We start from the raw sequence: 57,671 nt of genomic DNA on the forward strand, positions 1-57,671 counted from the left end.
ACCCAGTCGGCGCCGGCGCGGACCGGGAACGGGCGCGGCGCGGGCGTGACCCGCAGGACGGCGTCGGCGCAGGCACCGGAATCGTCAGGAAGTTCCTCGAAGCGGGCCCCGAGCGCTGTTAGGGCGGCGCGCATGAGTTCGGTGTCGCGGGAGCGCAGGGCACCGCGCAGCGTCGTCGGGCCCCCCGCCACCGCCGCCGCCACCAGGGCCCGGGCCGTAAGCGACTTCGACCCCGGCAGGTCTATGACGGCATCGAGCGGCCCGGAGGCGGCAGGCGCCGGCCAGGGGGCAGCATCCACCGCACTCACAGCGCGTCGACGATGGCGTTCAGGGCCGCGCTCGGACGCATGACGGCGTCGGCCAGGGCCGGATCGGGCAGGTAGTAGCCGCCCAACTCGACCGGGTGCCCCTGCACCGCCACCAGCTCGGCCTGCACCTGCTCATTGACCGCACCCAGCTGTTCGGCCACGGGCGCGAAGCGCGCGGCCAGGTCGGCGTCGGCCGTCTGTGCCGCCAGCTCGCGTGCCCAGTACAGGGCCAGCCAGGCGTGGGAGCCGCGGTTGTCGATGCCGCCCAGGCGGCGGGCGGGGGAGCGCTCCTCCTGCAGCAGCGTGGTGGTGGCCGCGTCCAGGGCGTCGGCCAGCACCGTGGCGCGCGCGTTCCCGCTCACCTGCGCAACGTGCCGCAGCGCCTCCGCCAGCGCCAGGAACTCACCCAAGGAGTCCCAGCGCAGGTAGTCCTCTTCAAGCAGCTGGCGCACGTGCTTGGGGGCGGAACCCCCGGCGCCCGTCTCGTACAGGCCGCCGCCGTTCATCAGCGGCACCACCGACAGCATCTTGGCGCTCGTACCGACCTCCAGGATGGGGAACAGGTCGGTGTTGTAGTCGCGCAGTACGTTCCCGGTCACCGAGATCGTGTCCTCGCCGCGGCGCGCCCGCTCCAGCGACAGGCGGGTGGCCGCCACCGGGTCCAGGATCCGGATGTCCAGGCCGGTGGTGTCCTCATCGGCCAGGTAGCGCTCCACCAGGGAGGCGATGGTGCGGTCATGGGCGCGTTCAGGATCCAGCCAGAACACGGCCGGCGCCCCGGTGGCGCGCGCCCGCACCACGGCCAGGTGCACCCAGTCGCGTATGGCCGCGTCCTGAGCCTGGCAGGCGCGCCAAATGTCCCCGGCCTCGACGGCGCTGGACAGCAGCACGGTGCCGGCCGGCTGGCCCGTGCCCGCGGTGACGACGACCTCGACGGTGCCGTCGGCGGGGATCAGGAAGGTCTTGTCGTGGCTGCCGTACTCCTCGGCCTTGCGGGCCATCAGCCCGACGTTCGGCACCGAGCCCATCGTGCGCGGGTCCAGGGCGCCATTGGCCTTGCAGTCCTCGATGACGGCCTCGTACACGCCGGCGTAGGAGGAGTCGGGGATGACGGCGAGGGTGTCGTCCATGGAGCCGTCGGCATTCCACAGCTTGCCGCCCGCGCGGATCATGGCGGGCATGGAGGCGTCGATGATCACGTCGGAGGGCACGTGCAGGTTGGTGATGCCGCGGGTGGAGTCCACCATGTTCAGCCGTGGCCCGGCCGCCATCTCCTCGCGCAGGCTCGCCCGGATCCGCTCACCCTCGGGCAGGTCATCCAGACCCGTCAGGATCGAGGCCAGCCCGTCCTCGGCGCGCAGTCCGGCGGCCGCCAGCACCTCACCGTAGGTGTTGAAGGTCCGGGGGAAGAAGGCGCGCACAACGTGCCCGAAGATGAGCGGGTCGGAGACCTTCATCATGGTGGCCTTCAGGTGCACCGACAGCAGCACGTCGTCGGCCTTGGCGGCGGTGTTGGCCCGCGCCAGGAACTCATCCAGCGCCCGCGCCGACATGAAGGTGGCGTCCACCACCTCCCCGGCCGTCACCGGCAGCTCCTCGCGCAGTACCACCGGCTCGCCGCCGTCGGCGGGAACCAGCCGGATCTGCACGGTGCCGGCCTCGGGAACCACCACGGAGCGCTCGTTGTGACGGAAGTCGTCGGCATCCATCGTGGCCACGCGCGTCTTGGAGTCCGGACTCCACGCGCCCATGGAGTGCGGGTGTGTGCGCGCGTAGGCCTTGACGGCCTGCGGGGCGCGGCGGTCGGAGTTGCCCTCGCGCAGCACTGGGTTGACGGCGGAGCCCTTGACGGCGTCGTACGCCTCGCGCACCTGCCGCTCGGCGTCGGTGGCCGGCTCGTCGGGATAGTCGGGCAGGTCGTAGCCCTTCTCGCGCAGCTCGGCGATGGCGGCCTTGAGCTGCGGCAGGGAGGCCGAGACATTGGGAAGTTTGATGATGGTGGCGGCCGGGTCCTGGGTGAGAGCGCCAAGCCGGGCCAGGTCGTCGTCCGCCAGCCCGAAGGCGGCCAGAATGCGGCCCGCCAGGGAGATGTCCGCGGTGCCCACGCTCACGTCGGCGGCGCGGGTGAACCCCTTGATGATGGGCAGCAGGGAGCGGGTCGCCAGCATCGGCGCCTCGTCGGTCAGCGTGTAGATGATGTCGGGCGTCGCGGCGGGGGCGCTGTTGGCGTTCTGGTCTGTCACCGGTCGTGTTCCTTCGTGTTCCTCAAGGTCGGCTGGGGGCTTGGCCCGTGTCCCCGGCGTCGGCCGGCGGGGCTCTCGCCCCCGAGGGTAGCGCGGCGCCGCGTCGATTTGTGCTGTGGCCGGTCGAAGTTGCGCCCCGACCGCCACAAGCGCAGTGGCCAGGCGAAGCCGCAAGTGGCGGGCCGGGACCGCCAACCCCCCATTTGGACCGCCTCTTTCTGCCCGGACCGCCGTAGTGCGCCACTGGGGAGGTCCAAACCGACGAGCGCGGTCCGGTTTGCGCGATAAAGCTGCGCGGACGATTCCGGCGGATGGCTCAGGCCGACTGCGTCGGCTCGTACTGGGCGCGTACCTGTTCCTCCGCGGCCGCAATTGCTGCCTGAACCTGACGTCGGTTCTCGCGCCGCCACGCCAGCGACGGGCGCCCCTCACGGTCCGCCGCGGACAGGGCCAAGCCCGCCCCGATGGCGGCGGAGCGCATTAGCCCCGACATGGCCTGCTTGCGCGCGTCCTGGCCCTTGACGGCCCACACCGGGTTGTTCACCAGCGTCAGCGGAATGTTGAGCGTCGCCAATACGGCTGCGCAGGTGCGCGGCGCCCGTCCCGTGGCCAGGCCCAACCCGGCCACTACGCTCACGGCGCCGCTGATGCGGGTAAGCAACTCGGCGTCCGAGTGCAGCACCGGCGGCAGCCCGGCCTTCTCCAGCACCGGCTGCACCTTTTCAAACTTCTCCGCGTGCCGCTTGGGTCGGGCGAGGGCGTCAATGCCATCGACAATGAAGGGGGCGGCAAGCGCCGGGCGGGCAACGATGCGCAGAAGGTCCATACCCCCATCTTCGCGCACCGCGGCGCCCGGTGCCAGTAGCCGGCGACAACAGCCGGGAATGCGCGGGCCCGCGGAGTCGTTTAGGACGGCGATGATTGCTTCTTACACCCGCCCCGCCCCGGGGGCATCTCCCACGGCCGCGCCGGGAATCGGCGTAGCCCCCGGCCTGGTGCCTGCCATGACCTCGTTACCGCGGGGCGCCCAGCGGCGCACTACTGGTACGGGCGGGCTAGGCTCGTGGTCGATGACGGACACAGACGATCACCGCCCCACGGACCGGCTTGGCGTGGCACAGTCCCCTGCCGAGGCGGAGCCCGACGACCTCGACCGTGCCCCGGCCGACGAGTCTGCCGAGGCCCGCGCGGCCCGCTTCGAGGCCGACGCCCTGCCTTATCTGGACCAGCTCTATGGCGCCGCTTTGCGTATGACCCGCAACCCGGCTGACGCCGAGGACCTGGTGCAGGACACGTACGCCCGCGCCTTCGGCGCCTTTCACCAATACCGGCCCGGCACCAACTTGAAGGCCTGGCTCTACCGCATCCTGACCAACACCTTCATCAACACCTACCGCAAGAAGCAGCGTGAGCCGCTGCAGTCCGACGCCGACACGGTCGAGGACTGGCAGCTGCACCGGGCCGCCTCCCATGACTCCGTCGGGCTGCCCAGCGCCGAGAACCTGGCGTTGGACGAGCTGCCGGACGAGGAGATCAAGGCGGCCCTGGGGGAACTCAGCGAGGAGCGGCGGCTGGCCGTTTACCTGGCCGACGTCGAGGGCTTCTCCTACAAGGAGATCGCCGAGATCATGGGCACCCCCATCGGCACGGTCATGTCGCGCCTGCACCGCGGGCGCCGGCAACTACGTGAGCTACTTGCGGACCACGCCCGCCAGCTGGGCTATGTCAGCGCGGAGGAGAAGAACTAATGGGTGAGAAGAACCCGACCGAGCCCTGTTCGTGCGCGGAGGCCCGTACCCACCTGGAGCGCTTCCTCGACCATGAGGTCGACCAGGATCTTCAGGCCCGCCTGGCCGAGCATGTCGCTTCCTGCGAGCACTGCTCCCGCCAGGCCGACGCCGAGCGGCACCTACGCGAGTTGGTCCGCTCCCGCTGCGCCGAGCAGGCTCCGCCCGCGCTGCGCGCCCGCGTCCTGGGTTACCTGTCCGCGGCGCGCATCAGCTCCACGACGACGTCGGTCGTCTCCACCACGCGGGTCACGGCCACGGTGGTGCGCACCGAGCGCATCGAACGCGGCTGAAGCGCCCGGCGGAGCGGTCGCCGCGGTGATCTGTGTTCGCATTCACCGCCGCCGCGGGGCGGCCGGCTGGCAGCGGCCGGCCGCGATGTGCGAAAATACCCGGCGTTCCGTGCCCCTCGGGGCGGAGAAGAACCACCACACATGAGGAGGCAGGAATGAGCAAGCGCGGTCGGAAGCGTCGTGCACGCGCCAAGAACAGCGCCAACCACGGCAAGCGTCCCAACGCCTGAGACGGGTGGGGCGGCGTCTCGGCGCCGCACTCGACTACCTACGACCGGCCGGTCACCACAGTGGTGACCGGCTGTTGTCGTATTGCTGTTGTGAGCGTGCCCACCGCGTCGGCCGCGTCTACGAGCGTCTTGCCGAGGCGGCGCGGCTGTGGCCTCACCCCGCCCGCAGACTCCGGCGTCGGAATGCGAGCAGAGACGCAATCAACGTTATGACCGCTGCAACGCCCTGACCGACGATTACTCGCGGGTCCGCATCGTCGACGGGGAGTACACCGACCGCGTGTGCCGGTGACAGATCCCGTGCCCATTCCGGCAGATCCAGAGCCTCTGCGAGGAAGCCGATCACTGCCGTCCACAGGATGATCGTCCAGTTCAGCATCGGCCAGCGCGGGCCGAGGGCCGCGAGCAGCGCGGAGACGGAGCCCACAAGGAGAACGGGGACCAGATAGTACCCGCCGATCTCGAGCGCCGTGTCGAATGCCTCCTTCTGCCCGGACGTCGCCCAGGTGCTCAGCCCCAGCAGCAGCGCGGATGCGATGAGTACGACCGCGGACGAGACCAGTGTCGTCGCCCACCAGCCGACCCACAGCCGTGCCCGACTGCAGCGGGTGGACAGCAGCAGCCCCAGGCGCCCGATGGACTCCTCCGCCCCCAGGCGGGCGGCTCCCTGCACGGAGACGGCGGCGGCCGCGGCCACCATGACGGTCGCGGCCATGGCCGCCATCAGGTCCGTGCCCCGTTCCAGTCCCATGGCCGCCAACGTTGAGGGGTTCGCTTGGATGATCCGGGTCATCTCCTCGCTGAACAGTCCAATGAAGAGTGTCCACAGGCAGGTGAGGGCGAGGAAAGGCGTCGTTGTCGTTCGTTCCAGCACCAGTGCCAGTCGCCAGGCCGCCTGGCGAGCAGGATCGTGGGCCGGTCCGGGGCGTGGAGTGAAGACGCCGGCTCCCACATCCCGGTGCCAGGCCGCAATCGCGCAGGCGACCAGTAGGACGAGTGAGGCGGTGCCATAGGCCATCAGGGGCCAGGCCTGCGGATCATCGAAGGCGCGCACCTCCGGCAGCCACCCGAGCGGACTGGCCCAGGTCGCCTCCCACTCCAGGCCGTCGACGATGAAGCGGACCAGAAAGGCCATCAGCACAATGCCGATTCCGAGCTGCCGAGCGGTAACGGCCTGCTGACACAACTGGCCCAGCAGAAGACCGACGACGGCGAAGAACAGCATGCAAGCACCTGCTCCAGCGGCGTACCAGGCGGACCCCCGAGCGGGCAGACCGGCCGCCGTCATGCCCACAGCCATAAGCAATCCGGTGGCGGCAGCGGTTAACGCCAGCAGCATGGTCGCTGCCGCCAAGGGCGCCAGCCGCCCCACCCGCGAGGCGGTCAGCAGCTCGGTGCGCCCGGTCTCCTCCTCACGACGGGTCAGGCGAATGGCCGTCAGCAGACCCAGCACCGGAAACAGTATCTGCCCCATGAAGCCGACCTCCACCCCGGTGATGCCACCCAGGGAGGCCAGTCCGTAGCCGCGTCCGTTGAAGGCGGTGCTGGGGATCGACGCGCCGGCGGTGGCCGCGTACTCCGCTCGTGCGGCCGAGGTCGGATACAGGCCCTTGACGCCGACCGCGACCGCCACTACCAGGGTCACGCAGGCCCACGTGCTCAGCGTCAGGGACGGCCAGGACGTACGCAGCCCCAGGATCATCATCCGCGGCAGACCGGTAAGGGGACGAGTAACGAGCAGGCGGGGGCGGCTCATCGCTGGTCACCGCTGCTCATGATGTAGTTGTCCAAAAACAGCTGCTCGAGGCTCGGCGGACGGAGTTCGAGTTGCACCGGACGCGCCGCGCTCAAGGCCGCCAGGACCGCGGGCAGGGCCTCAACATTGGCCAGAAGCGTGGTGCGCACCCCCCGGGGCACGGCATCCGTCTGTAGACGGTCAACGCCCTCGATCCCCGCCAGCCCCGGCAGCGCGGTTGCCGTCACCGCATCGACGGCGGTGGCTCGGCCGGAACGCAGCTCGGCCAGGCGGCCGGTGAAGACGGCGCGCCCGGCGCGTACCACGGTTACCGTCTCGCACAGGGCCTCAACCTCGGCCAAGATATGGCTTGAGAGCAGCACCGTGGTGCCCGCCTCGGCGCGCTCGGCGACGACTTGCTGAAACACGGCCTCCATGACGGGGTCGAGTCCCGAGGTGGGCTCGTCCAGGATGAGCAGCTCAACGTCGCAGGCCAGCGCCGCCACGAGCGCCACCTTCTGCCGGTTGCCCTTGGAATAGGTGCGGAAACAGCGCGTGGGGTCCAGGTCGAAGCGTTCAACGAGTTCGTCGCGTCGCCGACGGTTCATGTTGCCGTGGAACCCGCCGAGCAAGTCGATGCACTGTCCACCGGTCAGGCCCGGCCACAGCATGGTGTCTCCGGGGACGTAGGCGAGGCGGGCGTGGATATCCACGGCGCGCTCCCAGGCATCCATCCCCAACACCGTGATACGGCCGCAATCCAGCCGCAACTGGCCGAGCGCGGCGCGAATGGTGGTGGACTTCCCGGCACCGTTGGGGCCGAGGAATCCGTGTATCTCGCCGCGAGAGACGATCAGATCGAGCCCGTCCAGGGCGGTGAGTTTGCCGAAGCGTTTGACGAGTCGGGAGGCGTCCACCGCAAATTCTGACAGTGACTTGCTCATGACAGTGACTGTACTTGATAGTGTGTGGCTGTCAAGCCCGCAGGGTGACGGTGTCCGCAGGGTGACGGCGTCAGGCGACAGGAGGTGTGATGCCCATGGTCGATTCCCCCTCGGCGGGTGCGACATCGACCCCTCGTCCGGGCCTGCGCGCCCGCAAGAAGGCCGCGACGATGCGTCATATCCAGGATGAGGCGCTTCGTCTGTTCGAGGCGCGGGGCTTCGATACGGTCAGCATTGAGCAGGTCGCCGAGGCCGCGCTGGTCTCACCCAGCACTGTTTACCGGTACTTCGGCACCAAGGAGGGACTCGTCCTTCATGACGAGTACGACGAACAGATACGCGACCAGTTGGGGCATCGCCTGGCTCAGGGGATCGACCTGGCCGACGCGGTGAGCCGAGTTCTGGATGACATCTGGACCGATCACTTCGGCCACGACCAGGAGATGGTCGTGCTGCGTACACGTCTGTGTTTTGAGGTCCCCTCCATTCAGGGGGCCATGTCCCTGGTGATAAACCAGGAGGTTGATGCCATCGCCGCGGAGGTGGCCCGGTCCGGGCGATGGAACTTCGCCACCGCTCGGGTTCTTGCCTCCGGGGTGTTCTGGGCGTTCATGGCCGTGCTGCGCAACTGGCATGATCAGGGCTACGCGACGGATCTGCGCGCCGGCATTGAGGAGGTCATCGCGTGGCTGCCCGCGCTGGAGAAGGCCGTTTCCTGATTACTCCTTGACTGCCCCCTCGGTGAGTCCACCCTTCCAGAACCGCTGGAGCACGAGCATGAGGATCGCCAGCGGAATGACACTGAGCAGTGCCCCGCCGATGGTCAACTGATAGAACTCCGGCAGCCGATTGGTTTGGGACAGCCATGTGTTCAGTCCCAGGGTGATGGGGTAGAGGCGCTCGTCGGCGAGCATGATCAACGGCAGGAAGTAGTTGTTCCAGATCGCCACGAACTGGAACAGGAAGACGGTGACCAGGGCGGGCACCATCTGTCGCAGCGCGATCCGGTGGAAGATCGTCAGTTCCCCGGCCCCGTCGATCCGGCCTGCCTCGAGCAGTGAGGTGGACACCGCGGCGTCGGCGTAGATCCGGCACAGGAACAGGCCGAAGGGGGAAACGACGGCGGGGATTAGGACGGCCAGGTAGGTGTTGGTGATCCCGATCCGGCTGAACACGAGGAACAGCGGCAGCGCAGTGGCCGTGCCGGGAACCAGCACCCCTCCCATGACCAGCCCGAACATGAGGTTCTTCCCGCGGAACTCATACTTGGACAGGGCATAGCCCGCCGCGGCCGCGAAATATGTGGCCAGCAGCGCCCCGGCCCCCGAGTAGAGCAGGGAATTGACGAACCAGCGCGGGAAGATCCCACCGTTGGAGGTCAGGACGTTGCGAAGATTCTCCACCAGGGCGAAACTCCCACCGAACCAGAAGCCGTTGGTGGAGAACAGATCATCGGTGGTCTTCGTGGCGTTGATGACCACCCACAGGACCGGAATGATGAAGTACAGCGACACCAGCACCAGGACGCTGGTGACGAAGAAGGTCGTGGATCGGCGTGTCCCGGCCTCGCGGCTGCTGCGATCTGCCATGTCAGTCCCCTCCTCGCCCGGTGGTGGCCCGCAGGAATATGAAGGACAGGATGAAGGCGGCCGCCGCAATAATGACCGCCTCGGCGGCTGCGACACCGTAGTCGTTGTACTGGAAGGCCCAGGTGTAGGCCGAGTAGTTGGGCGTGTACTCGGTGTTGATGGCCGGGGCGATCGTCGCCAGGATCTGCGGCTCGGCGAACAGCTGAAGGGTGCCGATGATGGAGAAGACGATGGTCAGCAGCAGCGCCGGGCGGATGAGCGGAATTTGAATGGAGGTGGCGATGCGCACGGGTCCTGCCCCATCGACCTTCGCGGCCTCGTACACCTCGGCGGGGATCGCCTTGAGCTGGGCGATGATGATGAGCATGTTGTAGCCGGTGTACGCCCAGGTCACGATGTTGGCGATCGACCACAGCACGTTGCCCTCGGCGAGGAAGTCGTACTGGATGCCCACCACTGCCAAGGCGTCCACGATCGGAGACAGCCCGGGGATGTACAGGAAGGACCACAGGATCGTGGCGATCACTCCGGGCACGCCGTAAGGCATGAAGTAGAGGGCCCGGAACAGGCCCGGCCAGCGCGCCGCGGCTGACTCCAGCAGCAGTGCCAGGACGGTGGCTGCCGCGATCATGACAGTGACCTGCACGGCACCGAACAGCAGCACCCGCCCAATGGACTGAGTGAAGTTGGCATTGGCCAGGGCGGTGGCGTAATTGTCCAAGCCCGCGAAGGTCTCGGTGGTGCCGCCCTCGCCGTACAGTCCGGTGTAGCGGGTGCGGGTGAAGGACTGCACCACGGCCACCGCGATCGGCACGATGAACGTCAGTAGGAACACGAGCATGAATGGCGCCACCAAGAGGTAGGGCGCCGCGTTCTTCTTCACTGTTCCGCCTCCCTGGCTCGCAGACCACGACGCTGGAAGGCCCGGACGATCTCGGTTTGACTGATCGCCAGGGAGTCCACCAGCGAGGTGCCGTCGGTGAGTTTGCGTCGCATTCCGTCGGCGACGATGTTGATCGACTGCTGGCACAGCGGCGGCCAGAGCCAGTCCAGGTTCTGTTCCCGGGCCATGGGGGCGATCACCTCGGTGTTGTAGCTCTGGCCTGAGAAGAACTCGCTGGGGCCTTCGCGCACCTTGCCTATGTAGTCCGCCGCAGGCGACCAACCGGTGCCGCAGTTGGTGATCAGGGAGTCCAGAGCCTGCGGGTCGGAGTGCATCCAGATGATGAAGTCCGTGGCCTCCTGCGGATGTCGGGAGTTGGCCATGACTGCGGCCGTCGACCCCCCGGAGTAGCTCGATCCGTAACCGGTGTCCCAACGGGGCATGGGAGCGACCTTGAACTTTCCCGCGCCTGAAGGCACGGCCTCGATCAGGGCATCCGCCCAGGAGCCGTTGGTGTGCGTGGCCAGGGTGCCTGCGCCCATCGCGGACATCCAGGGGGAGGAGAAGGAACCGAATGCGGTATTGACCAGTCCGTCGTCGATCGCCGTGTCCCAGAAGGCGGCGACCTGGAGACAGGCCTCATCGGTGAGGTTGATGACCCACTCCTCGCCCTCGGGAACGAACCAGTTCCCGCCTGCCTGCTGGCACAGTGTGGCGAGCATATTGCCGTCGGCCACGTTGAACACGTCCATGTAGGTCCCGGGCCGATTCTCCTGGATGAGGCGGGCCGTGTCGGCCCATTCCTGCCAGGTGGTGGGCGGCGAGGCACCCACTGCGTCGAACACGTCCGTGCGATAGAACAGGGCGACCGGACCCGTGTCCTGTGGGATGCCGTACACGCCGTCGGCCAGGTCCACGTAGCTCCAGGCGGCGGGATCGAAGAGATCCTTGTGTTCCCGCGCCCCGTAGCGAGATATGTCCACCAGGTCGCCGGCGAGGACGAACTCGGGGATCATTCGCATCTCCACCTGGCCTATGTCCGGGCCGCCACCGGCTGCGAGCGCGGAGTAAAGCTTCTGGTAACCGCCGGAGGTGGAGGAGGGGATCCAGGTTACCTCCACCCTCACATTCGGGTTCACCTGGTTGTACAGGTCGGCGACGATCTGCAGGTCCTTCAGCCACGACCAGTAGGTGAGCGTCACCGGACCCGAGGCGGGCGGAATGGCACCAGCGGTTTCGGCGCGGTTGTTCGTCGTCGTGCAGCCGCCGACGGTCATAGCCGCAGCGGCGCCCAGGCCGAGAAAGGCGCGTCGTGGGATGGAGGTGTGCACGATCGTTCCTCACTCATCGTCGAGTTCAGCCGTGGCCCTCTCCGTTCTACTCTCGGGGAAAGCCGCGAAGAAATGTGACGAGTGTAACGTGCAATGTCTCGGATCGGAAGCTCTCGTCCGTAGGGTCCCGCCACGACGTTGTCGCTGTGCGGGGTTGTGAGGCTCTCACTTACCGGGGTGCAGGCACGCCCAGCCACTCGTACCAGCCGCGGTGCAGCACCAGCCAGGCCAGCAACCCGTAACCGGCCTGGGCCGGGTGCCCGCCGCCGTCGGAAATGACATCGGTGAGCCACTGGTCGTGGTTTCGCAGCGGCTCGAAGGTCTCCACATACGGGATGCCCCGCCGCTGGCACACCTCGCCGACCGCCCGCGACAGTGCCGCGGTGCCGTCGGGGTCCGCGGCCGGCAGCGGCGGTGGGCCCACCACGAAGCAGGAGCGGTGCTCACTGGTGGCCGCATCCAGCACGTTAGCGATGGCCAGGCGGGAGCGGGCGTGAGAGACGCCGGCGATCACGTCCGCGACGCCCAGGCCGATCACCAGCCGGTTGACGCCGGCGTGCGTGGTGCGGCGGGCCACCTCGCCCTGCCAGCGCTCGGCCAGTCGCGCCGTCGTCTCGCCCGGGACGGCCAAGGTGTTCCACATGATGCCCAGCTCGCGAGGCGTGCGTGCCATCACCCGGCCGGTCCACCCCAGGGCGCGGGCATCCCCGTAGCCGGACACCAGCTCATCACCGATGAAGCACAGGCTCGTCTCCTCCATGGCCACCCGCTCCGCTCCTCACTTGTTGACGACTGCTGAGCCTCATCTTGCCATTGTCCAGCCGGTGTGCATTGCGCCGCGCGGGCACCGCGGTGGCGGGCGAAGGTGATAGCGTGCCAGCACTATGCGACGAAACGCTCGCCGGGCGCGCAGGCGCCACCGCTCCGGCACGGAATCCGACCACCCCCACCCCGACTCGGCCCGTCGGCCTGCGGGAGGCCGCCCGTGAGGGAGTGGCTGATGATCGCCGTCGGCGTGCTGCTGACGGCCGGCACCGCACTGTTTGTAGCCGGAGAGTTCTCTCTGGTGGCTCTGGACCCCTCCACCGTGGAGACGCGCGCTGCCGCCGGCGACCGCGGGGCCGCCCGGGTCGGCCGAGCGTTGAGCCGCCTGTCCACGCTGCTTTCCGGGGCCCAGGTGGGCATCACCCTGACCACCATCCTGCTCGGCTACACCATGCAGGCCGCACTGTCCACGCTGCTGACCGGCCTGCTGTCCACCTGGCTGGCGCAGGCGGTCGCCACCGGTGTGGCGGCGGCCGCCGCCCTGATCCTCGTCAATGCCTTCTCCATGGTGGTCGGTGAACTCATCCCCAAGAACGCCACCCTGTCCGACCCCATGCGGGCCGCCCGCGCCGTCACCCCTTTCCTGATGGGGTTCAGCGCGGTCCTCAAACCCGTGATCGCCGTGCTCAACGGCACCGCCAACCGGGTGCTGCACCGGATGGGGATCGAGCCGGCCGAGGAGATAAGCGGCACCCGCTCCGCCTCCGAACTGGCCGCCCTGGTGCGGCACAGTGCCGAGGAGGGGGTTCTGGACGTCTCTACCGCCGCGCTGCTGACCCGCTCCATCGGGGTGGGACGGTTGACCGCCGTCGACGTCATGACGGACCGCGGCCGCCTGCACACCCTGACCGAGCAGGACACGGCCGCCGACGTGGTGGACCTGGCCCGAGCCACCGGCCACTCCCGCTTCCCCGTCATTGGTGACGACGCCGACGACGTGCTCGGCATCGTCCACCTGCGCCGCGCAATCGCCGTCCCCTACGCCAAACGCGCGGAGGTACCGGTGACCTCATCGTCCCTGATGACTCCCGCCCACCGGGTGCCGGAGACCATGCCACTGGCTGCCCTACTGGTGGAACTGCGCGACACCGGCAGCCAGATGGCGCTGGTGGTGGACGAGTACGGGGGCACCGCCGGCGTGGTGACGCTGGAGGACGCCGTGGAGGAGATCGTCGGAGACGTGGCCGACGAGCACGACCGGCGCCGCTCCGGTGCACATGCCGACGCCGCCGGCGACTGGCTGGTACCGGGCTGGCTGCGCCCCGACGAGCTGGTCGACCGCGCCGGCATACAGGTGCCCGACGACGGCCCCTACGAGACCCTGGCGGGCCTGGTCATGACGGAACTGGGGCGCATCCCCGAGGTCGGCGACGCCGTGGCCACGCCGCAGGCGGTGCTGACCGTGGAGGCCATGGCGGGGCGCCGCATCACCCGCCTGCGTATCCATCCGCTCACTACTCCGGACACCGCCGACGGGGCGTCCGCCGGGGGAGCGGCAGCAGAGGCCGGGGGAGAGGAACCGCAGTGATGAGTACCTCCCTCGCCCTGATCCTGACCGTGGTGCTGCTGGCCGGCAACGCCTTCTTCGTCGCCGCCGAGTTCGCCGTCACTTCGTCGCGCCGCGCTCGCCTCGAACCGCTCGCCGAGGCCGGTGACCGGCGCGCCGCCACCGCCGTGTGGGCGCTAGAGCATGTCTCCCGCATGCTCGCCACCGCCCAGCTGGGCGTGACCGTCTGCTCTACCGGGCTGGGTGTGGTGGCCGAGCCGGCCATCGCCCACCTGCTGACGCCGCTGCTCGCGCGCCTCGGGGTGGGGACCGCCGGGGCGCATGCGATCGCCGTGGTGCTGGCCCTGGTACTGGTCGTCTACGCCCACGTGGTGGCCGGGGAGATGGTGCCCAAGAACCTGTCCATCTCCGCGCCCGAGACGGCCGCCCGCTGGGTGGTGCCGGCCCTGGTGCGTCTGTCCCGGCTGCTGGGCCCCATCATCACCGCCTTGAACGGCTTCGCCAACGGCGTGCTGCACCTGTTCGGCATACAGACGCGCGACGAGGTCTCGGCCGCCTTCAACGCCGCCGAGGTCGCCTCCATCGTGGAGCGTTCCACCGCCGAGGGGGTTCTCGACGACGACACGGGCCTGCTGTCCGGCGCCCTGGAGTTCTCCGAGGAGACCGCAGGCAGCGTGATGGTGCCGGTGGACGCCCTGGTCACCCTGCCTGCCGGATTCACCCCGGACGACGTCGAGCACACGGTGGCCACCACCGGCTACTCCCGCTTCCTCGTGCTCCGGGGCACTCAGATCGACCCCGATGCGGCGGACGCGGGCGTGGTCGGCTACCTGCACCTGAAGGATGTGCTGTACGCATCCGAGGACAGCCGCACCGAGCCGGTGCCGCAGTGGCGCGTGCGTGCCCTGGTGCCGGTACACGCCGGTGACGAGGTTGAGGACGCGTTGGCCGCCATGCAGCGCTCCGGCGCGCACCTGGGCCGGGTACAGGACGAGGCCGGTACTACCCTCGGCGTGGTCTTCCTGGAAGACATTCTGGAAGAGCTCGTAGGTGAGGTGCATGACGCCATGCAGCGCGACGAATTCCAGCGGCGGGAACGCGGACAGGCGTGAGCGCGCCTGAGGTGTGACCACCGTCCTGGCACGGGAGCATCACGTTTAGCTAAAGTGCTGCGGGCGGCCCGCCGGGCGGCCGCGAGTACTACCTTCGGAGGCACGGGGTGGCTGAACAGCCCATGACACGGCGCCAGCGTCGTGAAGCGGAGCGCGCTGCCGAACGCCGGCAGGCGGTCGTCGAGCAGACGACTCGCGTGGCGACCTCGCCCGCCCCGCCGCCGCCAGAAACATACGCGTCGGCAGGGCTCGCCTCCCAGCGTTCCTCCTCTCACCGTCCCGCCGCCCCGCGCCACCGCAGTCCCCTCGGCGCGGTCGCGCGCGCCGGCGTGCTGGTGGTCCTCACCCTGGTCACCGTCGTCGCCCCGCTGCGCTCGAACCTGCTGACCGCCCCACAGGCCGTGGCGGCTTTGGACCTCAGCGGCGCGGTGCCCGCAAGCGCAGGCGCCAGCAGCACCGATCCTTCGGCTTCGGTCGCGGCCGCCGTGCTCGGCTCGGATGCGGACGTCGACACCGCCTCCGACCCGGAACTGTCCAACGTGCCCGACGCCGCCACCCTGGCGCGCATCCGTGAGGCTTATGAGAACGCCTCCGCCACCTGCGCCGCCCAGACCACGGGCGCCTCCGGAGACACCGCCGCCTTCAACTCCACCCCAGAGGTCTTCTTCCCCATGATCGCGGGCACCTACACGGTCTCCTCACCGTACGGCTACCGCCTGCACCCCACCCTGGGGTACATGAAACTCCACGCCGGCCAGGACTGGGCGGCCGCCGCCGGAACCCCCATCTACGCGGTCGCCGCCGGCACCGTCGTCGATGCCGGCATGTCGGGCGGCACCGGCACCATCACCATCGAGCATGAGATCGACGGCGAGATCTGGTACACCCGGTACCTGCACATGTACGAGGACGGCATCTACGTCTCCGAGGGCGACCAGGTGGAGGCAGGTCAGCTCATCGCCGGTGTCGGCTCCACCGGCTACTCCACCGGCCCGCACCTGCACTTCGAGGTGCGTAACGCCAATACCACCGAGGACTCCTCGTCGGTGGAGCCGGAGGAGTGGCTCGAGGAGCACGGCGCCGTCGAGTTGACCACCGACTGCTCCTGAACATGCGCGAGTCACAGCCGCCTGTGAGAATCCGACCTATGAGCCCAACCCGCCGTTGCGCCGTCGTCGCCCACCGGGGCGGGGGCGGCGAGGTAGTCGAGAACACGTGGAGCGCCGTCGAGCACGTGGCCGCGCTCGGCCTGACCTGGATGGAGACCGACCTGCGGGCCACCGCCGACGGCGTCGTCGTCCTCTCCCACGACGCAGACCTGGCGCGCACCGCCGGTGACCCACGGCGCATCGCCGAGCTGACCTGGGAGGAACTGGCCGCCGTGGACGCCGGCGATGGGCGCCCGTTCGTGCGGCTGGACCAGGCGCTAACCGCTCACCCGGGGATCAGTTTCAACATCGATTTGAAGGATTCCGCCGTGCTCCAACCCGCCCTGCGGGCGGTGCGCGCCGCCGACGCGCTGGGACGGGTGCGTTTCGCCTCCTTCTCGGCACGGCGACTGGCCGTGCTGCGGCGTCAGGAGCCGCGGGCCACCACCTCCCTGGGGGTTGGCGACGTCGCCCGGCTCATGGCGCGCAGCCAGGCGGCCTTGCCGGTACGGGGCGGCCGCCGGTCCGGAAGCCGGGGACGAGTCGACGCCGTGCAGGTGCCGGTCAGCTTCCACCGCATCCCCGTGGTCACCCCGCGTTTTATCTCCCAGGCCCACGCCTTCGGAATGGAGGTGCACGTGTGGACCGTGGATGATCCCAAGCAGATGCGCGCTCTGGCGGACAGTGGTGTCGACGCGGTTATCACCGACCGCCCCACCCTGGCACTGGACGTGCTCGGTTGATGCGGCGGGTGTGGCCGTGGTGACAATTGCCTCATGACCGACAGCCGCCCCCAGCCCGCCCAACACGTCGCCTCCACGCCGATCGCCGTCCCCACCGGTGAGTCTGGACCATTGGTGAACACCACCGGCGGGCCGGTGCGTGGGGTATGGCGAGACATAGTCTCCGCCCCGGATCGCGTCGGACCGGACGCCCGCTATCGGCGCTCGGCCGCCTTCTACGGCATTCCTTACGCCGAGGCGCCGGTGGGGGAGCGGCGCTTCATGGCACCGATACGGCGGGAGCCCTGGGACGAGGAACGTGCCGCAGTCGTCCCGGCCGCTACGCCGCAGCGCGGCTCCATCTTCACCGACCCGGCCATCCCCGAGCCGAGCGTGCCGGGAGACGATTTCCTCACCGTCAATGTCTTCACGCCTGCGCCCGGCGACGAGGATGCACAGCTGCCGGTGCTGGTGTGGATTCACGGCGGCGGCTGGACCTCCGGCTCCCACAACTCGCCCTGGTATGACGGCGCCGCCTTCAACCGCGACGGCGTGGTCACCGTGTCGGTCGCCTACCGGCTCGGATTCGACGGCTACGGATACATTCCCGACTCCGACGCCCCCTACAACCGGGCGGTACTGGACCAGGTCATGGCTTTGGAGTGGGTGCGCGACAACATCGCCCGCTTCGGCGGGGACCCGGGCCGAGTGACGATCGGCGGGCAGAGCGCCGGCGGCGGCAACTGCCTGGTGCTGCTGGCGGTGCCCCGCGCCCGGGGCCTGTTCCACGGCATCATCTCCGAATCCGGCGCCGTTCCGGACCTGCCTGCCGCCCGCAACGCCGACAATGCCGCCCGCATGGCCGCCGCACTTGGCGTGGAGCCGAACCTCGCCGGCTACCGCTCGTGCAGCTACGACGCCGTCTTCGCCGCGCAAAACGCCGTGAGCGGCACCGGCGAGCATATCGACGACGGCGGGGCCACCGCTGCCGGTCCGGACCCGGTTGCGGCCGTCGCCGGGGTGCTGGCCGGTATTGGCGAGCCCGATACCGGCATCCCATTCTGCCCGACCGTCGACGGCGAGATTGTCACCGCTCCGATCCGACAGGTTTTGCGGCGGGGAGACGGGGCGCAGGTTCCGGTCCTCGCGGGTTCAACCACACACGATTTCGCCTTCGCCGGCCTGGCCTATGTCGAGGCCATGGCGGACCGGGATCCGCGCGAGGTGCTGATAGGCGGCGGCATGAGCGAGGCCATGGCCGACCGACTGCTCGCCGCCCACCCCGAGCACGCCGACGCCCCGCACATGGTGATCGGCAACCTCATCTCCGACGCCACCTTCCACATTCCGCTCGCGGGCTGGTTCCTGGCCCGCGCCGAGTACGCCGAGGCGGCGGGCATGGGCGCCACCGGCGCGGGTACGAGTGTCACCGCCGCGGGCACGACCAACGCCGGTGAGGGCATGGGCAAGGCGACGAGTGCCGTCGACGGTCCAGCCGGGAGCTACGCCTACGAGTTCAGTTACTGCGGCGGGAGCGCGGGGCTGGCCACGCACTGCATGGAGATTCCCTTCGCCTTCGACTGCCTGAGCGAACCCTACTGCGAGCACACGCTCGGCGCGGCGCCGCCGCAGGCGCTCGCGGACGCCATGCACTCGGCCTGGGTGCGTTTCATCGAGACCGGTGAGCCCGGCTGGGAGCCTTGGACGGGGCGGAGTATCGGTCGCCGCTTCGGCGACAACCGCTCCGGGGCGCTGACCGTGGTGGAGGACCGCGTCATCTTCGACACCGACCGGGACCTCGCCGCCGGCGCGCGCTGATCGCAGTGCAGTAGCGTGCGGGGAACCCCGAAGCCCGGCCCTGACGGGTAACAACCCGACCTGTCTTGTGCCTATTTGGCTTGCCGGCCAGGCGCGCCGGCGGGCACAATTGAGGGGAGTCACCCGGCGGCATCCGGATGGCTCTCCGATGCAGGCGGTTCAGTTGAGCCACCTGCCGAGGGCATCCACAAGGACACCAATGGCCCGGATCAGATGAGCGAGAGCTTCGAACACTTCGCTCACCTGCCGGGTCATTCCCTTGCCCTTGCGGACTTTGGCATGTCGGCCCTTCGGCTTGGACATGGCCCCCGCCTCCTTCCTGGCTCCTACCTTCTCGGCCAAGGACATGGTTTGTTCCGAGAGGAGGTGCCGGAGAAGGCACGTCCAGCGTAGCGGCGGCCACTGACACATTTCGGTGTTCGTGGACGAGACGGAGGAACTGCGCAGTACTGCATCACCGCATGGGCTCTCGTGGGCGTCGGCCACGCATGGCGCTGATTTTGATACTCCGCTCCGTCTGTATCAGCAAGGACGACGCCTAGTGCGCGCTGGCGACGGTTCGTGGGGTAGATGCACAGTGGGGTAGATGCACGAACCGTCAGCACATCTGACGAACCGTGGGCGTACCTGGCGAACCGTCGACGCGCAGACGGCTACGAGCACGAGCCCAGGGGAAAACACCATCGCACGGGGTGGGCGCCACTCCCACGCCTAAGGAGGGCCCCGGCGGCCCGCAAAGGCTGGACCGGGCGAACCAAGATGTCGACGCAAACGTGTTGCTTAAGATCGAGGTTCTCGATGGTGTGGTGCAAGAGAACCTGGGCGTTCGTGGTCTGGCTGTGAATTCGGGCTGGTGTCTGACAACCGCGCGCAAACCTTAGGTCCTGTTGTGTAAGTGCTTGGGTGGCGGTGCGCGGTTGGGTGGCGGTGTGTGGCTGTTGAGCCTGTTAGTTGGACCGCTGTTCCCCGGTTGGACCGCCGTAGCCGCCGGTTACAGCGGTCCAACGGGGCGTGGGCGGTCCAACCGGGGCGGTGCAAGACCTACTCGCCCCCTCGACGGGCGCACACAGCTCACTCAAGCTGGAGCCCCGTAGCCACCAGATACAACGGACTCGCCATCCGCTGCCAGACCACCCACATCGCCAGCACCGCCCCACCACCACAAACGACTCACACAACACGACCTAAAGCACCGTGCGCACGTAACCCAGACGCGCCGGTCTAAAGCGCCACGTTTGTACCGATAGCCCGCTCACGCCATTACCCCATGCTGACGAGGCGTTGCCCCGCAGGGTCGACAAAGCCCCCGCCGACTCGGGGTCGGGCGGGGGCTTCGGGCTGGTGCCCCGGACAGGATTCGAACCTGCGGCCTTCTGCTCCGGAGGCAGACGCTCTATCCACTGAGCTACCGGGGCCCGAGGCGCGACTGTACCAGCGTTCGGGCGCCGGATGGAAACCGAGAGGCTGTGGCGTTCGACGAGCCGACGGGCGCACGACGCGTCACCCGTTGCCGGTCAATGTCAGCACGACTAGTGCGAGGTTGAGGACGATGATGAGCGCCGCGGCCCCGCGGGACGTCCAGCGCAGGACCACACCGTCGCGCCACCGCCCCATGAGCTGCGCCGAGCCCGTGGCCCGCATGAGCGGCACGATCGCGAGCGGGATCCCGAAGGAAAGCACTACCTGGCTGAGCACGAGTGCCCAGGTTGGCTCCGCCCCGACGGCGATGATGATCAGTGCGGGCACGAGCGTGACCGCGCGACGGGCCAGCAGCGGTACGCGGATGTGCAGCAGGCCCGCCATGATCTCGCTGCCGGCGTACGCACCCACCGACGTCGATGCCAGCCCGGAGGCCAACAGCCCAATAGCGAACACGACGCCGACAGCCGGCCCCAGTGAGGCGGTGATGGCGGCGTGCGCCCCCTCGATCGTGTCGGTGCCGCTGGCCCCGGACAGGGCCGAGGCGGCCAGCAGCAGTAGGGCAATGTTGACAGCGCCAGCCAGCGCCAGCGCCCAGATCACGTCCACCCGGGTGGCGCGGATCAGTCGGCCGGTGCGCTCCTGCCCGGAGGAGGTTTCGTCAGCGGTGCTGGCGGTGCCACCGGAAGCGGCGGCCGCATCGTCGTCGGGAATTGGCCTGGCGCCATCGGCCTGGCGTTCGGCGTGTCCCTCGCCGATCTCCTCATGGTGGTCGCGCACCAGGGAGGAGTGCAGGTAGATGGCGTGCGGCATGACGGTGGCGCCGAGCATGGAGGCGGCCACCAGCAGGCTGCCCGAGCCGCGCAGGCGGGGAATGAGGCCGGCGAAGGTCTCGCTCCAGTTGGGCGGCGAGATGAACAATCCGCCCACGAAGCCGATGGTCACCACCACCAGGAGCGCCACCACGGCCCCTTCGAAGGTGCGTTGGCTGCGACGCTCCTGCAGGGCCAGCAGCAGCATGGATACGGCACCGATGATCACGCCGCCGGTCAGCAGTGGGATGTTGAACAGCAGATGCAGGGCGACGGCGCCGCCGATCACCTCGGCCAGGTCGGTGGCGGCGGCGACCAGCTCCGCCTGTGCCCAGTAGGCCAGGCGGGTGCCACGGCCGAGCCGGTCCCCGAGCACCTGCGGCAGCGAGCGGCCGGTGACGATGCCGAGCTTGGCGCTCTGGTACTGGATCAGCACCGCCATCGCATTGGCCAGCACCAGCACCCATACCAGCGTGTAGCCGTAGCGGGCGCCGGCGGTGATGTTCGCAGCCACATTGCCAGGGTCCACGTAGGCGACCGCGGCCACGAAGGCCGGGCCGAGCAGTGCCAACAGCCGGTGCCGGGGCGGGCGCGACTTGGGGGAGTGCTTGCGCACGATGACGTCGACGGCGTCGGTGGTGTTGCCGGGAGCTGACACGGTCGGCCTCCTCACATGGTTTCGGCTACCCGAAACTCTACTCCTTTGTGGGGGCGCTTGCACCGGCAGGCGTGGTGAGGCGGTATCGACTGGCGCCTGTGCGCAACTCGTGCCGGTCTTGGTGCTACGAGGCGGGTCGCCGGGGTGTCCACGTGGGTCGCCTCGGGGTGGCCGACGGGGCCGCTTGACGTACGTGAATCTTCACGTATGTTTGTACGGGAGATTCGACGTACATCGGAGGTTGTCATGGAACCGGTTCGCCTCGCTGTGGTGCCGCAGCCCGGAAATGCCCGCGATCCCAAGAAGTTCGTGGGGCGCGTTGCGGTCAGTGACCGCGCCCGCGAGCGGCTGTTGGCAGGGGTGAATCTCCTGCTCACGGACCCCAGACGCATGGGCAAGACCTACTGGCTGCGAGCATTCGCTGCCAGGGAGACCGCCTTCCAGCCCTACTTCATCGACTACGAGGGCGTGGGGACTACGGAGCGCTTCCTCGTGGTGACCGCAGGGGTGCTGTGTGGGAACCCGGAGCTGCCGGTGCGGGTCCGCGAGTTCCTCAAAACGGTGTTCGACCACGTCGATACGGTTGGGGTTGCCGGATTGACTCTCAAGACCTACCACCGCCAGACCCCGCCGCTGCGCCTGCTGACCGACATCCTTGAAACGCTAGACCAAGGCGATGACTCGGCCATCCCGCTGATCCTCATGGATGAGGTGCCCATGGCGATCGACAATATTGCAAGCAACGAAGGTCCGCAGGCGGCTAAGGAGCTTTTGCAGACTCTGCGTCGGCTCAGGCAGCAGTACACCCGAGTGCGCTGGATCGTCACCGGCTCCGTCGGCTTCCATCACGTGCTTGAGCAAGCGGGGACAACCAGTGGCGACATCAATGACCTGGAGGCGCTGCACCTCGGACCCATGCCCGATGGTGAGGCGCGCGAGCTAGCGCAAGCGCTTCTCCGCGGCATTGGGCAGATGCCTTCCGACCTTGTTGTCGCTGAGCTGGTAGGGGTGGCGGGCGGTGTCCCCTTCATAATGCACGCCGTTGCCCGCGGCCTTGATCGGGCTGGGGGAACGCTCGGGCCGCAGGAGGTCAGGGAGGCATTTGAAGACATCATTGATGATCCGGACGACTTCCGGCATCTGAAACATTTCGAGGAGCGGGTGCGCGTGTACTACGGGCAGAACGCGCGGCTCGCCGCGCGAGTGCTCAGCGCTACGGCCACGGCCGCACCGAGGGTGTGGGTTCTACTGACTGAGGCCCTTAAAGGCGATTCCTCGGAAGAGCTGGATGAGGTTGTCGGGCTGCTGTGCAGCGACCATTACCTTGAGCGTCGCGGCTCGCGCGTGCGCTGGCGTTATCCGGCCTTCGCCTACATCTGGGCACGTAAGCACAATCTCCTGGAGCGTCCATGACTACGATCTCTCGATACACCCCCTCCACCATGCCCGGTGAGAAGCTCGAGCGCCTATTCGTGGCACGCGAGCGGATCCTGGCCCGGCTTGTGGACCGCGTGGAGGCGCTGGGAACCACTCCGAGCCCGCATCACACCCTCCTGGTTGGGCCGCGGGGGGCGGGAAAGACGCACCTCATCGCCCTGGTTGCACATCGCGCCCGCCGCCTGATCGAGGGCGGCCAACGAATGCGCATAGCGTGGTTGCCCGAGGATCCATGGACGATCGCGTCTTACGGGAGACTGCTGGCGGCAATCTTTAGCGCGGTAGGCGAGGAGTCCGACTCGCCTCTCAGCGAGGACCAGCTCGATGTGCAACTGCGCGCCTCGCTACGTACCAACGGCCCGGTACTGCTGCTCATGGAGAACATGGACCAGATCCTCAATGCGATTGGCGACCTAGGCCAGCAGCGCCTGCGGAATCTCTTCCAGACCGAGTCCGGCATCCTCCTGATCGGTTCGACGACGACGTTGGACCGGACGCTCGCCGATGAGGCCTTCCCTTTCTTCGACTTCTTCGACACGTTCCGCCTTGAGCCCTTCTCCGCCCGGGAGGCCCAGGCCATGCTGCGGGCTCTCGCCCGCGAGGACGGGGACAGTGCGCTGGAGGAGCGGCTGGAAGATGCCGACGCCGGAGCGCGTATTCATACCATCGCGCATCTTGCAGGCGGCCAGCCACGGTTGTGGGCGCTGCTGGGCAGCGTGCTGACGGTGGATCAGGTGGATAACATCACCGACCTTCTGCTCACCCGCTTCGATGATCTCACCCCCTATTACCAGGAGCGGCTGGCACGGCTCTCGCCGCAGCAGCGACTCGTCGTCGCCGAACTGGCGGCGGCCGACCGGCCACTGCCGGTTAAGGCGATTGCCGAGCGAGTGGGCGCAGATCAGCGCAGCGTGGCCAAGTCGGTAAACGATCTGACGGACCAGGGTTGGCTCGCCGCGGTCTCAACCCCGTTCGCCCATCTACTCGACCGGCGCAGGACCTACTACGAGCTGGCCGAGCCGCTGGCTCGACTCGCCTTCCAGCTCAAGGAGTCCCGTGGTGAGCCGCTTAAGCTCATCATTGAGTTCCTGGTCAACTGGTTCGACGCCGAGGAACTGCGGGCATCGAGTGAAACTGAGTACGCCAGCGCTGCGCTGGAAATGATCGACAAGGATGAGACGCTCGGCCTTGTGCACGGCCTGACGAGCCTTCCGGCGGTGCGCCGCCCTTCGCTTGCCCTGCTGGGGCGGGTCGAGGACGCTCTTGCCGCTCTTGCCGGTGGCGATGCGGAACCGGTTATGAGCCTGCCGAGCACGCTGCGGCAGGCGATAGAGCTGCGCTATGGCGAGGAAGACGGCATCACCGCAATGCGACTGATGCTGCTTGGACGTGCGTTGATGGAAGTGGGGGATGTTCCGCAGGCGGAGTCACAGGAGGCGTGGTTGTCTCGCGCCGAACGGCTTGATGCCGAGGTGCAGTCTTTGCAAAGTCGCCTCATGCATGTGCGTTGGTTGGCGGCCGGGTGGCATCTGGATGAGGCTGCCGCGGCGCTCTCGACGATTCCGGAGGGGAATGAGCATCTCGATGGTCTAGAGGCGCTCGCTGACGCGTACCAGGCATCGGGGCGGGTCACCGATGCCATCGGCCTGTTCGCGCAGGTCCTACAGGACCGCCTGCGCATCCTGGGGCCCGACCACCCCAACACCCTGGCTAGCCGCAACAACCTCGCCTACGCCCACCAGGCAGCAGGCCGTATCGCCGAGGCTGTCGACCTGTACCAGCAGGTCCTTCAGGACCGCCTGCAGCTGTTGGGTCCGGAACACCCCGCCACTCTGATAAGCCGCCACAATCTCGCTGGCGCCTACCAGGCGGCGGGTCGGGTTGAGGAGGCGATTGGCCTGTTGGAGCGGGTGGTGGAGGATAGCGTGCGTGTGCTGGGGTCCGACCACCCCCAGCCCTTGAGCAGCCGTAACAATCTTGCAGGCGCCTACTACTCGGCGGGTCGGGTTGAGGAGGCGATTGGCCTGTTGGAGCGGGTGGTGGAGGATAGCGTGCGTGTGCTGGGGTCCGACCACCCCGACACTCTGACCAGCCGCCACAATCTCGCTGGCGCCTACCGGGCGGCGGGTCGGGTTGAGGAGGCGATTGGCCTGTTGGAGCGGGTGGTGGAGGATAGCGTGCGTGTGCTGGGGTCCGACCACCCCGACACTCTGACCAGCCGCCACAATCTTGCTGGCGCCTACCAGGCGGCGGGTCGGGTTGAGGAGGCGATTGGCCTGTTGGAGCGGGTGGTGGAGGATAGCGTGCGTGTGCTGGGGTCCGACCACCCCGACACTCTGACCAGCCGCCACATACTCGTCGGTACCTACCAGGCGGCAGGGCGCCCGGAGGATGCCGAGAAGCTGCTGGAGCATTGGCCCTCCGGGAGCTGACGCCCCGCCCTCCCGGGCGCCCGGCGGCATGACCGAGCCATATCGACCGACCTCGGCACGTAACGTCTACCGAGCTCGGTGCGTGAGTGGCGCCGGTTTCGGCGCGTTGGGGCGGTGCCGGTACGCTGGCGCGCGTGACCCCAGAAGAGCTCGCCGAAGCGATCCGCAACGTCCTCATCGCCGCCGTCACCGACGGCAGCCTCGCCCTGCCCGTGGAGGAGGTGCCGGTCCCCAAGGTCGAGCGCCCCCGCTCCCGCGAGCACGGTGACTGGGCCACCAACGTCGCCATGCAGCTGGCCAAGAAGGCCGGCACCAACCCGCGCGCCCTGGCCCAGCTGCTGGCCGAGCGCGTAGGCGCCCTGGACGGCGTGGCCTCCGCCGAGGTCGCCGGACCCGGCTTCCTCAACATCCGCCTGGACGCCGCCAGCGCCGGCGAGCTCGCCCGCACCATCCTTACCGCGGGCACCGCCTACGGCACCAACGACTCCCTGGCCGGCCAGCACATCAACCTCGAGTACGTCTCCGCCAACCCCACCGGCCCGGTGCACCTGGGTGGGGCCCGCTGGGCCGCCGTCGGCGACTCCCTGGCCCGCATCATGACCGCCTGCGGTGCCGAGGCCACCCGCGAGTACTACTTCAACGACCACGGCACCCAGATCGACCGCTTCGCCCGCTCCCTGCTCGCCGCCGCCCGCGGCCAGGAGACCCCCGAGGACGGCTACGGCGGCTCCTACATCGGTGAGATCGCCGCCCGGGTAACCGCGGACGAGGCCGGCGCCGGCCGTCCCGACCCCGCCACCCTGCCCGACGTCGAGGCCACCGAGGTCTTCCGGGCCCGCGGCGTCGACCTGATGTTCGCCGCCGTGAAGGCCGAACTGCACGACTTCCGTACCGACTTCGACGTCTTCTTCCACGAGGACTCCCTGCACACCTCCGGCGCCGTCGAGCGCGCCATCGGCCGCCTGCGTGAGCGCGGTGTCATCTTCGAGGCTGACGGCGCCACCTGGCTGCGCACCACCGACTTCGGCGACGACAAGGACCGCGTCCTGATCAAGTCCGACGGCGATCCCGCCTACTTCGCCGCCGACGTCGCCTACTACCTGGACAAGCGCGCCCGCGGCGCCGACTGCGCCATCTACCTGCTCGGCGCCGACCACCACGGCTACATCGGCCGCATGATGGCCATGTGCGCCGCCTACGGCGACGAGCCCGGCGTCAACATGCAGATCATCATCGGTCAGCTGGTCAACCTGGTGCGCGACGGGCAGCCGGTGCGCATGTCCAAGCGCGCCGGCACCGTGGTTACGCTGGAGGACCTGGTCGACGCCGTCGGCGTGGACGCGGCCCGCTACGCGCTGGCCCGCTCCTCCATGGACTCCATGATCGATATCGACTTGAATCTGCTGGCCTCCACCTCTAACGACAACCCCGTCTACTACGTCCAGTACGCCCACGCCCGCATCCGCTCCGTGGCGCGCAACGCCGCCGAGCGGGGCGTGAGCCGCGACGCCGGCTTCGACCCCGCCCAGCTGGACACCCCCCACGACTCTCAGCTGCTGGGTGTGCTCGCCCAGTATCCGGCCATCGTCGCCCAGGCCGCCGCCCTGCGCGAGCAGCACCGCGTGGCCCGCTACCTGGAGACGCTCGCCGCCGCCTACCACACCTGGTACGGCGCCACCCGCGTCACCCCGCGCGGCGACGATCCGGTCGACGCCGGGCACGTCGCCCGTCTGTGGGTCAACGACGCCGTCGGGCAGGTCATCGCCAACGGCCTCGGCCTGCTGGGCGTGACCGCCCCGGAGCGCATGTGATGGGCGCCGTACCCGCGGGCGAGGCCCCTCTCGGCACCCTGGCCGCCCCCGAGCCCGAGGCGCGCCCCGACCTGTGGCCATGGTCGGCCCGGCGCGGCGCCGACGGCGCGCTGGAGATCGGCGGGCGCAGCGTGGGGGAGATACTCGCCGACGCCCCCACCCCCGTGTTCGTCCTGGACGAGGCCGACCTGCGCGGCCGCGCCGCCACCTGGGCCGCCGCCATGGCGGAGGAGTTCTGGTCCGGCTACGGCATGGTCGGCGGCGAGGCCTACTACGCCGGCAAGGCCTTCCTGACGACCCGCGTGGCCCGCACCGTCTTGGCGGAGGGCATGGGCATCGACACCGCCTCCGCCGGTGAGCTGGCCGTGGGCGTGGCCGCGCTCGCCGCTCTCGACGGCGAGGAGGCCACCTTGCGCGCCGGCCGACTGGGCCTGCACGGCAACGGCAAGACCCGCACCGAGATCCGTACCGCCCTCGCCCACCGGGTGGGGCACCTGGTTCTGGACTCGGCCGAGGAGATCGAGTTGGCGGCCGCCGCCGTGCGCGAACTGCGCGAGACCGGCCACTATGCCCCCGCGGAGACCGGCTCGGTCATGCTGCGCTTGACCACCGGCATCCACGCCGGCGGGCACGAGTACATCTCCACCGCCCACGAGGACCAGAAGTTCGGCATCTCCGTGGCCACGGGCGCGGCGCTGGACGCCGCCCGCGCCGTCGTCGCCGCCCCGGAGCTGACCCTGCACGGGCTGCACTCCCACATCGGCTCCCAGATCTTCGACCTGGCCGGATTCCGGGAGGCGGTCGGCGTCGTGCTGCGCCTGCGCCACCAGATCGCCGCGGCCACCGGGGTGCTGTGCGAGGAGGTGGACCTGGGCGGCGGCTACGGCATCGCCTACACCGGCGCCGACCCGGTCGCGCCCTCACCCGCCGAGGTCGCCCGCGCCCTGGCCGAGGCGGTCCACTTGACGTGCACCGAACTCGGGGACGCCGTGCCGCACGTGTCGGTTGAGCCCGGCCGCTCAATCGCCGGGCCGGCCATGGTCACCCTGTACACGGTGACCGGGCTCAAGCGCGTCCAGCTGGGGGAGGGGGCCGCCCGCCTGTATGTGAGCGTGGACGGCGGCATGAGCGACAACATCCGCCCCGCCCTGTACGACGCCGCCTATACGGCCCTGGTGGCCAACCGGCGCCCCGACCCGGAGGCAGGACTGGTGCGTGCTCGCGTGGTCGGCAAGCACTGTGAGAGCGGCGACGTGGTCGTGCGCGACGTGGACCTGCCCGCAGACCTGGCCGTCGGCGATGTTCTTGCGGTGCCGGCGACCGGCGCCTACGGGCGCTCCATGGCCTCCAACTACAACCTGTTCACCCGGCCCGGCGTCGCCTGGGTTGAGGACGGCCGGCAGGGCTGGGTGCTGCGCCCGGAGACCATCGCCGACCTGCTCGCCCTGGAGGGAGACTAGGCCGACGGTTCTGCCGGGTCGAGTGCGCGGAGCCCTTGTGCGCGGGCGGCTTTGGCCAGGCGCGCGTCATGAGTGAGGACCGTCACCGGGTCGCGCGGGTCATGCAGGATGAGGGCTGTGGCCAGGTGAATCGCATCCAGCGACTTGAGCTCGCCGGTCAGTGCCTTGGCTCGGTCTATCACGGCGTCATTGATTGCGCATAGCCCAATCATCCGCAGTGCCGTGTCAGCAACGGCCAGTGCATGCTTCTCCCGGCGCAACGCCCTGAATACCTCGAGTTCTAGTAATGCCGAGGAGAGCAGCCTGTCTTCCGTAGCAGCGAGGTGAGCGGAGACCGCCTCATGACCGGGTTGGGCCAGGAGCACTAGGAGCACGGCGGAGGTATCAAGGTAGATCACCGTTCTTCCTCTCGTTCAGCCATGAAGTCGGCGTACAGCTGAGCGCCGTTTGGAACATTGATACTGGGCAGCGGGCCGGTTCGCTCGTGCGTGGCCTCTTGGATGAGTCCTTCGCGCAGCAGACGCTCATAGGGAGTCTCCTCGGGCTCGATCGGCACCAGGCGGACGACCGGGCGGCCACGGTCGGTGATGGTGACGGGGCGACCGGATGAGACGACGTCGGCGACGATGCGTCCGGAGCGCTGGTTGAGTTCGCGCAGGCTGACGGTGCGGTTGCTGGCAGCGACGGCGGGGCCGGAGCCGGAGGACTGCGCCGGGGTGCCATGCGGGCTGCCCACGGGTTGAGCGTTCATGACTGGATTATCCCAAATGTTCTACATGCTCTACAAGAGTCTGCTCGGCGGGGTGCCGTGCGCACCGAGTCATAGGGGAAGGCCCCTACTCCTTGAGGAGGAGGGATGGGAGCTGTGATTCCACCCCGGGGATGTACTGCGCGGATGAGATCTTCCTTACTGTCGGGATATGGACACGATGCGTTCTTCCCTGGAGACCCCGCCCCCGGCGTGGGGACGCCATGACGAGCCGACGGGGCAGCGCCGCGGCACCGTCGGGCGGGGAAGCGACGGCATGCTGGTTGTCTGGGCGCTGCTGACCTGCATGCTGGTCGGCCTGCTGCTAGCCGTCGCCGTCACCCCGTCCCTGTACAACGCCTCGGGGCTCGCGCTGAGCCTGTCGGCGCTGGCCGGCTGGGGTGTCCTCAGCGCCAAGGTGCTGCATGGTCTGCGCTGATGCCCACCCTGACTGATCTCGGCATGTAACTGTCGACCGACCTCGGTGTCGATGTGAGAGGCGGCGGCGCCTGCTCGATGGCGCCGCCTATGCTGTGCCGAGTCACGCTCGTCCGCCCGGCGAGCCCGCACACATTCGCGAGGTGGTTCCCTTGAATCAGCAGGCACCCCAGGACGCCCCACCGTCGGCCGCGCTCCGCCCAGGCCGGGTAGCAAGACCTGCGCAGCCGGCCAGGCGCGCCGCCGGTGCGGCCGACCGCCCCACACTGCGCGTCGGAGTCCTCGGATCCGGCACCGTCGGCACCCAGGTGATCCGCCTGCTGCTGGAACAGGCCGACGACTTCGCCGCCCGCTCCGGTGCCCGCTTGGAGATCACCGGCGTGGCCGTGCGCGATGTCGATGCCCCCCGCGACGAGGCGGTCCCGCGCCAGCTGCTCACCGACGACGCCGAGTCCGTCGCCACCTCCAACGACATCGTCATCGAACTCATCGGCGGCATCGAGCCGGCCCGCACCCTCATCCTGGCGGCCTTCGAATCCGGGGCCAGCGTCATCACCGGAAACAAGGCACTCATCGCCGCCCACGGCCCCGAGCTGTACGCGGCGGCCGCAGCCGCCAACACCGACTTCTACTACGAGGCCGCCGTCGCCGGCGCCATCCCGGTGGTCTACGCCCTGCGCGAGTCCATGGCCGGTGACCGCGTCACCAGTGTGCTCGGCATCGTCAACGGCACCACCAACTACATCCTGGACGAGATGAGCACCAAGGGTCTGTCATTCGACGCCGCCCTGGCCGCCGCCCAGGAACTCGGCTACGCCGAGGCCGACCCCACCGCCGACGTCGACGGTCTCGACGCCGCCGCCAAGGCCGCCATCATCGCCTCCCTCGCCTTCCACACCCGAGTGGGAATGGACGACGTCGAGGTCGAGGGTATCCGCTCCATCACCGCCGACGACATCCGCGAGGCTCACGCCTCCGGCTGCGAGCTCAAGCTCCTGGCCATCGCCCAGCGGGTCAGCAGCGAGCCCGACGGCGTAGAGGGCATCTCCGTGCGCGTACATCCCGCCCTGGTCCCGGCCGACCACCCGCTGGCCAGCGTCCACGGCGGCTTCAACGCGGTCCTGGTGGACGCCGAGGCCGCCGGCCGCCTGATGTTCTACGGGCAGGGAGCCGGCGGGGCCCCCACCGCCTCCGCCGTACTCTCCGACGTCGTCGCCGCCGCCGCCCACCGCGTCAACGGCGGGCAGGCGCCCCGCGAGTCCAGCTACGCCGACCTGCCCATCCTCGCCCCGGAGCAGGCCCTGACCCGCTACCAGATACAGCTCCGGGTGGCCGACGCACCCGGCTCACTGGCCGCCGTCGCCCAGGTCTTCGGCGATCACGACGTGTCCATCAACTCCGTGCGGCAGGCCAGCTATGTGGATGTCGGCGACGAGTTGGCGCTGGTCACCATCGTCACTCACGCCGCCCCCGTGTCCCGGCTGGAGGCGGCCGTGGACGGGCTGCGGGCGCAGGAACGCGTCGCCGAGGTCGTTTCCACCCGCCGCGTCGAGGGGCTGTGACGCCGCAATGAGACTGGCCAACGAGCGCGCAGCGGTGCGCGTGCCCGCAACTACCGCGAATATGGGCCCCGGCTTCGACTCCTTCGGCATGGCCTTCACCTACTACGACGAGGTCGAGGTTCGCCCCGTTGTGGGCCCCACCAACGTCACTGTCGAAGGCGTGGGGGAGGGAGTCGTCCCCACCGACGACTCCAACCTGGTGGTGCGCGCCCTGCGCGCCGGCCTGGACGCCGCCGGCGCGCCGCAGGCCGGTTTCGAGATGCGCTGCATCAACCGCATCCCCCACGGCGGCGGTATGGGCTCCTCGGCGAGCGCTGCCGTAGCCGGCCTGATGCTCGCCCGCGGCCTACTGTCAGACCCGGACGCACTGCCCGATGAGGAGATCTTCCGGATCGCCACCGGCTTCGAGGGGCACCCCGACAACGTCGCCCCCGCCGTATTCGGCGGAGCCACCGTCGCCTGGATCGAGACGGACGGAACCCCGCGTGCCGCACCCATGCCCGTGGACGCGAGCCTGGCGGTCAGCCTGCTCGTGCCGCCGTCGACGACGCGGCTGAGCACCGAGGAGGCGCGCAAGGTCCTGCCCGACTCGGTGCCGCGCGCCGACGCCCTGTTCAACACCTCCCGTGCCGCCATCCTCATGCTGGCGCTCGCGGGCCGACCGGATCTGCTGATGGCCGGGACCGAGGACCGCCTCCACCAGGAGTACCGGCGCGGCGTCCTGCCCGCCTCCATGGCCGTCATGGACTCACTGCGCGAGCAGGGCTACCCGGCGGTCATATCCGGCGCCGGCCCCACGGTGCTCGTGCTGGCGGACCTATCCCAGCAGACCCGCTTCACCCTGGAGCGGCACGGGTGGATGGTGCTGCGCCCCGGCATTGACCTGGACGGCGCGCAGCTGGTTGGGCCGCTGCGCTGATGTCACCCAGTAATGTCATCTAGCAAAGGGGAGAGGATTCACACTCCCTGTGCATCGCGTCGCGAGTCGAACCACGCGCAAGGTCTGCTAGTGTTTGCACCGACGGTAAGCCGAAACGAAGCGGCACGCCGTATGCGCACCAGGCTGAGGCCGCAGGCCCTGCCATGGACCTCATTGGTGCACGACTTCATCCCGTGATATTCCGGGACAGTCCCAGATACATCTGCCTTACCTGGCGGATGCTCACACCGTTAAGGACACTCGTGACCGAGATTTCCAGCGCCCGCCCTCCGCTGTCCACCATGCGGCTGGCCGAGCTTCAGCAGCTCGCCTCAACCATGGGGCTAAAGGGCACCTCACGTATGCGGAAGAGCGAACTCATCGCCGCCATCCGCGAACACCAGTCCGGCAACTCCGCCGCCACCCCGACGGCGCAACAGACCGAGCCGATCGAGTCCGCTACTCCCATCCGGAGCCGCGGTCGGGCCGCCCGCAAGACCGCCGCCTCCGCTCCGGAGAACAGCGCCGATGCCGCCGTCACCGCGCCGGCGGCGCCAGCACCCGCCGCACAGGCGGACACTGAATCGCCCGCGCCGCAGGCCGGCGAGCGCGCTGCCCGCGGCCGTTCCCGCCGCCGCGTAACCGCCGCTGCCGGCGCCCCCCAGGACGTGTCCTCCACAGCGGAGGTCCCCCTGGTACTAGACCTTCCCGAGCGCTCGCAGGCCCCTGAGCTCGCCGCGGAGCCCAGCCGGGGCGGCCGCCCGGCTCACCGCGAACCCCAGGCGCACGAGGGGCACGATGGCCCCCGTCGCCCCCGGCGCCGCGCCCAGGCCCCCTCCGGCGCCCCCGAGCGCCGCAACGGCAACGAGGATGCCGCCGAGGATCACGCCGACGCCAAGGCCGCCCTGATGCGCGACTTGGCCGACGCCACCGGCAACCCCGCCGTCGAACTCGGCGAGCGTCGTCGTCGCGGCGGCAACGACTGGGAGGCCCAGGCCGAAGAGGATAACCGCGGTGGACGTCGGCGTCGGGGCCGCAAGCGCCGCGATCGTGACGGCCGGGACTTTGACGGCAACCAGGACTCCCGGGGCCAGCAACAGGCCCGCGAGGAGGAGGTCCTGCTGCCGGTAGCCGGCATCCTCGACATGGCCGACCACCAGCACGCCTACCTGCGTACCTCCGGCTACCTGCCCGGACCGAAGGACGTGTACGTCAACGCCCAACAGATCAAGGACAACGGTCTGCGCGCAGGCGACGCCATCACCGGCTGGGTGCGCGAGAACGGTGATGCCTCCGGCCCCAACCCCGGCTCCGGGCGCGGTCGTCGTCAGAACCGCACAAACCGGCTGAAGTACAAGCCGCTGGTGTCGGTGGAGACCGTCAACGGCATGGATCCGGAGCGCGCCAAGCGTCGTCCCGAGTTCACCAAGCTCACCCCCCTGTACCCGCAGGAGCAGCTGCGTCTGGAAACCACTCCGAAGGCGTTGACCCCGCGCATCATCGACCTGGTCGCCCCCATCGGCAAGGGCCAGCGTGGACTGATCGTCTCCCCGCCCAAGGCCGGTAAGACGATCATCCTGCAGCAGATCGCCAACGCGATCTCCGTGAACAACCCCGAGGCGCACCTGATGGTGGTGCTCGTTGACGAACGCCCCGAGGAGGTCACCGACATGCAGCGCACGGTCAAGGGAGAGGTCATCGCCTCTACCTTCGACCGGCCCGCCTCCGACCACACCACCGTCGCCGAGCTCGCCATCGAGCGCGCCAAGCGGCTGGTTGAGCTGGGACAGGACGTGGTGGTGCTGCTCGACTCCATCACCCGCCTGGGTCGCGCTTACAACCTGGCCGCGCCCGCCTCCGGCCGCATCCTGTCCGGTGGTGTGGACGCCAGCGCCCTGTATCCGCCCAAGCGTTTCTTCGGTGCCGCCCGCAACATTGAGAACGGCGGCAGCCTGACGATCCTGGCCACCGCCCTGGTGGAGACTGGCTCCAAGATGGACGAGGTCATCTTCGAGGAGTTCAAGGGCACCGGCAACATGGAGTTGCGCCTGTCGCGGCAGCTGGCCGAGCGGCGCGTCTTCCCCGCCGTCGACGTCGCCGCCTCCTCCACGCGCCGTGAGGAGCTGCTCATCGACCCCGCCCAGTTGAAGATCATGTGGCGGCTGCGGCGCCTCTTCTCCGGCCTGGAGCAGCAGCAGGCCCTGGAGCTGGTGCTCGGCAAGCTCAAGGAGACCCAGTCCAACGCGGAGTTCCTCATGGTCATCTCCAAGACGACCCCGCAGGGCACCTCCCTGGCCGACGCCGACGACGACTCCAAGCTCGTCTGACCGTTCGTCTGAGCCACGCCGCCCGCCCGGGACTTCCGGGCGGGCGGCGTGGTTTCCGGCGCGCCGTGTTCACGGTGGCGGCAGCGCCCCGCCGGCGGCGGCGTGCTGCGCCTCACCACGGCACGACGTTGTGACCGGCCGGCCGGGCTGGCACAATATCCGACTGGCCTCCGGTTCACCCGCGCGCCCGTGTGGGACCCGGGACCCTCAGAATCCTTAAGGAGAAACATGAAGCAGGGTATCCACCCCGAATACGTGCCCACCAAGGTCACGTGCACCTGCGGCAACACCTTCGAGACCCGCTCCACCGTCGCCTCCGGTGAGATCCGCGTGGACGTGTGCTCGGAATGCCACCCCTTCTACACCGGTAAGCAGAAGATCCTCGACACCGGTGGTCGCGTGGCCCGCTTCGAGGCCCGTTACGGCAAGCGCAAGAAGTAAGCGCACAAGCTTTTTCGCTTCGGCGACTCGACCTTGGGGTACGCTCCACGACCGCACAATGCGCGTGGAACGTACCCCAAGGTCGTAATCTGTCGCCGTTGTATCCCGTCCGCCCGCGCCAGGCGGAGAAAGGTGAGTCGTGAGCGCCGAGGACTTCTCCGCCGTCGCGCCCCTGTTGCAGGAGCATGCCGACATTGAGCGGCAAATGGCAGATCCCGCCGTCGCCTCCGACCCCGGTGCCCTGCGTCGCCTCGGGCGCCGCTACGCCGAGCTCGGACGCATCGTGGAAGCACACCGGGCCTGGAGTGCCGCCGCCGCGGACCTGGCCGACGCCGTCGAGCTGGCGCGTGACGATGCCGACTTCGCGGCCGAGCTGCCCGGCCTGCGCCAGGCCGAGCAGGAGGCCGCTGCCCGGTTGCGTGAGGTGCTGGCCCCGCACGACCCCGACGACGCCCGCGACGTCATCATTGAGGTCAAGGCCGGAGAGGGCGGGGAGGAATCCGCCCTGTTCGCCTCCGACCTGGCCCGCATGTACACCCGCTACGCCGAACGCATGGGCTGGGCCGTGGAGGTCATGGACGCCACCGACTCCGAGCTCGGCGGCTACAAGGACGTGCGCCTCGCCATCAAGGCGAAGGGCGCCGTCGAGCCGGCCGACGGCGTGTGGGCACACCTGAAGTACGAGGCGGGCGTGCACCGGGTCCAGCGCGTCCCCGTCACCGAGAGCCAGGGGCGCATCCACACCTCCGCCGCCGGTGTGCTGGTGATGCCGGAGGTCGACGACCCCGGCGAGCTGGAGATCGACCCCGCCGACCTGCGCATCGACGTGTTCCGCTCCTCCGGGCCCGGCGGGCAGTCCGTGAACACCACCGACTCCGCGGTGCGCATCACTCACCTGCCCACCGGGATCGTAGTGTCCATGCAGAATGAGAAGTCCCAGTTGCAGAACAAGGAGGCGGCCCTGCGCGTGCTGCGGGCGCGGCTGCTCGCCGAACGCGCCGCCGCCCAGGCCGCCGAGGCCGCGGCCACGCGCCGCTCCCAGGTCCGCACGGTCGACCGCTCCGAACGCATCCGCACCTACAACTTCCCCGAGAACCGCATCGCCGACCACCGCACCGGCTACAAGGCCTACAACCTCGACGCCGTGCTCGACGGCGACCTCGGCCCGGTCATCGACTCGGCCATCGCCATGGATGAGGCCGAGCGCCTGGCCGCCGCTGGCGAGCAACCGTGACCGCACTCGACCGCTACGCGCTGCGGCGGCTGGTGCGTGAGGCGGGGCAGGCGCTGGCCCGGGCGGGGATCGCCTCGCCGGACGTCGACGCCCGGCAACTGGCCGAGCACCTGCTGGGCTGCCCGGTGCTGCTCGCCGACGGCGCCCCGGAGGGCTTTGCCGCCGCATACGAGGCATTGGTGGAGCGCCGGGCCGCCCGCGAGCCGCTGCAGCACATCCTGGGCACGATGTGGTTCCGGGGGCTGGAGCTCACCTGCCGACCCGGCGTGTTCATCGTCCGCCCCGAGACCGAAGTTGTGGCCGGGGCGGCGATCGAGGCCGCCCGCGCCGTTGCCGCGGAGGAAGGGCGCGGCCCCGTGGTCGTGGACCTGTGCACCGGCTCGGGCGCCATCGCCGCCGCGGTCGCCGTGGAGGTTCCCATGGCCCGCGTGTGGGCGGTTGAAACAGCCCCCGCCGCCGTCGCACTGGCGCGCGAGAACAGCGAGCACCTCGCGCCGGGAAAGGTGGCGATCATCCGCGGCGACGTCACCGACCCGGCCGTGCTCGCAGAACTGGACGGGAGCGTAGATGTGGTGGTTGCCAACCCGCCGTACGTGCCCGCGGGAGCGGTGGAGGATCTGGAGACCGAGCGGCATGACCCGGACCTGGCCCTGTACGGCGGGGGAGCAGACGGTCTGCGCCTGCCGCGCGCCGTCGTGAAACGGGCGGCGGCCCTCCTGCGTCCCGGCGGTGTGCTGGTCATGGAACACGACCCCAGCCAGGCCGCGCCGTTGCGGGCCGCCTCCCGGGAGGCCGGATTCGCCAAAGCCACCACCGGAGCGGACCTGACCGGGCGGGGCCGCTTCCTGCGGGCGGTACGGTAGAGCGACCGGCTGCAAGCGTGGCGGCTCGGTCGAGGGGAGTCCTGCCAGACCCCGTTTCCTGGGACCTGGAAGCCCCGGTTGGATCGCGGCACGATTCTGTGCGCCGACAGGCAGGACCCGCTTCGCGACGGGCACCCTGGCCGGCAACACCACGTCGCCGGGGCTCACCCGGCCCGAACCGCAAGTGCAGAAAAGAGCACCCCATGACCACCATCCTCGCCATTGGAGCCACCGGACAGGTCGGACGCGTCGTCGTCGACGAGGCGTTGCAGTGCGGTCTGGAGGTCCGGGCCGTCACCCGCAATGCCGCCCGCGCCCGCCGCTCCCTGGCCGACGGCGCCGAGATCGTCGAGGCGGCCGCCACCGATGCGGAGGCACTGCGCCCGCTGCTGCAGGACGTCGACGCCGTCGTGCTCACCCACGGAACGGACAACGACGGCAAGGGTGGCGCGACCTTCTACGACGTGGTCCGCGCCGTGGTCGACGCCCTGGGCGACGGCCCGACCCACATCAGCCTCATGACCACCATGAACGCCTCCCACTCCGCCCGTGCCGGCGCCAGCGGTTACGAGTTCGTGGAGTGGAAGCGTCGCGCTGAGCGGCTCGTGCGCGCTTCCGGCCACCCCTACACCATCGTGCGCCCCGGCTGGTTCGACTACCAGGGCCCCGCCGACCGGCAGATCGACCTGCGCCAGGGCGACCTGGTCACCGGGCAGCCCGGAGTCGACCGGCGCCACATCGCCCAGGTGCTCCTGGAGGGCGCCCTCAACCCCTCCGGCGCGCGCCGCACCGTGGAGGTATTCAGCAAGGCCGGCGCGCCCGTCACCGACTTCGAGGCCCTGTTCGCCGCGACGCGTGCCGACGAGGCCGGCGCACTCGACGGCGTGCTGGACACCAACAACGTGCCGCTGGCCAGCGAGCCGCAGCGCGTGCAGGATGACGTCGCCCGGTTCGGCAAGTGACGGCAGGGCCCGGAATGCCGCATAAGGACATCTGGGAACGCCTGCGCGACGGCGACGACGTAGACCTGTTCGAGCAGGAATACACCGACATCGTGCGAGCCGAGTTCGCCCGCTGCCGCGAACTCATGTTCGACATCAACCTCACCCGCCCCTCCGACCCGGCGCTGCCCGGAATGTGGGGCGACCTGCTGGGGCTGGACGGGCCGCTGGACCCTTCGATCCGGCTCATTCACCCCATGCAGATCGACTTCGGCAAGCGGATGCACATCGCCCCGAATGTGCTGATCAACCACAGCTTCACGGCCATGTCGATCGGCGGGATCAGCATCGGCGAGGGCACCTTCATCGGGCCCAACGTCACCGCCGTCACCGACAACCACCGGCTCGACGACGTCACCATCCTCAACTGCCACCCCATCGACATTGGGCGGCGCGTGTGGATCGGTGCGGGTGCCTCGATCATGCCCGGAGTCACCGTGGGCGACGACGCCGTCATCGCCGGCGGAGCCGTGGTCACCAAGGACGTCCCGCCCCGCAGCGTCGTCGCCGGCGTGCCGGCGCGAGTGATCCGCGAGAAGTAGCCGAGCGGTCGGCCCGTGCCACCGCGCAGCCTCAACCCGAACCACCCTGAGAAAGTAGAGAACACTCATGCCCACCGAACTCGAGCACAAGGACGCCATCCGCGAGGTCGTCGACCGCTTCTCCAACCTGGAGATCGACGTCGCCGAGCAGTCCAAGCTGTTCACCCCGGACACCCATGTCGAGGTGTACAACGCCGACGGCTCGAAGATGATGGAGTTCGACGGCGCCGACCAGCTGGTCGAGCTCTTCGGAGCCGCCATGGCCGCCGTTAAGACCTCCTTCCACATCAACGGCCAGCAGGTCATCACGATCGACGGCGACACCGCCACCGACATCCACTACGGGCAGGCCCTGCTCGTCCAGGAGCAGGACGGCAAGGACGTGCTCCTATCCCATTCGATCCGCTACATCGACACCCTGGTTCTGCGTGACGGCGTGTGGCGCATCAGCCGCCGTGAGCAGCACTTCGTGATCTCTCAGACGAGCAACTACTGACGCGCACTACTCGCGATGCGGCTACGGCTGAGCCCGTCTCCCGATTCAGCGGGGGACGGGCTCAGCCGTCGCTTTGCTTAACGGATGACGGTGCCGGTGTCCTGATACTCAAGACTGCTCGCTTGGTGAGCTGTGTCAGGGCGGGATTACCGGTTCTTCCGGTATGGGGGGGTGTGCGCGGTGGGGCGAGATACTGCCTGACTATCCGTCACCGAAACACGCCAAGAAACTTGACCAAGCCCGAGAGCCACCAAGGGGGTGATTGTCATGATTCGGGACAAACGGGCCCGGCGGTGCCGGCGGCCGTGAGCGAAACGTTGGAATCATGCGGGTGCCGGATCACCCCCGGCGGGTGTTAAGGCTCGTTTGTCCCGACTGGTGACACTCTGGGCCATCATCCACAGCGATATGCGGGCCGACGGCAAGTCGGTTGCTGCCAGCACGCCCGCGGGCAGACAGCTCAGCATCCCACCCGCACGTTGGCCTGCCATCCCTCCTTACCCGAAGAAAGGAAGAGGCTGTCAGCTACGCCGGTTGGGCGTTAACAACGCTACTTAACGCTCTGCTGTATACCTCGGAGCCCTTCAGCAGACCGTTAACAGGCGTTGTTAACCCCGAAGTGGCGTAGCAGATGGCCTCACCATCGGTCCCTGGGAGGCGCGGGCAGTGAACCCCGGCGCGGTGAACTGACCCGGCAACGGACGGCGGTGGGAAATGTCCGAGATCGGCATAAAGGAGTCTGAGACGGCGAGTGGCACCTAGCAGATCGTTGGTATTCTGCGGTTTTGTCGGGTGTGGCGGCTACAGGCGGCGGCGTTCGTGCCAGTCTTGGACAGTTTCAAGGCTGTCGGCACGGTTACCACGGACAGCAGCCGGGGCAGGGCAGCAAACCGTCTAGGCTTGGCCCCGAGATGAACGACGCGATGAACGCCCTCTTCGGCGCACTGCCCATGCCCGGTTCCGGCTCCGAGGCCACGCCTCCGCCGGAGGCCGCCCTGCCCTCGCTCGACCCGGCTGGTGCCGCCTGGGACGACGACTCGTGGGCCGACGTCGAGCCTCCCGCCGAGGAGGATCTGGCTGCTTACGGCCCCGACGAGGAGACCTCCGCCCCCTCGGCCGCCGATGAGGCCGCGGTCGCCCCCACCTGGGAGGAGCGTCAGGCAGAGGTCTCGGCTCTTGTCGCCCGTGCCCAGGCCAACGCCGCGGCCGCGCGCGCCCGCGCCGGCGTGGACGGCAGCGTCGCGGGTGTGGCGGGCAGCCCCGGCGCCCTGCCTCGCTACGGCATCACCGTCGCGGACCCCGCCGAGCTGCTCGCCGGACTCAACCCCGCCCAGGAGCAGGCCGTCACCCACGCGGGCTCGCCGCTGCTGATCATCGCCGGTGCGGGCAGCGGCAAGACCCGGGTACTGACCCACCGCATCGCCTACCTGCTGGCCACCGGCCGCGCCCGCCCCGGCGAGATCCTCGCCATCACCTTCACCAACAAGGCCGCCGCAGAGATGCGTGAACGCGTGGCCGGCCTGGTGGGGCCCGCGGGGGAGCGCATGTGGGTGTCCACCTTCCACTCCGCATGCGTGCGCATCCTGCGCCGCGAGCACGACGCCGCCGGGCTGCGCTCCACCTTCTCCATCTACGACGCCGCCGACTCCACCCGCCTGATCACCCTGATCGTGCGTGAACTCGGCATCGACCCCAAGCGCTTCACCCCCAAGACCTTCGCCGCCCGCATCTCGGATCTGAAGAACGAGCTGATCACCCCGGCGGAGTTCGCCGAGCACGCCGTGACCTCCAACCCCTTCGAGCGGCACCTGACCGAGGTGTACAGCGCGTATGTGCGGCGGTTGGCGGCCGCCAACGCCCTGGACTTCGACGATCTGATCATGCGCACCGTGCAGCTGCTGCAGGCCAAGCCGGCGGTGGCGGAGATGTACCGGCGCCGCTTCCGGCACGTGCTCGTCGACGAGTACCAGGACACCAACCACGCCCAGTACGTGCTCGTGCGCGAACTGGTGGGCGGGCCCGGCACCTCCGGTGCCGACTCGCCCGTCCCACCGGGCGAACTGACCGTGGTGGGCGACTCGGACCAGTCCATCTACGCCTTCCGCGGGGCCACCATCCGCAACATTGAGGAGTTCGAGCAGGACTACCCCAGCGCGCGCACGATCCTGCTGGAGCAGAACTACCGCTCCACCCAGAACATCCTGTCCGCCGCCAACGCGGTGATCGCCCGCAACACCGGGCGCCGGGAGAAGAACCTGTGGACCGCCTCCGGCGACGGCCCCAAGATCATCGGCTACGTGGCCGACTCCGAGCACGACGAGGCCCGCTGGATCAGCTCCGAGATCGACCGGCTCGCCGACGAGTGCGGCATTCGCCCGCGAGACGTCGCCATCTTCTACCGCACCAACGCCCAGTCCCGGGCGCTGGAGGAGGCCTTCGTCCGCTCCGGCCAGCCCTACAAGGTGGTTGGCGGCACCCGCTTCTACGAGCGCCGCGAGGTCAAGGACGCCATCGCCTACCTGCGCGCCGTCGACAACCCCGACGACGACGTCTCCATCCGCCGCGTCCTGAACGTCCCCAAGCGGGGCCTGGGGGACAAGGCCGAGGCCGCCCTGGCCGAGCATGCCGCCCGCTACGCCGTCTCCTTCGGCACCGCCGTGGCCGACGCCGCCGGCGCCCCGCGCCCTGGGGAGGACGAGGGCGCGGAGCCGCCCGCCGTCGTCGGGCTGACGACGCGCGCCACCCGGCAGGTGACGGGCTTCCATGAGCTGCTCACCTCCCTGCGGCACTCGCGCGACGCCGGCGACGGCGTGGCCGACATCCTCGACGCCGCCCTGGACGCCTCCGGCTACCTGGCGGAACTGCGCGCCAGCGACGACCCGCAGGACGCCAGCCGGGTGGAGAACCTGGCCGAGTTGCACGCCGTCGCCTCCGACTTCCAAGCCGCCAACCCCGACGGGACGCTTGCCGACTTCCTCGAGCGGGTCTCGCTGGTGGCCGACTCCGACCAGCTGCCCCCCAGTGCCGACGTCGCCGACCAGGCCGAGAACCGGGAACAGGCCGAGGTCCAGGCCCGCGAGCAAGGCCAGGTCACCCTGATGACGGTGCACACCGCCAAGGGGCTGGAGTTCCCGGTCGTGTTCGTCACCGGGCTGGAGGACGGCACCTTCCCGCACGCGCGCTCGTTGGCGGACGAGACCGAGCTGGCCGAGGAACGCCGCCTGGCCTACGTGGCCGTCACGCGCGCCCGCGAGCGCCTGTACCTGACCCGCGCCGCCGTGCGCTCCGCCTGGGGCACCGCCACCGCCATGCCCCCCTCCCGCTTCCTCGACGACGTCCCCGAAGACACGATCGAGTGGAAGCGCATTGCCTCCTCCATGGACGCGCTGCGCGGCGGCGGCACCGGCTGGGGCGCCTCCTGGGACGAGGGCGGCTTCGGCGCGCGCCGCGGCTACGGGCGCCGCAGTGAGGCGACCCCCGACGACGACGGCGACTTCGCCCCCGCCATCGGCTCCGGGCGGCGCACCCGCACCGGGAAACTGGGCCGGGTCGAGACTCCTAAGGACCGGGCCGAGGCGCGTCGCGCCAAGCGCCTGGCGGCGCGCGGCAAGCCGGTGCGCCTGGGCACGGCGCAATCCGAGGCCGAGTCCGCGCAGTCCGCCCTGCCCGAGGCGGTGGCCGGGCTCAAGACCGGCGACCGGGTCCGGCACAAGACCTATGGGGAGGGCAGTGTGATCGCCATCGAGGGTACGGGCCGCTCCACCGTCGCCCGCGTGGAGTTCACGATCGACGGTACTCGGGCGACTAAGCGCCTCATGCTGCGCCTGGCGCCGGTCGAGAAGCTCTGAGAGTCGGATCGGCGCCGCACGTTTGCACACACCCGTGCGGCGCCGCCCACGACGAGCGCCGACGATGTTATGTTGACCACGCCTATCCGAAGTTAGCGGAAGCAGGGCGCACCGCGAGCCCGGGCCACGCGCGTGGCCCAGTGCTCGTCCCTGACCCCGCTCAGCGAAGCCGCACCGACTCAGCGAAGGAGTTCCCGTGTCCTCTTGGAGTGATTCCTGCATCTGGTGGCACGTCTACCCGCTGGGCTTCACCGGTGCGCCGATTCGCCCCACCGAGGCCGAGCGGGTGCTCACCCCCCGGCTGGACGCCCTGGAACCGTGGCTGGACTACCTGATCGCCCTGGGCGCCAACGGGCTGGCGCTGGGGCCGATCTTCACGTCGGAGACCCACGGCTATGACACGGTCGACTTCTACTCCATCGACCCGCGCCTGGGGGACGACGCCGCCTTCGACCGGCTGATCGCCGCCTGCCGCCGACGCGGCATCAACGTGATGCTCGACGGCGTGTTCAACCACGTCGGCACCGCTCACCCGAGTTTCCGCGCAGCGATGGCCGGGGACGAGCGGGCACAGGAGCTGTTCCGCCTGGAGCACACCGATGCCGGCGTGACCCACCAGGACTTCGAGGGGCACCGGGGCCTGGCGGCTCTCAACCACGACTCCGACGCCGTCGTCGAGCTGGTGGCCGACGTGATGCGCCACTGGCTGCGCCGCGGGGCCATGGCCTGGCGCCTGGATGCCGCCTACGCCGTCCCCCCGGAGTTCTGGACGCGGGTGCTGCCGCGCGTGCGCGAGGAGTTCCCCGAGTCCTGGTTCATGGGCGAGGTGATCCACGGCGACTATGCGGACATCGTGACCCGCTCCGGCATGGACTCGGTGACCCAGTACGAGTTGTGGAAGGCGATCTGGAGCTCACTGCTGGATGAGAACTTCTTCGAGCTCGACTGGTGCCTCAAGCGGCACAACGAGCTACTGCCGGCCTTCACGCCCCTGACCTTCATCGGCAACCACGACGTCACCCGCATCGCCAGCAAGATCGGTGATGCCAAGGCGTCCCTGGCCGCGGCGATCCTGTTCACCGTCGGGGGGATTCCGTCGATCTACTACGGGGACGAGCAGGCCTTCCGTGGAACCAAGACCGAACGACTCGGCGGCGACGACGAGGTGCGGCCCGCCTTCCCCGCCGGCCCCGAGCAGCTCTCGCCCCTGGGAGCGCCGATGCTGCGCCTGCACCAGGACCTGATCGCCCTGCGCCGCCGCAACCCGTGGCTGACCACCGCCACCACGGTGACCCGGAACCTCGACAACCGCGCCTACAGCTACGACACGGTCGGCCCCGACGGGCAGCGGCTCGCCGTCGAACTGCGCCTGGAGCCGACTCCGACCGCTACCGTCACCGCCCCCGACGGACAGGTGCTGCGGATCGGGCGCGCCGACGGCTAAGGCGTGTGGGGCTCATCGATCCCCTATGCGCCGAGGTCGGTCGATATGGTTCGGACGGCGGCCCGGGTATTGCGCCTTTCCTTCGGGTGCGCGTCAACGGGTACGTTAGGTCGCGTCGGGGATCGAGCTGCGCCCCCGCATCCGCCAGCAGGCAAATGCCCGAAGAACCGGAGGAGACCACATGCCTACCGCGCCCATCGATTTCCCCGGTGCTGTGGTGCCGCCCCGGACCGTTCTGAGCGGCGTGGGCCGGAAGCTGGACCGGTTACTCCCGCCTGCTGTGCCGCTGGCACGCTCCGCGCCGGCGGCATCCCGTCGCTGGGGTTGGCAGTTGCTTGCCGGTGTGGGTGTTTTCGCGGTGGCGCAGTCGACGGTGCTATTGGGTACGGGCATCGCCGCGACTGTGACAGGCACCCAGGGCACGGGTAGCCGGATGGATGACATCTACAGTCAGCCGTTGAGCTTCGCTATTGGTGCTTGCGTATCCGCCCTGGTGGCGGTGGGCGGCTATTGGGTATTCATGCGCTGGATTCGTGGCGTGACCGTCACCGAGCTCGCGGGACCCGGAAAGATACGCGAGTACGCCGTCGGCCTGGGGTTGGGAACACTACTGATAACGGTCGTAGTTGCAGTGCTCGCCGTGTGCGGCTGTTACCGGGTGACGAGTGTTGGGTGGGACGAGGGCGTACTCATCGGCATTGGCACCGGTCTAGCCGCAGGCTTCGCGGAGGAGATCCTGTTCCGGGGCCTGCTGCTGCGACTGCTGGAACAATGGCTCGGCACCGGTTGGGCGCTGGGACTGACCGCGGTCCTGTTCGGGGCCGTGCATATCACCAATCCGGAGGCGAGCATATTCGGCGCCGTGGCGATCATGCTGGAGGCTGGCGTCTTGCTGGGTGCCTGCTACCTGGTGACGCGTCGGCTCTGGCTGGCCTTCGGGACGCACACCGCATGGAACTTCGTCCAGGGCGGCATTTTCGGCTCCGACATCTCCGGCACTGGTACGGGGCGCGGGCTGTTCGAGGCACGCTTTACCGGCCCCGAGTTACTGACCGGCGGTGACATGGGAATCGAGGGCTCCCTGGTGGCCGTAGTGGTGTGCACCGCAGCGGGCCTGGGGCTGATGCTGGTTGCGCGCCGCCGCGGGCTGCTGTTGCCGCGCCGCCCGCGCGCAGGCGCAATGACTCAGAAAGCGCAGTAGCCCAGAGGGATTGGCGATTCTTCCGGCTTGTGGGTGTCGGGTTGAGGAGGGGCGGTTGTCGCGCTGGTCCCGGCGTGTGTTGGGGCGGAGTGTCAAAATCGCTGACAAACGCCGCGGGTACCCGCTATGGCCGGTGCGAGACCCGCATGATTCCAACGTTTTATTCGAGGTCGCGGAGGCGACCGGCCCCGTTTGTCATCGATTTGGACACTTTCCCGATCGGGCGGCGGGCGTGGTGGCCGCCATGCGCAGCACGTGCAGCGCCGTCTGTTGCAGCTCGCCCAGAGTGAGGCGCTCGCCGCTGGCGTCGTCCGGCAAGTAGCCGGCCAGTACGGCGTCGTCATGACCATCGGCACGGGTGGATGACCAGGTCTCGCCGCCGGGCATGAGCACGTCCACACCCGCACGCACCCGCGTGGCGGAGTCCTTAAGCTGCGGGAAGAGCGGATCGGGCGCATAGCGCATCCACCAGTCGGTCATCACATTGCCCCGGTAACCCCACTCGCCGCGCAGGATCGTGGTGACCAGGTCGTAGTTGTAGTGGGCCCACTGACCGTTGACTTTGTTGTAGCTGGTCATGATGTTGTGCGGGCCGGCTTCCTGCACGCAGATGCGGAAGCCGCGCAGGTAGATCTCCCGCAGCGCCCGCGCCGACACGCGCGAGTCGTTGTAGATGCGGTTGGTCTCCTGGTTGTTGCAGGCGAAGTGCTTGGGGCATGCGGATACGCCCTGCGACTGGATGCCGCGTACGACGGCGGCCGCCGCCAGCCCGGTCAGCAGCGGGTCCTCCGAGTAGTACTCGAAGTTGCGTCCACACAGCGGGTCGCGGTGAATGTTCATGCCCGGCGCCAGCAGCACGTCCGAGCCCTTGCGGAGCATCTCCTGCCCGTGCAGGGCGGCCAGCTCCTCCAGCAGCGGCGTATCCCAGGTGGAGGCCAGGGCGGTGCCGCAGGGCAGCAGGCTGGCGTAGGCGGAAACGCGAATCCCGGAGGGTCCGTCGGTGGTGATAACCGGGGGGACGCCCAGTTCGCGCAGGCGCTCGGTCAGCCCGCCGAAGGCGCCGGCATTGCCCGGCGCGCCCAGTGGGGAGTTCATCTCGACGTCCCCGTAGGCCAGCTGCGCCAGGTCGGCGGCGTCCAGTTGTGCGACGAAGGCGTCCATGGTGGCGTGCCCGGCGACCACATCGCTGAACCGGATGCCGACGTCGCCCGTCGGTTCAATGGCCTGTGGCAGGTGCGCCAGGATGCGCTCACGCAGGTCGACGGTGGCCGTGGGGACGGCCTCCCAGCCGGCCTGCACCCGGCCCTCCGCGTCACGCGTCACCGTCATGCGATCGAAGGGAACGTCGGGGGAGGGGGCGAGCGCCTCCTGAAGCTGCTCGACCACCTCGGTCTTCTCCACTACGACGGCGCCGGCTTCGACGGTCTGCCGCACCGAGGTCCCCACGTGCACCGGGTAGGTGCCGGACTCGATCACCCAGGCGTGGGCGTGACCGGCGCGACCGTCGTCGTCGAAGGAAGCCAGACGCTCCCGCGGGAAGGAAACCATCACTTCTTGGGTCTCGCCAGGGGCGATCACGCCGGTGCGGGTGAAGGCGACCAGTTCCCGGGCCGGGCGCGGCAGGGCGGCGTCGGCGGGCCCACCCCGGTAGACCTGCACCACCGTGGCTCCCGGCCGCGGCCCGGTGTTGGCGACCCGCACCCGCGCGGTGATGTCGGCGTCGACGGAGACGGAGTCCAGACGCGCCTGGCTCAGGTCGAAGGAGGTGTAGCCCAGGCCGTGCCCGAAGGGGAACAGCACCTTCTCGGGCGCGAAGGTCTCGAAGTAGCGGTAGCCGACAAACACGTCTTCGGCGTAGTTGTTGAACTCCTGACCGCCGAAGTTCGCGGCCGACGGGTAATCCGCATAGGCGCGGGCAATGGTGTCGGTCAGGCGGCCACCCGGCTCGGTGACGCCGGTGAGCACGTCGGCCACGGCCCGGCCGCCCTCCATGCCGCCCGGCCAGGCCAGCAGCAGGGCTGATACGCCCAACTCCTCGGCCCAGGACAGGTCCATGACGTTGCCGGAGTTGATGATCACCACCGTGCTTTCGAAGTGCCCGGTGACCTGCTCCAGCAGGGTATGTTCGATATCGGTTAGGTAGTAGCCGCCGGGCTCCAGCACATTCTCCCGGTCCTCCCCAGCCGCTCTACCAATGACGACGACGGCGGTGCGGGCCCGGGAGGCGGCCGCGGCGACCAGCTCCTCGGACACCTCCATCTCCGGGTAGAAGCGCGGCCAGTTACCCCACTCCTCGGTGGGCGGCTCCTGCGCGTTGCACCACTGCCGGTAGGTGGAGGCCAACTCGGCGTCGACGCTGACGCCCTGCTCCACCAGGCTGCCGAGCAGGTTGGTGGTATACACGGCGTTGACGTCACCGCCGGAGCCGTAGCCGACGGCGAACCAGTCGATCTGCACGCGGCCGAAGACCGCGACCGGCTCCGTGGGGGACAGCGGCAGCACGCCGTCGTTGGTGAGCAGGACGGTGCCCTCGGCGGCGGCTCGGCGGGCCAGCTCGGCCAGGCGCGGGTCATAGGAGCGGTCGGCGTCGGGGGCGGTAGCGGAGGTGTTCAGGTTCTGCGCGACCTCGCTGGTGGTGTTGGCGGTCATGGCTGATTGTCTCCGTAAAAGTGCATGCAGGTCGGGTGGGACGGCGGTGTCAGGCCAAGCCTAACCGTCCGTGCGGTCGGTGTGATAGGCGTCGGCGGGCCCGTTCTCGGCGAGCTCCTCCTCAAGCTGCTCCAGGCCGGTTTTGGTCGACAGCGGGATCGGCTTGAACAGGCCCGCGACTGCCGCCGCCACCAGCAGCACCGGGGCCAGCGACAGCAGCACGGGAGCCAGCGCATGGTGGTAGGCGTCCACCACTGCGGCGCCCGTGGTGGCGTTCAAACTCCGAGCGATGGCCGGAGTGATTGAAGCGGCCTCACGCGAGTCGAAGCCGAGGGAGAGCAGGGACGCGGTCAGGCGGCCGGTGAACAGCACACCAACGACCGTGTTGCCGATCGACACCCCGATCTCCCGGAAGAAGTTATTGGTGGAGGTGGCGGTGCCGAGCATGCTGGCGGGTAGCGCGTTCTGGATGACGAGGACGCTGAGTTGCAGGAACATCCCAATGCCGATTTCCAGGACGAATACGGCCACGCCGGTCCAGGCCACGGGGGCGTCGGCGGGCAGCAGACCCAGCATGGCCATGCCGGTCGCGGCCACCAGCGAGCCCACGATCGGGAAGGGCTTGTAGCGGCCAGTGCGGGTGACCAGAGTGCCTGACAACAGCGACCCGGCGAACATTCCGACGCTGCCCGGCACCAGCAGCAGACCGGACATGGTGGCGGAGACGCCGTGGACCATCTGCAGGTAGGTCGGCAGGTACCCGTTCATGCCGAACATGCAGGCGGCCATGAGCACCGAGACGACGGTGGCGATGATGAAGGTGTGATCGGTCAGTACCTGCAGCGGCAGGATCGGGTCTGCGGCGCGCCTCTCCACCGGGACGACGGCGGCCCAGGCGGCCACGGTGACGCAGATGAGCCCCAGCATTACCGGGCTGCTCCAGGCGTAGGTGGTCCCGCCCCAGGTGGCTATGAGGACGATCCCCGCGGCGCCGATGCTGGTCAGCGCCAGCCCTGCCCAGTCGACGCTGAAGCTGCTGGAGCGCCGCGGCATGCGCAGCGCGATGGCTACCGCCACCCAGGCGAACAGGCCGAAAGGCAGGAAGAACCAGAAGATCCAGCGCCAACCGAGCCAGTCCGATAGCCATCCGCCCAGAAGTGGGCCGAGAATGGCGGCAATGCCGAACATGGCGCCCATGGGTGCCATGTAGGTGCCGCGTACACGTGGCGGGATGATGTCACCGGTGATGGCCTGCGAGCAGATCATCAGGCCACCGCCGCCCAGGCCCTGTACGAAGCGGAAGACGGTGAAGGCAAACATGTCGGTCGCCAGGCCGCACAGGGCCGAGCCGCCGACGAACAGGGCAATGGCCAGCAGGTAGAGCCGCTTGCGGCCCACCAGGTCGCCGAGCTTGCCGTTGATCGGCATGGCCAGCGTCTGGCCGAGCGTGTAGGCGGTGATTGCCCAGGACATGTGTGCCACGCCGCCCAGGTCGCCAATGACGGTCGGCAGTGCGGTGGCGATCACCGTGTGGTACATCGCGGTGAGGAACTGGACCATCATCAGGCAGATGTACACGACCCAGAACCGCCGGTCGGGGCGGAAGGTCATGCCCTCGACGGTGCCGGAGATCCCCTGCGAGTCCGGCTGCGCGTTCATCTGTTCGCCGTGCGTGGGGGTGTTGCTCATTACCTCGAATCTCTCCTCGCGGCACGCCAAGTGGGGAAGGGCCCGAAGCCGGGAAGGGCGTGCCGCGCAACAAATTTTGCCAAACGTGCGGGTGCGCTGCGAAACCAGTGCGGAGAGGTATTGGGCACCCCTGGTGCACAGGAGTCGACCATCCCGTTGGATCACGATCTCGTAACGACGAATCCTGTCGGTTGCGGGCTGTATTCCGTCGAGGTGCTGGCTGGGCTACATTGATCTCGCCATACAGTCGACGCGCGTCGACGGCGTGTGTTCGTCCAACCGAGTGAGCGAGCCCGCGCGTGGTGTTTCAAGGAGGAAAAGCACATGGCATCTCGTTTACCCCGTCGTCGTTTCATCCAGGGGTCAGCTGTGGTCGCGGCCCTGTCCGCCGCGGCCGCCTGTTCCGGCGGCGGATCCAACAGTTCAGGCACGAGTGCATCCGCCGCGTCAACGGCCGACTTCACCGGCACGGGACCGATCAACTGGGTGCAGGGCAAGGACAACTCTGATGGCAAGGTGCAAGAGCGCATCGACGAGTGGAACGAGCTCTACCCCGATGAGAAGGTCACGCTGATCGAGTTGTCCGCCGAGGCCGACCAACAACGGCAGTCCCTCATCAACAACGCCCAGACGCAGTCCGATGCGTACGACGTGATCTCCATCGACAATGTATGGGTGGCCGAGTTCGCGGCCAACCAGTGGGTCGTGCCGTTGCCCACGGATGAGCTTAAGAACGACGACATCATCGAATCGGTGTGGGAGACCGGCCTGTACATGGGCACGTTGTACGGGATGCCGTTCGCGACGGACTCGTCGATCATGTTCTATCGCAAGGACTTCCTCCAGGAGGCCGGCGTCGAGGTCCCCACCACCTGGGATGAGGTCAAGTCCGCCATCGACGCCGTGCGGGCTCTGCCGGGGCACGAGGACATTGGCGGGTTCGGCGGCCAGTTCGCCAAGTACGAGGGCCTGACCTGCTGCGCCAGCGAGTTCATCAACACCGCCGGCGGATCCTTCTACGACGATGAGGGCAACGTCACCATCAACTCTCCGGAGGCGATCGCCGGACTGCAAACCTTGATCGACGGGTTCAAGGACGGTTACATCCCCACCGATTCCCTGGAGTGGAAGGAGGAGGACGGGCGCAACGCCTTCGAGGCCGGCAACCTGCTCTTCTACCGGCAGTGGCCCTACCAGTACGCCAACAACATGGCGGCCCTCGGGGAGGAGAAGTTCGGCGTCGCCGCCCTGCCCAGCATCGACGGCAACGACTTCGTCCCCACCCTGGGCGGGCACAACTGCGGAATCTCCGCCTATTCGAAGAACAAGGCCACGGCGCTGAAGTTCGTCCAGTGGTGGACGAGCCAGGAGTCTGAGAAGTACGCGCTTGAGACGCAGACCCTCGCGCCTGTCATCGGATCCCTGTACGAGGATTCCGAGATGCTTGAGCAGTTCCCCTACCTGCCGACGCTGCGCGAGTCGCTCGACTCGGCGAAGGGGCGTCCGAAGGCAGTCTCCTACGGTGATGTGACCGCCGCTATCCAGGACGCCATCTACCCGGCCATTCAGCAGCAGACCACGGCCGAAGACGCCATCGCCACTCTCGAGAGCTCGCTGAACGCCCTGTCCTGACGCGCAACAAGGCCCCGGCGGGGCTGACGTCGGTTGAAGTGCGCGCCGTCCAACCCGTGGTGGGGCGGGAAACGTACCCGCCCCACACGCCGGGCGTCTTGCGCCTGCTCGCGGCGCGGCCGCGCAACCGGTTGCCCTAACAGTGAACCAGATGAGTCAAAGACATGAGCCTGCCATGAGCACCAATATTCAAGTGCCGGATGTGAATCGCCGGTCGAAGGCCAGTCGGGCGCAGTCACGTCTGGCGTGGCTGCTAATCACCCCGACGATGATCGTACTGACGATCGTCATCATCATTCCCGTCATCCAGTCGCTTCAGCAGTCCCTGTACGGCAAGGCCGGACTCGACCCGGAAACCGGGTTCGTTTCCGACGTCGAGCCCTTCGTCGGACTGGACAACTACACCGCCATTTTCAGCGACGCCGGATCCCACTTCTGGACCGCCGCGTGGAACACCACGCTGTTCGGCGTCGTCACCGTCGTCCTGGAAACTATCCTCGGTGTGGCAATGGCGCTGATCATGCACCGGGCCATGCGTGGACGCGGCTTCGTCCGCGCGGCGATCCTGGTCCCGTGGGCGATCCCCACTGCCGTGTCCGCCATCCTGTGGAGCTGGATCTTCAATCAGAACGGTGTGGCCAACGCCATCCTGGGCCAGCACATCATGTGGGCATCGGGTAATGCATCAGCGAAGCTGACCATCATCATCGCCGACGTGTGGAAGACCGCCCCCTATATCGGGCTGCTCACGCTCGCCGGGCTTCAGGTGATCCCGGATGAGGTCTACGAGGCCGCCAAGATCGACGGGGCGAATGCTTGGAAGCGTTTCACTCGTATCACCCTGCCACTGGTGAAGCCGGCGCTGGTGGTGGCAGTTTTGTTCCGTGCCCTGGATGCGTTGCGGATGTTCGATCTGCCCTACATCCTGATCGGCCCGCGCAAGAGCTCAGTCGAGACGATTTCAATGCTCGTGCAGGACGAGGCCTCCAACCTGCGTTATGGCTCGGCGGCCGCCTACGCGCTCATCCTGTTCCTGTACGTGTTCATCTTCGCCTTCGCGTTCACACGCATCACCCACGCCGACCTGGGTGCCACCGCCCCGCGCCGTGGCAGTAGACGGGGCCGCAAACTCCCCGCCACGGTCTTCCTGCCCCGACGGCGGCGAGCGGCGGCCGACGCAACGCATGCGACCCCCATCATCGAGACCAGTGAGAGGAGCGCGTCATGAGTACAGCAGCCGCTTCGGCGCCGGTGATCGAGCGTCCCCGGAAGAAGTTCGACTGGGCCGGCGCACTGTCCACCTTCGGCATCGTCCTCATCGTCATCTACTGTCTCGCCCCGTTCTACTGGATGTTGGTGTCCTCCCTGCGGCCTGACACGGAGATCTTCGAGAACACCTGGTGGCCCAGGCACGTATCCTTCGAGAACTATCAGGCGGTGTTCTCCGCCAAGAACAACTTTGGGCAAGGCCTGATCAACTCGCTCATCGTCTCCGTGGTGGTGACCGTGGTTGCCCTGGCGATTGCCACCTTCGCCTCCTACGCGCTAGCCCGGTTGGACTTCCGCGGCAAGAGCGTGTTGTTGCTGGTGGTGTTGGCTACCTCCATGTTCCCGCTCGTGGCCATCATCGTGCCGCTGTTGAAGAACTTCTCAGCCTGGGGCTGGATCAACACCTATCAGGCCATGATCATCCCGGACCTGTCGTTCTCGCTGCCGCTGGCCGTGTGGAACCTGACCAGTTTCTTCCGCCAGATGCCTCAGGAGTTGGAGCAGTCCGCCATGGTTGACGGCTGCACGCCCGGGCAGGCGTTCCGCAAGGTCATTCTGCCGATCGCCGCGCCCGGAATCTTCACCACCGCGATCATCATCTTCATCGGCGCCTGGAATGAGTTCCTGGTGGCCGTCACGATGATCAATGACCCGACCATGCAGCCGGCCACCGTACTGCTGTCGAAGTTCACCGGCGCCTCCCAGTTCAACACGCCCTTCGGCTCACAGATGGCTGCGGGCGTGGTGATGACACTGCCGTTGGTGATCATGGTGCTGCTTTTCCAGCGCCGTATCGTTGCCGGCCTGGCCGCGGGCGGCCTGAAGCAGTGACCCATGCGGTCCGGGTGCGCGCTGTAGGAGGGCGCGCACCCGGACCACAGGCCTGCCGCCTGTCTTCTGTACTAACTTATGTACCTACTCATTCCGTGTCCGGGCGACCGCTCCTCCACCGCCCGGACTCCGATCCCGCTCCAGGACACACAAGACCTCATGACCTCGCTTGCTCCGCTCGTGACCGTGCGCAACGACCAGGAAGCCTGGTGGCGCGACGCCGTCATCTACCAGATCTATCCCCGTTCCTTCGCCGACTCCGACGGCGACGGCCTCGGTGACCTGCCCGGAATCACCTCACACATGGACCACCTGGCCGCTCTGGGGGTTGATGCCATCTGGCTGTCGCCCTTCTACCCATCTCCGCAGGTCGACGCCGGCTACGACGTGGCCGACTACTTCGACGTGGCCCCCGAGTACGGGACACTGGCGGACTTCGACGAAATGGTGGCCGCCGCCCGAGCCGTCGGCATCAGGGTTGTGATCGACCTGGTGCCCAACCACTCCTCCGACCAGCACGCCTGGTTCCGTGCCGCGCTGCAGGCGGGACCCGGCTCGCCGGAGCGCGAGCGTTACATCTTCCGCCACAGCCCGGACGGGCCGCCCAACAACTGGGGCAGTCTGTTCGGCGGCCCGGCGTGGACTCGGGTCGAGCCGCTTACCGGCCGGGAGGAGGACCGCGACTGGTGGTACTTGCACCTATTCGCCGCCGAGCAGCCCGACTTCAACTGGGACCACCCCGACGTACACGAGATGTTCCGCGAATTCCTGCGCTTCTGGGCTGGGCGCGGGGTGGACGGCTTCCGCGTGGACGTCGCCCACGGCCTGGTCAAGGCTCCCGGTCTGCCCGACGACGCTCTGGGGGAGGATCGCTGGCGCGGCACCGCCGTCGACGATGAGCGGCCCAAGACCGCCGACAACGGCCCCATGTTCGACCAGCCCGGCGTACACGACATCTATCGCGACTGGCGCAGCGTGCTGGGCGGCATCCGCCCCGACATCCTGCTGGTCGCCGAGGCCTGGGTGGATCCGCCCGAGCAGATGGCCAAGTACGTCCGCGAGGACGAGATGAGTCAGGCCTTCAACTTCGACTATCTCAAGTCCCCTTGGCGTGCCCCCGACCTGCGTCGAGTCATCGACACCTCAAGGGCAGCCAACGCCGCCGTGGGCGCGCCAACCACCTGGGTATTGTCCAACCACGACGTCGTCCGTCACGCCACCCGTTTTGGCTTTGCTCCCGGCGCCGAGCCGGACGATGGCATCGGCGCCGAGGATCCGCAGCCTGACACCGCCCTGGGGCTGCGCAAGGCCCGCGCCGCCACCCTGTTCGCCCTCGGTCTGCCCGGCAGCATGTACATGTTCCAGGGGGAGGAGCTGGGCCTGCCTGAGCACACCACCATGGACGACGCCTGCCGCCAGGACCCGGCCTGGCTGCGCACCGACAAGCGCACGCGCGGGCGCGACGGCTGCCGCGTTCCCCTGCCCTGGGCTGCCACTGGACCCGCCTACGGCTTCAACACCACCGGGCGGACCTGGCTGCCGCAGCCCGATGGCTGGGGTGTCTACGCCCCTGCCGTACAGGAGTCCGACCCCGACTCCACCCTGTCCATGTACCGGCGCGCCATCGCGGCCAGGCGCGAATGGCAGTTGGGGCGGGGCGAGGTCGAATGGGTGCAGGATCTGCCCGAGCAGGTGCTTGCCTTCCGCAACGGTGAGGTCACTGTTGCTATCAATATGGGGGACGGGGAGGCCGTGCTGCCGTTGACGGGTACGGTGCTGGTGCAGTCTTGGAGCGGGCAGACAGGCGGACGCCTCGACGCCATCACAGTTCCCGCGAACGCCGCCGTGTGGCTAGCCGCATGAGTTGAGGCAGGGCGGGCGGCCCCATCAGGCCCCGGAAGGAGAACGCATGGCCACCCGTGCCGAGGTCGCACGCCTGGCCGGAGTCTCCCCGTCAACCGTCACCTATGTCCTGACGGGACAGCGACCCACCACCCGGGCCACGCGGGAGCGAGTGCAGCGCGCCATCGACGAGTTGGGTTATCGGCCCAACCGGCATGCCTCCGTGCTGGCGGCTCGCTCGGTGCGCACGGTCGGGGTGCTGTTTCGCATGCAGCGCTCCGGCATTGATGTCAACGATTTGGAGTATGTCGAGGGTCTGCGCCAGGGCGTGGAGCCGCAGGGAATGCAGGTTTTCGTTCCCGTGGGACGGCGTTCGGGACCGATGGACGCGCTGGAGGCCCTGGTTCGCTCCCGGGCGCTGGAGGCCGCCGTCCTCATGGACGTAGCCATTGACGACGAACGTGAGGAGTATCTGCTGGGGGAGGGCGTGCCGACCGTGCTGATTGGCACGTCGAACCGTGCCGACGGCGCGCCGGGGGTGGACGCCGACTTCGAGCGGATGGCGGATCTGGGTGTGCACCACCTGGTGGAGCTCGGCCACCGCCGCATCCTGTTCCTCATGCGCGACGTGCATGCCGATCGGTCTCACGCCTATGCGGCTCAGAGTCAGGCTGTACGTCAGGCCGCCCGTAGGCATGGGGTTGAGGCCGTGTTCCGTTCTTGTCCCGACAACGTCATTGCCGGCGCGCATGTACTCGGACCAGACGGGCTGCCGGGGGGATGCACAGCCGTGGTCTCCAACAACGCCAGTGCGCTCGAAGGCGTGATTGCGGCGGCGTGGGCGCGCGGCCTGTCTCTTCCAAACGATCTGTCCCTCGTGTCGGTCGGCTTGACCGCGGCCCGCACCCCGGCCGGGGACTTGGTAACCGAGGTGGGGGTGGACCGGCCGGCGCTCGGGCGTATGGCCGGGGACCTGCTATTGCATTACCTGACCGATGATTCAGTATCCGGTGTAATGCTGGTCGAGCCGCGCCTGATTGACCACGGTTCGACCGCCTCGCCGGGTCCTGCCTGATCCGCCGAGGTCGGTCGACATGCCGACCTCGGCGGAGCAACGGCTCCCGCGGGTGCGGGGTCAGGCGACCTCGCTAATGGCGGCCAACAGCTGCTCAGACAAGCCGGCTGCTCGCAGGCCGCCGATGAGTGTGCCGCCGGTGGCCCCGGAGGAGATCACGCCCCAGGCCCGGTCCTTGGCCGGGTAGGACATCTGGGCGGGTTCAAGGATCCGGAAGACCTCGTCTGCCAGCGACGGCGGCTTAGTGCTCACGCCCGACAGCTCGAGCACGACGCCGTCGGCCGGGCGCACCGTGCCCAGGGAGACGTCCAGGCCGCCGCCGAGGGTGAAGCCGTCGGCGGGGCGTTCCTTGACAGGGGTGTCGGTGCCGTTCACGCGGGCCGTGGCCTGGCCGCTGGCGGACAGCAGATGGACGGCGATCTCCCGCTCTTCCGGTACGACGCCGTCCGGACCGTCCTGGATGATTGCCAGGCGGGCCGAGCCGGCCGCCTCGTCCCAGGTGAGCGTGAAACGGGTGCGCACCACGCCGTCGGGCCCGGGCTCGGGTGAGCCGTCGTCCTCCTCGAGCACGAACTCGCCGTCGGCTCCCGGCACGACCACCACGGAGAGATGGCGTGGGTTGTCGCCGGCCGCCTCGCCAAGGTCCTCGGCGCCGACGATTACGGACCCGGCGCGCGCCAGGACGGGCACCTGCTCCAGGGGACGGGAGAAAGTGAGCATGCGCCCGTCGGCGGCAGCGGCGTCGTAGCGGCGTCCGGTGGGCAGGTCGAACCAGGTGCCCTGGGGCAGCCACGCCTCCTCCTGAGCCAGGCGCGAGGCCGGGTCGGCGGGCCGCGTGATCGGCATGACCAGCAGGTCCCCGAAGAGGAACTCATTGCGGTTGTCGTAGGACCCCATGCGCCAGGGGTAATCGTGGTAGAGCGGACGCACCGGGCCGATGCCCTCGGCGTGCGCACGGCGCGCCCACGTATACAGGTAGGGCACGAGCCGGTGTCGCAGCCGCAGGTACGCATCCATGGTGGCGTGGGCGTCGCGCGAGTAGCGCCACGGCTCCTTGGAGTTGAACATCGACATGGTGGAGTGCATGCGGTTGATGGGGGAGAAGCAGCCCAGTTG

The 57,671-nt window shown here is 68.7% G+C and carries 47 protein-coding genes and 1 tRNA gene (2 of these 48 only partly in view); 31 read left to right on the plus strand and 17 right to left on the minus strand.

Annotation, left to right across the window (positions count from 1 at the left end; genetic code table 11):
* The 3 genes from aroA to C3B71_RS05735 form a co-directional block, all read right to left on the minus strand.
* Positions 1-299: the 5' end (the start) of a 3-phosphoshikimate 1-carboxyvinyltransferase gene (gene aroA, locus C3B71_RS05725; protein WP_234416131.1), read on the minus strand. Its footprint begins 1,120 nt before the window's first position; only the first 299 of its 1,419 coding nucleotides appear in the window; the start codon lies at positions 297-299; the stop codon falls past the left edge of the window.
* 5 nt (positions 300-304) lie between these two features.
* A complete protein-coding gene (locus C3B71_RS05730) occupies positions 305-2,476 on the minus strand; it encodes an NADP-dependent isocitrate dehydrogenase (protein ID WP_234416208.1) in 2,172 nt (723 codons plus the stop codon).
* A gap of 391 nt (positions 2,477-2,867) precedes the next feature.
* Positions 2,868-3,377, minus strand: coding sequence for a DoxX family protein (locus C3B71_RS05735; protein ID WP_108966717.1), 510 nt, complete (start codon positions 3,375-3,377; stop codon positions 2,868-2,870).
* 244 nt (positions 3,378-3,621) lie between these two features.
* Between C3B71_RS05735 and C3B71_RS05740 the strand changes: the two genes are divergently transcribed.
* The 3 genes from C3B71_RS05740 to C3B71_RS16925 all read left to right on the plus strand — a co-directional run bounded on the left by C3B71_RS05740 (position 3,622) and on the right by C3B71_RS16925 (position 4,861).
* Positions 3,622-4,299: a sigma-70 family RNA polymerase sigma factor gene (locus C3B71_RS05740; protein ID WP_073327062.1), complete on the plus strand. Its 678-nt coding sequence runs from the start codon at positions 3,622-3,624 to the stop codon at positions 4,297-4,299.
* Positions 4,299-4,631, plus strand: coding sequence for a mycothiol system anti-sigma-R factor (rsrA, locus tag C3B71_RS05745; protein ID WP_073327060.1), 333 nt, complete (start codon positions 4,299-4,301; stop codon positions 4,629-4,631). Before C3B71_RS05740 ends, rsrA begins: the two co-directional genes overlap by 1 nt.
* Positions 4,632-4,786: 155 nt before the next feature.
* Positions 4,787-4,861, plus strand: a complete 75-nt coding sequence (locus C3B71_RS16925; protein ID WP_395994430.1) for a 50S ribosomal protein bL37 — start codon at positions 4,787-4,789, stop codon at positions 4,859-4,861.
* A gap of 154 nt (positions 4,862-5,015) precedes the next feature.
* On the opposite strand, the gene C3B71_RS05755 is transcribed toward C3B71_RS16925, so the two are convergent.
* Complete coding sequence (locus tag C3B71_RS05755; protein WP_073327057.1) at positions 5,016-6,617, minus strand: ABC transporter; 1,602 nt, start codon at positions 6,615-6,617, stop codon at positions 5,016-5,018.
* Positions 6,614-7,540 (minus strand): ABC transporter ATP-binding protein, encoded by a 927-nt coding sequence (locus C3B71_RS05760; protein ID WP_108966721.1) that lies wholly within the window; start codon positions 7,538-7,540, stop codon positions 6,614-6,616. Before C3B71_RS05760 ends, C3B71_RS05755 begins: the two co-directional genes overlap by 4 nt.
* A gap of 95 nt (positions 7,541-7,635) precedes the next feature.
* On the opposite strand from C3B71_RS05760, the gene C3B71_RS05765 reads away from it, so the two are divergent.
* A complete protein-coding gene (locus C3B71_RS05765; RefSeq protein WP_234416132.1) occupies positions 7,636-8,259 on the plus strand; it encodes a TetR/AcrR family transcriptional regulator in 624 nt (207 codons plus the stop codon).
* On the opposite strand, the gene C3B71_RS05770 is transcribed toward C3B71_RS05765, so the two are convergent.
* From C3B71_RS05770 to C3B71_RS05785, 4 genes are all read right to left on the minus strand, one after another.
* The gene (locus C3B71_RS05770; RefSeq protein WP_108966723.1) at positions 8,260-9,129 is read right to left on the minus strand and encodes a carbohydrate ABC transporter permease; all 870 of its coding nucleotides are present in this window, start codon (positions 9,127-9,129) and stop codon (positions 8,260-8,262) included.
* Position 9,130: 1 nt separating this feature from the next.
* The gene (locus tag C3B71_RS05775) at positions 9,131-10,012 is read right to left on the minus strand and encodes a carbohydrate ABC transporter permease (RefSeq protein WP_073327051.1); all 882 of its coding nucleotides are present in this window, start codon (positions 10,010-10,012) and stop codon (positions 9,131-9,133) included.
* A complete protein-coding gene (locus C3B71_RS05780; protein ID WP_073327049.1) occupies positions 10,009-11,343 on the minus strand; it encodes an ABC transporter substrate-binding protein in 1,335 nt (444 codons plus the stop codon). The genes C3B71_RS05775 and C3B71_RS05780 overlap by 4 nt, the downstream gene beginning before the upstream one ends.
* 169 nt (positions 11,344-11,512) lie before the next feature.
* Positions 11,513-12,103 (minus strand): GDSL-type esterase/lipase family protein, encoded by a 591-nt coding sequence (locus C3B71_RS05785; RefSeq protein ID WP_073327762.1) that lies wholly within the window; start codon positions 12,101-12,103, stop codon positions 11,513-11,515.
* Positions 12,104-12,328: 225 nt separating this feature from the next.
* Between C3B71_RS05785 and C3B71_RS05790 the strand changes: the two genes are divergently transcribed.
* The 5 genes from C3B71_RS05790 to C3B71_RS05810 all read left to right on the plus strand — a co-directional run bounded on the left by C3B71_RS05790 (position 12,329) and on the right by C3B71_RS05810 (position 18,475).
* Complete coding sequence (locus tag C3B71_RS05790; protein WP_170866418.1) at positions 12,329-13,696, plus strand: hemolysin family protein; 1,368 nt, start codon at positions 12,329-12,331, stop codon at positions 13,694-13,696.
* On the plus strand, positions 13,696-14,787 hold the full coding sequence (locus C3B71_RS05795; RefSeq protein ID WP_073327046.1) for a hemolysin family protein: 1,092 nt from the start codon (positions 13,696-13,698) through the stop codon (positions 14,785-14,787). Before C3B71_RS05790 ends, C3B71_RS05795 begins: the two co-directional genes overlap by 1 nt.
* A 107-nt stretch (positions 14,788-14,894) precedes the next feature.
* On the plus strand, positions 14,895-15,896 hold the full coding sequence (locus C3B71_RS05800) for a M23 family metallopeptidase (protein WP_234416133.1): 1,002 nt from the start codon (positions 14,895-14,897) through the stop codon (positions 15,894-15,896).
* A gap of 38 nt (positions 15,897-15,934) precedes the next feature.
* Complete coding sequence (locus C3B71_RS05805; protein ID WP_108966728.1) at positions 15,935-16,678, plus strand: glycerophosphodiester phosphodiesterase; 744 nt, start codon at positions 15,935-15,937, stop codon at positions 16,676-16,678.
* 33 nt (positions 16,679-16,711) lie between these two features.
* Positions 16,712-18,475, plus strand: a complete 1,764-nt coding sequence (locus C3B71_RS05810; protein WP_108966730.1) for a carboxylesterase/lipase family protein — start codon at positions 16,712-16,714, stop codon at positions 18,473-18,475.
* A 159-nt stretch (positions 18,476-18,634) separates the two neighbouring features.
* On the opposite strand, the gene C3B71_RS16130 is transcribed toward C3B71_RS05810, so the two are convergent.
* The 3 genes from C3B71_RS16130 to C3B71_RS05825 all read right to left on the minus strand — a co-directional run bounded on the left by C3B71_RS16130 (position 18,635) and on the right by C3B71_RS05825 (position 21,322).
* Positions 18,635-18,778: a hypothetical protein gene (locus tag C3B71_RS16130; RefSeq protein ID WP_181574846.1), complete on the minus strand. Its 144-nt coding sequence runs from the start codon at positions 18,776-18,778 to the stop codon at positions 18,635-18,637.
* A gap of 1,036 nt (positions 18,779-19,814) precedes the next feature.
* Positions 19,815-19,890: transfer RNA gene (locus C3B71_RS05820), tRNA-Arg, on the minus strand.
* Between the two features lie 85 nt (positions 19,891-19,975).
* Positions 19,976-21,322 carry an Nramp family divalent metal transporter gene (locus C3B71_RS05825; RefSeq protein ID WP_108969618.1) on the minus strand — a complete coding sequence of 449 codons (1,347 nt, stop codon included), beginning with the start codon at positions 21,320-21,322 and terminating at the stop codon, positions 19,976-19,978.
* 288 nt (positions 21,323-21,610) lie between these two features.
* On the opposite strand from C3B71_RS05825, the gene C3B71_RS05830 reads away from it, so the two are divergent.
* The 4 genes from C3B71_RS05830 (at position 21,611) to lysA (ending at position 28,504) form a co-directional block, all read left to right on the plus strand.
* On the plus strand, positions 21,611-22,777 hold the full coding sequence (locus tag C3B71_RS05830) for a hypothetical protein (RefSeq protein WP_108966734.1): 1,167 nt from the start codon (positions 21,611-21,613) through the stop codon (positions 22,775-22,777).
* Positions 22,774-25,233: a tetratricopeptide repeat protein gene (locus C3B71_RS05835; protein ID WP_108966737.1), complete on the plus strand. Its 2,460-nt coding sequence runs from the start codon at positions 22,774-22,776 to the stop codon at positions 25,231-25,233. Before C3B71_RS05830 ends, C3B71_RS05835 begins: the two co-directional genes overlap by 4 nt.
* A 134-nt stretch (positions 25,234-25,367) precedes the next feature.
* Positions 25,368-27,044, plus strand: coding sequence for an arginine--tRNA ligase (gene argS, locus C3B71_RS05840; RefSeq protein ID WP_108966739.1), 1,677 nt, complete (start codon positions 25,368-25,370; stop codon positions 27,042-27,044).
* Complete coding sequence (lysA, locus tag C3B71_RS05845; RefSeq protein WP_395994423.1) at positions 27,044-28,504, plus strand: diaminopimelate decarboxylase; 1,461 nt, start codon at positions 27,044-27,046, stop codon at positions 28,502-28,504. Before argS ends, lysA begins: the two co-directional genes overlap by 1 nt.
* Here lysA and C3B71_RS05850 read toward each other — a convergent pair.
* The gene (locus C3B71_RS05850; protein ID WP_108966743.1) at positions 28,501-28,902 is read right to left on the minus strand and encodes a PIN domain-containing protein; all 402 of its coding nucleotides are present in this window, start codon (positions 28,900-28,902) and stop codon (positions 28,501-28,503) included. The two genes, lysA and C3B71_RS05850, sit on opposite strands and share 4 nt — an antisense overlap.
* Positions 28,899-29,255: a type II toxin-antitoxin system Phd/YefM family antitoxin gene (locus tag C3B71_RS05855; protein WP_108966745.1), complete on the minus strand. Its 357-nt coding sequence runs from the start codon at positions 29,253-29,255 to the stop codon at positions 28,899-28,901. Before C3B71_RS05855 ends, C3B71_RS05850 begins: the two co-directional genes overlap by 4 nt.
* A gap of 169 nt (positions 29,256-29,424) precedes the next feature.
* On the opposite strand from C3B71_RS05855, the gene C3B71_RS05860 reads away from it, so the two are divergent.
* From C3B71_RS05860 to C3B71_RS05920, 13 genes are all read left to right on the plus strand, one after another.
* A complete protein-coding gene (locus tag C3B71_RS05860) occupies positions 29,425-29,691 on the plus strand; it encodes a hypothetical protein (RefSeq protein ID WP_108966748.1) in 267 nt (88 codons plus the stop codon).
* A 265-nt stretch (positions 29,692-29,956) separates the two neighbouring features.
* Positions 29,957-31,252 (plus strand): homoserine dehydrogenase, encoded by a 1,296-nt coding sequence (locus C3B71_RS05865; protein WP_073327749.1) that lies wholly within the window; start codon positions 29,957-29,959, stop codon positions 31,250-31,252.
* 7 nt (positions 31,253-31,259) lie between these two features.
* Positions 31,260-32,171 carry a homoserine kinase gene (gene thrB / locus C3B71_RS05870; protein WP_108966750.1) on the plus strand — a complete coding sequence of 304 codons (912 nt, stop codon included), beginning with the start codon at positions 31,260-31,262 and terminating at the stop codon, positions 32,169-32,171.
* A 263-nt stretch (positions 32,172-32,434) separates the two neighbouring features.
* Positions 32,435-34,498, plus strand: a complete 2,064-nt coding sequence (gene rho, locus C3B71_RS05875) for a transcription termination factor Rho (RefSeq protein ID WP_108966752.1) — start codon at positions 32,435-32,437, stop codon at positions 34,496-34,498.
* Positions 34,499-34,726: 228 nt separating this feature from the next.
* Complete coding sequence (gene rpmE, locus C3B71_RS05880; protein ID WP_073327027.1) at positions 34,727-34,939, plus strand: 50S ribosomal protein L31; 213 nt, start codon at positions 34,727-34,729, stop codon at positions 34,937-34,939.
* A 139-nt stretch (positions 34,940-35,078) separates the two neighbouring features.
* Entirely contained in the window at positions 35,079-36,173 is a 1,095-nt protein-coding gene (gene prfA / locus C3B71_RS05885) for a peptide chain release factor 1 (RefSeq protein WP_108966754.1), read from the plus strand.
* Positions 36,170-37,036, plus strand: coding sequence for a peptide chain release factor N(5)-glutamine methyltransferase (gene prmC, locus C3B71_RS05890; protein WP_108966756.1), 867 nt, complete (start codon positions 36,170-36,172; stop codon positions 37,034-37,036). Before prfA ends, prmC begins: the two co-directional genes overlap by 4 nt.
* 203 nt (positions 37,037-37,239) lie before the next feature.
* A complete protein-coding gene (locus C3B71_RS05895; RefSeq protein WP_108966759.1) occupies positions 37,240-37,998 on the plus strand; it encodes an NAD(P)H-binding protein in 759 nt (252 codons plus the stop codon).
* A gap of 14 nt (positions 37,999-38,012) precedes the next feature.
* The gene (locus C3B71_RS16795; RefSeq protein WP_108966761.1) at positions 38,013-38,579 is read left to right on the plus strand and encodes a DapH/DapD/GlmU-related protein; all 567 of its coding nucleotides are present in this window, start codon (positions 38,013-38,015) and stop codon (positions 38,577-38,579) included.
* Positions 38,580-38,646: 67 nt separating this feature from the next.
* The gene (locus tag C3B71_RS05905) at positions 38,647-39,075 is read left to right on the plus strand and encodes a nuclear transport factor 2 family protein (protein ID WP_108966763.1); all 429 of its coding nucleotides are present in this window, start codon (positions 38,647-38,649) and stop codon (positions 39,073-39,075) included.
* Positions 39,076-39,986: 911 nt separating this feature from the next.
* Positions 39,987-42,923: a UvrD-helicase domain-containing protein gene (locus tag C3B71_RS05910; protein ID WP_108966765.1), complete on the plus strand. Its 2,937-nt coding sequence runs from the start codon at positions 39,987-39,989 to the stop codon at positions 42,921-42,923.
* Positions 42,924-43,119: 196 nt separating this feature from the next.
* Positions 43,120-44,367 carry an alpha-amylase family protein gene (locus tag C3B71_RS05915; RefSeq protein ID WP_108966767.1) on the plus strand — a complete coding sequence of 416 codons (1,248 nt, stop codon included), beginning with the start codon at positions 43,120-43,122 and terminating at the stop codon, positions 44,365-44,367.
* 181 nt (positions 44,368-44,548) lie between these two features.
* Complete coding sequence (locus C3B71_RS05920) at positions 44,549-45,568, plus strand: CPBP family intramembrane glutamic endopeptidase (RefSeq protein WP_108966769.1); 1,020 nt, start codon at positions 44,549-44,551, stop codon at positions 45,566-45,568.
* 195 nt (positions 45,569-45,763) lie between these two features.
* Here C3B71_RS05920 and C3B71_RS05925 read toward each other — a convergent pair whose 3' ends face one another.
* Positions 45,764-48,217, minus strand: a complete 2,454-nt coding sequence (locus C3B71_RS05925) for a glycoside hydrolase family 3 N-terminal domain-containing protein (RefSeq protein ID WP_108966771.1) — start codon at positions 48,215-48,217, stop codon at positions 45,764-45,766.
* A gap of 60 nt (positions 48,218-48,277) precedes the next feature.
* Positions 48,278-49,906 (minus strand): MDR family MFS transporter, encoded by a 1,629-nt coding sequence (locus tag C3B71_RS05930; protein WP_234416134.1) that lies wholly within the window; start codon positions 49,904-49,906, stop codon positions 48,278-48,280.
* A gap of 324 nt (positions 49,907-50,230) precedes the next feature.
* Between C3B71_RS05930 and C3B71_RS05935 the strand changes: the two genes are divergently transcribed.
* The 5 genes from C3B71_RS05935 (at position 50,231) to C3B71_RS05955 (ending at position 56,555) form a co-directional block, all read left to right on the plus strand.
* Positions 50,231-51,538, plus strand: coding sequence for an ABC transporter substrate-binding protein (locus C3B71_RS05935; RefSeq protein WP_108966773.1), 1,308 nt, complete (start codon positions 50,231-50,233; stop codon positions 51,536-51,538).
* A gap of 175 nt (positions 51,539-51,713) precedes the next feature.
* Complete coding sequence (locus C3B71_RS05940; RefSeq protein WP_108966775.1) at positions 51,714-52,766, plus strand: carbohydrate ABC transporter permease; 1,053 nt, start codon at positions 51,714-51,716, stop codon at positions 52,764-52,766.
* On the plus strand, positions 52,763-53,638 hold the full coding sequence (locus C3B71_RS05945; protein WP_073327007.1) for a carbohydrate ABC transporter permease: 876 nt from the start codon (positions 52,763-52,765) through the stop codon (positions 53,636-53,638). The genes C3B71_RS05940 and C3B71_RS05945 overlap by 4 nt, the downstream gene beginning before the upstream one ends.
* Positions 53,639-53,797: 159 nt before the next feature.
* Positions 53,798-55,501 carry a glycoside hydrolase family 13 protein gene (locus C3B71_RS05950; RefSeq protein ID WP_108969622.1) on the plus strand — a complete coding sequence of 568 codons (1,704 nt, stop codon included), beginning with the start codon at positions 53,798-53,800 and terminating at the stop codon, positions 55,499-55,501.
* Between the two features lie 46 nt (positions 55,502-55,547).
* Positions 55,548-56,555, plus strand: coding sequence for a LacI family DNA-binding transcriptional regulator (locus C3B71_RS05955; protein WP_108966777.1), 1,008 nt, complete (start codon positions 55,548-55,550; stop codon positions 56,553-56,555).
* Positions 56,556-56,615: 60 nt separating this feature from the next.
* Here the strand turns inward: C3B71_RS05955 and C3B71_RS05960 are convergent, their stop codons facing one another.
* A protein-coding gene (locus C3B71_RS05960) for a TIM-barrel domain-containing protein (protein WP_108966778.1) crosses the window boundary here: on the minus strand, positions 56,616-57,671 show its final stretch. Its footprint extends 1,431 nt past the window's final position; the window shows 1,056 of its 2,487 coding nt (coding positions 1,432-2,487); its start codon lies off the right edge, out of view; the stop codon is at positions 56,616-56,618.

Source organism: Actinomyces sp. Z16, assembly GCF_003111765.1.
GTDB classification, from domain to species: Bacteria; Actinomycetota; Actinomycetes; order Actinomycetales; family Actinomycetaceae; genus Actinomyces; species Actinomyces glycerinitolerans.

What these genes read in the sequence shown, in the direction of transcription:
- C3B71_RS05855 (WP_108966745.1), bottom strand. Translation starts at nt 29,255, where the DNA reads ATGAACGCTCAACCCGTGGGCAGCCCGCATGGCACCCCGGCGCAGTCC.
- C3B71_RS05955 (WP_108966777.1), top strand. Translation starts at nt 55,548, where the DNA reads ATGGCCACCCGTGCCGAGGTCGCACGCCTGGCCGGAGTCTCCCCGTCA.
- C3B71_RS05830 (WP_108966734.1), top strand. Translation starts at nt 21,611, where the DNA reads ATGGAACCGGTTCGCCTCGCTGTGGTGCCGCAGCCCGGAAATGCCCGC.
- C3B71_RS05895 (WP_108966759.1), top strand. Translation starts at nt 37,240, where the DNA reads ATGACCACCATCCTCGCCATTGGAGCCACCGGACAGGTCGGACGCGTC.
- C3B71_RS05835 (WP_108966737.1), top strand. Translation starts at nt 22,774, where the DNA reads ATGACTACGATCTCTCGATACACCCCCTCCACCATGCCCGGTGAGAAG.
- C3B71_RS05740 (WP_073327062.1), top strand. Translation starts at nt 3,622, where the DNA reads ATGACGGACACAGACGATCACCGCCCCACGGACCGGCTTGGCGTGGCA.
- lysA (WP_395994423.1), top strand. Translation starts at nt 27,044, where the DNA reads ATGGGCGCCGTACCCGCGGGCGAGGCCCCTCTCGGCACCCTGGCCGCC.
- C3B71_RS05760 (WP_108966721.1), bottom strand. Translation starts at nt 7,540, where the DNA reads ATGAGCAAGTCACTGTCAGAATTTGCGGTGGACGCCTCCCGACTCGTC.
- C3B71_RS05920 (WP_108966769.1), top strand. Translation starts at nt 44,549, where the DNA reads ATGCCTACCGCGCCCATCGATTTCCCCGGTGCTGTGGTGCCGCCCCGG.
- C3B71_RS05805 (WP_108966728.1), top strand. Translation starts at nt 15,935, where the DNA reads ATGAGCCCAACCCGCCGTTGCGCCGTCGTCGCCCACCGGGGCGGGGGC.
- C3B71_RS05910 (WP_108966765.1), top strand. Translation starts at nt 39,987, where the DNA reads ATGAACGACGCGATGAACGCCCTCTTCGGCGCACTGCCCATGCCCGGT.
- C3B71_RS05925 (WP_108966771.1), bottom strand. Translation starts at nt 48,217, where the DNA reads ATGACCGCCAACACCACCAGCGAGGTCGCGCAGAACCTGAACACCTCC.
- C3B71_RS05810 (WP_108966730.1), top strand. Translation starts at nt 16,712, where the DNA reads ATGACCGACAGCCGCCCCCAGCCCGCCCAACACGTCGCCTCCACGCCG.
- C3B71_RS16130 (WP_181574846.1), bottom strand. Translation starts at nt 18,778, where the DNA reads ATGTCCAAGCCGAAGGGCCGACATGCCAAAGTCCGCAAGGGCAAGGGA.
- C3B71_RS05770 (WP_108966723.1), bottom strand. Translation starts at nt 9,129, where the DNA reads ATGGCAGATCGCAGCAGCCGCGAGGCCGGGACACGCCGATCCACGACC.
- C3B71_RS05755 (WP_073327057.1), bottom strand. Translation starts at nt 6,617, where the DNA reads ATGAGCCGCCCCCGCCTGCTCGTTACTCGTCCCCTTACCGGTCTGCCG.
- C3B71_RS05860 (WP_108966748.1), top strand. Translation starts at nt 29,425, where the DNA reads ATGGACACGATGCGTTCTTCCCTGGAGACCCCGCCCCCGGCGTGGGGA.
- C3B71_RS16795 (WP_108966761.1), top strand. Translation starts at nt 38,013, where the DNA reads ATGCCGCATAAGGACATCTGGGAACGCCTGCGCGACGGCGACGACGTA.
- C3B71_RS05945 (WP_073327007.1), top strand. Translation starts at nt 52,763, where the DNA reads ATGAGTACAGCAGCCGCTTCGGCGCCGGTGATCGAGCGTCCCCGGAAG.
- C3B71_RS05940 (WP_108966775.1), top strand. Translation starts at nt 51,714, where the DNA reads ATGAGCACCAATATTCAAGTGCCGGATGTGAATCGCCGGTCGAAGGCC.
- rpmE (WP_073327027.1), top strand. Translation starts at nt 34,727, where the DNA reads ATGAAGCAGGGTATCCACCCCGAATACGTGCCCACCAAGGTCACGTGC.
- C3B71_RS05730 (WP_234416208.1), bottom strand. Translation starts at nt 2,476, where the DNA reads ATGCTGGCGACCCGCTCCCTGCTGCCCATCATCAAGGGGTTCACCCGC.
- C3B71_RS05785 (WP_073327762.1), bottom strand. Translation starts at nt 12,103, where the DNA reads ATGGAGGAGACGAGCCTGTGCTTCATCGGTGATGAGCTGGTGTCCGGC.
- C3B71_RS05795 (WP_073327046.1), top strand. Translation starts at nt 13,696, where the DNA reads ATGAGTACCTCCCTCGCCCTGATCCTGACCGTGGTGCTGCTGGCCGGC.
- thrB (WP_108966750.1), top strand. Translation starts at nt 31,260, where the DNA reads ATGAGACTGGCCAACGAGCGCGCAGCGGTGCGCGTGCCCGCAACTACC.
- C3B71_RS05905 (WP_108966763.1), top strand. Translation starts at nt 38,647, where the DNA reads ATGCCCACCGAACTCGAGCACAAGGACGCCATCCGCGAGGTCGTCGAC.
- C3B71_RS05765 (WP_234416132.1), top strand. Translation starts at nt 7,636, where the DNA reads ATGGTCGATTCCCCCTCGGCGGGTGCGACATCGACCCCTCGTCCGGGC.
- C3B71_RS05735 (WP_108966717.1), bottom strand. Translation starts at nt 3,377, where the DNA reads ATGGACCTTCTGCGCATCGTTGCCCGCCCGGCGCTTGCCGCCCCCTTC.
- C3B71_RS05950 (WP_108969622.1), top strand. Translation starts at nt 53,798, where the DNA reads ATGACCTCGCTTGCTCCGCTCGTGACCGTGCGCAACGACCAGGAAGCC.
- C3B71_RS05935 (WP_108966773.1), top strand. Translation starts at nt 50,231, where the DNA reads ATGGCATCTCGTTTACCCCGTCGTCGTTTCATCCAGGGGTCAGCTGTG.
- rsrA (WP_073327060.1), top strand. Translation starts at nt 4,299, where the DNA reads ATGGGTGAGAAGAACCCGACCGAGCCCTGTTCGTGCGCGGAGGCCCGT.
- C3B71_RS05930 (WP_234416134.1), bottom strand. Translation starts at nt 49,906, where the DNA reads ATGAGCAACACCCCCACGCACGGCGAACAGATGAACGCGCAGCCGGAC.